Here is a 55,950-nt window from a genome sequence, read left to right as displayed (position 1 = left end):
GCGCAGGGTGGTCAGGCCGGCGGCCATGGCCAGCGGGTTACCCGACAGGGTGCCTGCCTGGTACACCGGGCCCAGCGGCGCGATGTGTTGCATGATTTCGCGCTTGCCGCCGAAGCAGCCCACCGGCATGCCGCCGCCGATGATCTTGCCGAAGGTGCTCAGGTCCGGCGTGACGCCGTAGTAAGCCTGGGCGCCGCCGAGGGCAACGCGGAAGCCGGTCATCACTTCATCAAAAATCAGCACTACGCCGTGCTTGTCGCACTGTTCCCGCAGGCCTTCCAGGAAGCCCGGCGCCGGCGGCACGCAGTTCATGTTGCCGGCCACCGGCTCGACGATGATGCACGCCACTTCCTGGCCGACTTCGCTGAGCATCTGCTCGACGGCAGCGATGTCGTTGAACGGCAGGGTCAGGGTGTGTTTGGCGAACGCGGCCGGCACCCCGGCGGAGCTCGGTACGCCCTGGGTCAGTGCACCGGAACCGGCCTTGACCAGCAGGCTGTCGGAGTGGCCGTGGTAGCAGCCTTCGAACTTGATGATGCTGTCGCGGCCGGTAAACCCACGGGCCAGGCGAATCGCGCTCATGGTGGCTTCGGTGCCGGAGCTGACCATCCGCACCATCTCCATGGAGGGCACGATGGAGCACACCAGGTCAGCCATCTCGGTTTCCATGGCGGTCGGTGCGCCATAGGAAAGGCCGTGTTGCAGCTGCTGGCGCACCGCGTCCAGTACTTCCGGATGGCTGTGGCCGAGGATCATCGGGCCCCACGAACCCACGTAGTCGACGTAGCGCTTGTCATCTTCGTCGGTGACGTAGGCGCCTTCGGCATGCTTGAAGAACAGTGGGGTGCCGCCAACGCTCTTGAACGCTCGCACGGGAGAGTTCACACCGCCGGGGATGTGTTTCTGGGCATTGGCAAACAGGGTTTCGGAACGGGACATGATCGTGTTCTCTGAATTCAAGATTTTAGAAGATCGTTGAAAGCGCGGGCGCGGCGCGTGACTTCCTGGGTGCTGTCGGCACCAAACAGGCCGTGGACCACTGCCAGCAAGTCGGCACCGTGGGCCACCAGCGGCTCGGCGTTTTCCAGGGTGATGCCGCCGATCACGCAGATCGGCAGGTGCAACCGCGCGCGGGCCTGGGCCAGCAGTTCAACGGTGGCTGCCGGCGCGCCGGGCTTGGTGTTGGAATTGAAGAAGCGGCCGAAGGCGACATAACTGGCACCTTCGCGGGCAGCCTGCTCGGCCAGTTCGATCTGGCTGTGGCAGGTGGAGCCGATGATCGCCTTGGATCCGAGCAGCGCACGGGCCGGGGTCAGCGGGCCGTCGGTCTGGCCCAGATGCACGCCGACGCCGAGGCGTGCGGCCAGTTCGGCGTCATCGTTGATGATCAGTTGGGTCTTGTAGCGCGAGCACAGCTCCCGCAGTTTTTCGGCTTCCCGCAGGCGGCGCGCTTCGTCGCTGCTTTTATCGCGGTATTGCAGCAGGGTCACGCCACCGTCCAACGCCGCTTCGACGTAGGCCAGGAACTTGCCGGCCAACAGTTGGCTGTCGGTAATGGCATAAAGGCCACGTAGTTTCATCGGGCAGGCCTCTTGGTGTTACGAGCAGAAATCCAACGGCAGACGACGAGGCACGAATTGCCCCTGGCCGAGTTGTTCAGCGTCACGCAGGGTGCGCCAAGTGTAGTTGAGGGCCGATTGCACCGCGCTGACCAACCCTTCGCCTTGTGCCAACCGACCGGCCAGCGCGCTGGCCAGGGTGCAGCCCGAACCGTGGTAACTGCCGGGCAGGCGCTGGCAGGTAAAGGTCTGGTGCGTGCCGTCGCGGCTGTAGAGGCGGTTGTGCACTTCGTGCTCGTCGCCATGGCCGCCGGTGATCAGCAGGTGCTTGATGAACGGCAGCAGTTTCGCTGCGCATTCGTCCGCCGTGCCCTCGGGCAATTCGGCGAGGATGCGTGCTTCAGGCAGGTTGGGGGTGGCGATCATCGACAGCGGCAACAGCCGCTCGCGCATGGCGTAGCCGACCTCGTCCTTGCCCAGGCTGCCGCCGCCGCCGGCACGCAGCACCGGGTCGCAGACCACCGGCAAATGCGGGTGCGCCTTGAGCAGTTCGACCACGGTGTCGACCATCTCCAGGGAACCGAGCATGCCCAGTTTCACCGCGGCCACTTCGGAGTCACCGAGCACGGCGTTGGCCTGGGCCAGCACCCACTCGCGATCCAGCACGCGGAAATCGCTGACGTTGACGGTGTTCTGCACAGTCAGCGCGGTGACGGCCGGGGCCGCATGACAGCCCTGGGCGAGCAGGGCTTCGATATCTGCCTGCAAGCCGGCGCCACCACTGGGATCATGGCCGGAGAGACAGAGGACAACGGGGCGAGAGCTGTAGATATTCATGGTGCGCGAGCTTACCACCAAACGCTTTTTGGGTGGCTGTCGGGCGATGGTTGAATTTTTAGCGGAGGGGAAGGTGGAAATGGCTGTTTGCTATCACCTTGAAATACAGGTCAAATGCCCTGTAATGCCCGCTCTAGAGCCTTTCAAAAAATTATTTCAATGGTGTCTTTTGGCCTGTAATGGCTATGCTAGAGTGGATTCAAACCAATAACTGTATCGCCGGTTTACGTCTGCTCAAAAGGAATGGAGGCTTTTGACATAACCGGACAGGTCACGCTGGGGCTCTATGCGCTATTTGCTGATGTTACTGTTGACCGGGCTGCCGATGCTGGCCGGCGCAGTCGAGTTCAACGAGACCACCACGCGGTTGCCCCTGGGCCAAGTGATGCAAGTCCTTGAGGACCCCAGTGGCGCCCTGACCATTGGCGATATCAGCTCGCCGGTCCTCGCCAGTCGTTTCAAGACCCACGACAAAGCCACATTGAATGCCGGCTATTCGCGCTCGGTGTTCTGGCTCAAGGTCGATTTGCATTACCGCGCACAGCGCCCGGATGCCCCGCGCCGCTGGCTGCTGGAACTGGCTTACCCGCCGCTGAACCAACTGGAGCTGTACGAGCCTGACAGTGTCGGCAACTATCGACTGGTGTCGCGCACCGGCAGCATCCTGCCGTTTTCCAGCCGCGAAATCCGCCAGAGCAACTACCTGTTCAAGCTCGACTTCGTCCCTGGCCAGCAGGAAACCCTGTACCTGCGCCTGCAAAGCCAGGGCTCGATCCAGGCACCGCTGACCCTCTGGTCCACCACCGCGTACCTCGAAGAACAGCCATTGCGCCTGTACGTGCTGGGTGTGATCTACGGCGTGTTGCTCGGCATGCTGATCTACAACCTGTTCATCTACCTGAGCGTGCGCGACACCAGCTACCTCTATTACATCCTCTATATCGCCTCGTTCGGCCTGTATCAGCTGTCGGTGAACGGCGTGGCCGTGCAGTATTTCTGGCCGAATAACCCGTGGTGGGCGAACGCGGCGGTGCCCTTCCTGATCGGTTCGGCGGCGCTGTTCGGCAGCCTCTTTGCCCGCAGTTTCCTGCACACCGCGCTTTACAGTCGCTGGATCAACCGGCTGTTGCTGGCCCTGGCGGTCAGCGGCGGGGTGGTGATGGTGCTGGCACTGTTCACCAGTTATGCGCTGGCGCTGCGCCTGGCCACCGCCCTGGCGCTGGTCTTTACCGTGACCATCTTCGTCGCGGCCATCAAGGCCTGGTATTGCGGCCAGCGCATGGCGCGATACTTCATCATCGCCTGGACCGCGTTCCTGCTGGGCGGTGTAGTCAATACGATGATGGTGCTGGGCTACCTGCCCAATGTGTTCCTCACGATGTACGCCAGCCAGATCGGCTCGGCACTGGAAGTGGCCTTGCTGTCCCTGGCGCTGGCCGACCGGATCAATTCGATGCGCGAGCAACAGGCGCAAATCCTGTTCGACGCCAGCCAGAAACTCGAAGTGCTCAACACGCAACTGGCCCACAGCAACCAGCTCAAGGATGAATTCCTCGCCACCTTGACCCACGAGCTGCGCACGCCGATGAACGGTGTGATCGGCTCCCTGGAATTGATGCAGACCGAGCCGCTGCCAGGCGACCTCGCGCAGTACCATCAAACCGCCTCCGGTGCGGCCCGCGAGATGATGCGCATGGTCAACGGCATCCTCACCCTCACCGAATTGCAGGCCGGGCGCCTCAGCCCGCAACCCCAAGTGTTCAGCCTGCGTGGGCTGCTCGACACCTTGCGCCAGCAGTTCGCGGCCAGCGCCCAGAACAAAGGGTTGGCGTTCTCCATTGATCTGGCAGAAGACCTGCCGGACCGCATCAACGGTGATCCCGGCAAGCTGGCGCAGTGCCTGGATTGCCTGTTGGACAATGCCTTCAAGTTCACCCACGAGGGCTCGGTGCGTGTGCGGGTGGTCGGTGTGCCCCAGGCGGACGGAACGCTGCGCCTGACCTTCATTGTCACTGACACCGGCATCGGCTTCGCCTACCTCGATGAGGCGACCCTGTATCAGCGCTTCTTCCAGCTCGATGGCTCGACCACTCGCCAATACGGCGGCATGGGCATCGGCCTGGCGATCTGCCGGCAATTGATCGAGTTGCTCGGTGGGCGCCTCACCCACAATTCCGAGCCGCGGCGCGGCAGTCGCTTCCAGCTGGAGCTTGCGGTCAGCCCCGTCCAGCCCGAACCCGCTGCCGTGCGGCGAGTACCGCAAGCGCAACGCACGCCGCAGGAGTGCACGGTGCTGCTGGTGGACGACAACAGCGTGGCGCAACTGGTGGTGCGCGGCATGTTGCTCAAGCTCGGTTATCGGGTGAAAACCGTCGACAATGGGCCGGCCGCCCTGGCGTTGCTGCAGAGTCATACCTTCGACGCAGTGTTGCTGGATGTGCCGGAGGGCGGCTTTTCGCTGTGCTGCCAGATCCGTGCGTTGCCCGGCTGTGGTGAGCTGCCGGTGATCGCCTTGAGCACCTCGTTACAAGCCCCGGAACGCGAGCGCTGCCACGGCGTGGGTATCACCGACCGAGTGGCCAAGCCGGTACGTTTCGAGGCCCTGCAACAGGTGCTGCAACTGCGGTTGTTGCATATGGTTGAGGGTGAAAGCGCCGCCAATTAGGCGTTTATGCCACTTTTTTAACCCGGGTGACGGTGCTTAACTGAAATTCAGGCCTCAATCAACGTGGCCTTTTTTCAGGAGGCCCGTCATGCACCTGCACCAGTTCGCCGAAACCCACGACGTCACCAACCAGCCACCGTCCCTGGACGGCACCAACCTGTACCGTATCGACTTGCCGCTGCAAGACTGGTCGCGGCGCTTCGGCGCCGGCTGGGCCGAGCAGCGCATCGACACCTATGGTGCGCTGGCGGGCGGGCCGCTGATGGAAGCCGGGTTCCTGGCCAACCAGAACAAACCGGTGTTCAACAGCCATGACCGGTTTGGCCATCGCATCGACCTGGTGGAGTTTCATCCGGCCTACCACGAACTGATGCGCACCGCCGTCGAACACGGCCTGCCGTCGTTGCCGTGGGCCCATCCGCAATCCGGCGCCCATGTGGCCCGCGCGGCGATGACCTACCTGCACAGCCAGGCCGAAGCCGGTACCGGCTGCCCGCTGACCATGACGTTCGCCTGCGTCCCGGCCCTGCGCCTGCAGCCAGACCTGGCTGAAACCTGGCTGCCGAAAATCCTCGCCACCGAATACGACCCGCGCAACGTCGGCATCGCCCACAAGGCCGGCGCCACCATCGGCATGGCCATGACCGAGAAACAGGGTGGCACCGACGTGCGCGCCAACACCACCCGCGCTTACCCGGTGGGCGCCGGCGGCCCGGGCCAGGCGTATGAGCTGGTGGGGCACAAGTGGTTCTGCTCCGCGCCGATGTGCGATGGCTTCCTCACCCTGGCCCAGACCGACAAGGGCCTGACCTGTTTCCTGCTGCCCCGGCACCGCCCGGATGACACCCGCAACGAGTTCTACATCCAGCGCCTGAAAAACAAGCTCGGCAACTGCTCCAACGCTTCCAGCGAAGTGGAGTTTCGTGGCGCGCTGGCCTGGATGATCGGTGAAGAAGGGCGCGGCGTACCGACCATCATCGAGATGGTGGCGATGACCCGCTTCGATTGCATGGTCGGCTCCAGCGCCCTGATGCGCCAGGCGCTGACCCAGGCCAGCCATCATTGCGCTCACCGCCTGGTAGGTGGCCGGGTGCTCAGCGAGCAACCGTTGATGCAGAACGTACTGGCCGACCTGGCCCTGGAAAGCGAGGCGTCCCTGGCCTTGAGCATGCGCATGGGGCGCGCGCTGGACCACCTGGATAACGAACAGGAAGCCAAATTCGCCCGGCTGGTGACGGCGGTGGGCAAGTACTGGATCTGCAAGCGCGCGCCCGCGATGATCAACGAAGCCGCCGAGTGCATGGGCGGTGCGGGGTATGTCGAGGACAGTATCCTGCCGCGCTTGTACCGTGAGGCGCCGGTCAACTCGACGTGGGAAGGTTCCGGCAATGTGCAGTGCCTGGATGTGCTGCGGGCCCTGTCCAAAGAACCGGGCGTATTGGAGGCGCTGTTTGTCGAGCTGGGGGATGGTCATGGCCACAAGCACCTGGCGCGGCATATCGAGCAGTTGAAGTCGGCGTTCATGGACACCCAGGACATCCAATACCGTGCCCGGCAATTGACCGAGGACATTGCGGTGGCGTTGCAGGCCAAGCTGCTGCTGGAGGCGGGCAATGCCAGTGTGAGTGATGGCTTTATCGCCAGCCGACTGGGCGAGTCGTCGGGCCGGGTCTATGGCACCTTGCCGCGCGGTGTGAATGTGGAAGCGATTGTCGCGCGCTCGACACCTCCTTTCTCCTGAACAAACACGGTCAAAATGTGGGAGCGGGCTTGCTCGCGAAGGCGGTGGATCAGCCAATACATGTGCTGACTGACCTAGCGCTTTCGCGAGCAAGTCGAATCGTCGCACCGCCGCTCCCACATTATTGATCGCATTCCAATTCCGGTGTTCCAGTGCGCCAGGGATACAGGCAAGATGAAGGCCTGCAAGTCAGAACACAGGATGCTTACCGTGACCGAAGCTTTTGTTGTCGTTCAAACCGCCGAAGAAGCCGTGGATCGGCTGGCGGCTCTCCATGAGCGTGCCACTGGCGCGCTCAATCAAGCCCTCAAGCGCTACCTCAAAGACCGCGTCGAACCCGACGCCGAACAACGTGCGATGTTTCGCTACCCGGAACTTCGCCTGACCTACCTGGTGCAGGGCGAAGTCCCACAGACCACCCGGGCGTATGCCAAGGTTCAGTTGCCGGGGACCTACAGCGTCACCGTCACCCATCCGTCGGCCTTCCGCAAATACCTGCTGGAGCAACTGGTGCCGTTGATGCACGACTTCACCGTGACGGTGGAAGTGGGCGTCAGCCAGCAGAACATTCCCTACCCGTACGTGGTGGAGCAGGGTGACGAACTGGCCGGCTCAGGTGTAACTGCCGCCACGCTGGCGCGGGTGTTCCCGAGTACCGACCTGTCTGCCGCCACCGATGGCATCGCCGACGGGCTGTACGACTGGGAAAACACCGACCCGCTGCCATTGGCGTTGTTCGATGCCGCCCGCGTCGACTTCTCCCTGCGCCGCCTGGTGCACTACACCGGCAGCGACTGGCGCCATGTGCAGCCGTGGATTTTGCTGACCAACTACCACCGCTACGTTGACCAATTCATCGTGCATGGCCTGGAACAGTTGCGCAGCGACCCGCGCTTTATCCGCATGGTGCTGCCGGGCAATGTGATCATCGACAAGAGCATGGACCACGGCGAAGCGTCTGCCATTGCTGCCGGCGTGGTCTGGCACCGTTATCAGATGCCGGCCTACCACTTGCAGGCCAGCGACGGCCATGGTGTGACCCTGGTGAACATCGGCGTCGGCCCGTCCAATGCCAAGAACATCACCGACCACCTCGCCGTATTGCGTCCGCATTGCTGGCTGATGATTGGTCACTGCGGCGGGCTGCGCCAATCCCAGACCATCGGTGACTACGTGCTGGCTCACGCCTACATGCGTCGCGACGGGATTCTCGACCGGGTAGTGCCGCCGAACATCCCGATCCCGGCCCTGGCCGAAGTGCAGATGGCCTTGCAGCAAGCCGCGGCCAACGTCACCGGCGAGAAGGGCGAGGAGCTGAAAAAACGCCTGCGCACCGGCACCGTGCTGACCTACGACGACCGCAACTGGGAGCTGCGCTGGGCCCAGGAACGTCCGCTGATCAACCTGTCCCGCGCCGTGGCCGTGGACATGGAAAGCGGCACCATCGCCGCCCAGGGCTACCGCCTGCGGGTGCCGTACGGCACGTTGCTGTGTGTGTCGGATAAACCGCTGCACAGCGAGATCAAGCTGCCGGGATCGGCTAACGCGTTCTATGAGCGTGCGGTCAGCCAGCACTTGAAGATCGGCATCGAGGCGGTGGATCTGTTGCGCACCGAACTCAACTCGCTGCACTCGCGCAAACTGCGCAGCTTCGACGAGCCGCCGTTCCGCTAAACGGTTGGGATGGTTATTTAACGGTCAGGCCACTAGCATTGTCGGTCCTGACCGTTAGATGTTCCTTTGCCATGTCCCGTCCTGCCCGTCCTGTTTCCCGCCGCCCCGGTGTGAAAAGTCCGCAAACCTCGTCAGCCCCGCGTCGTGTCGCCAAGGCGCCACCGGCTGAGCCCAAGTTGATCCTGTTCAATAAGCCCTTCGATGTGCTGACCCAGTTCAGCGATGAAGGCGGGCGGGCGACCCTCAAGGATTTCATCGACATCCCCGGCATTTACCCGGCCGGGCGCCTGGACCGTGACAGTGAAGGCCTGTTGCTGCTGACCAACGACGGCCAATTGCAGGCGCGTATCGCGGACCCCAAGCACAAGCTGGCGAAAACCTATTGGGTGCAGGTGGAAGGCGAACCGACCGAGGAACAGCTGCAACGCCTGCGCGACGGTGTGGAGCTCAACGACGGCATGACCCTGCCCGCCGAAGCCCGGCAACTGGACGAGCCACAACTGTGGCCACGCAACCCGCCGGTGCGGTTTCGCAAGAGCGTGCCGACCCATTGGCTGGAGCTGGTGATTCGTGAAGGGCGTAACCGCCAGGTGCGGCGCATGACGGCGGCAGTGGGGTTGCCGACGCTGCGTCTGGTGCGGGTGCGGATTGGTGACTGGTCGATCGACGGCCTGGACCAAGGCCAATGGAAAGAAGTGCCGGCGCGCTTATAAGGCGCCGGACTCGATCAGGCCGATCACCACGCTTTTGATGATGAACGCGGCAACGCCCAGGCCCAGCACGAAGAACAGGATCATCGAGCCAAAGCGCCCGGCCTTGGATTTCTTCGCCAGGTCCCAGACGATAAAGCCCATGAAAATGATCAGGATGCTGACCAGGCCGGTCATCATCCATTCTTCAAACACGGCGGGATCAATCGAGTTCATCGGGTCGTTTCCGGCTGGGGCAGGGCGCCGATTATACGCCAGGGCAATCGGCGCGACATTGACCTGCGTCGGTCTGCCGCAGACTTACCACCCTGCGGGAGACCTGCGTCGGTCTGCCGCAGACTTACCACCCTGCGGGAACACAGTCAAAATGTGGGAGCGGGCTTGCTCGCGAATGCGGTGGATCAGTCAGCACATTCGGTGCCTGGCACACCGCATTCGCGAGCAAGCCCGCTCCCACATTTGTTCCGCGCTGGTCTTAAGTGCGCAGGTGGGTCAGCGGCAGCTCGGTGCTGTTGAGCACCTGGTTCAGCACAAAGCTTGAACGCACGCTGGTGACGCCTTCGATGCGGGTCAGGTGGCCCAGCAGCAGCTTCTGGTAGTGATCCATGTCTGGCACCACCACTTTCAGCTGATAGTCGGCGTCCATCCCGGTCACCAGGCTGCATTCCAGCACTTGCGGCAAGGTGCGGATGGCCGCTTCGAAGTTCTCGAAACGTTCGGGGGTGTGTCGGTCCATGCCGATCAGCACGTAGGCCGTGAGACTCAGGCCGAGCATCTTGCGGTCGAGCAAGGCGACCTGGCGGGCGATGTAGCCGTCGTCTTCGAGTTGCTTGACCCGGCGTGAGCACGGCGAAGGCGACAGGCCGATGCGCTCGGCCAACTCCTGGTTGGAGATCCTCGCGTCGCGCTGCAATTCCGCCAAAATACTCAGGTCGTATCGGTCAAGTTTGCTCATGGGGCTGGCCTTTGTCGTAACTATTGCGGTGAATTATCTATCCAGGGTTAAAAATTGCGCAAGCACTGTTTATTGACGCAATCTTCGCAATCATCTGCCCGAGGCCGAGGCGTAGAGTTATCAACAGAATCACTGCCCGGACATACAGTCCACTGCAGCCCGCCAATAAGGCCGGCTGCGGCCGCCAACCCCACAGGGTTGCCCCGGCCCCCGGGCTGCACACTGTCCACAAGACGGTGTGAGGTGAGCCAACGTCAAAAGCGTTGAGCCAGGACGAAGTTCTCAAGGGGCGACCGACGGGTCGCCCCTTTTTATTGCCTGCGAAAATACTTCTCGTGACTGATAACCTCTCGCAGAACCGGGCCCCGGTTTTCCAGTCTTACGTGTAGGCCCTAATCCGCAGTGAGGAATAGCATGAAGCGCATCTGGCGTTTGGCAGGTGTTGGTTTGCTGATGATGAGCGTTGGTGCGCAAGTGATGGCCGACGACCCGCCACGCCAGGAAGGCGGTGGTCAGCATGAAAGAGGCCCGGAAGGGCATCCAGGCAATAATCAGCCTCGGCCGCAGAACAACCAACCGCGACCACAAAATAGTCAACCGCGCCCTGTAGCCCCTCGGCCCGAGAACAATCAGCCGCGTCCGCAGAATCAGCATTTCGAAAACAATCAGCCACGGCCGCAGAACCAGAACATTGAGCGCCCGAACGGAGGTGGCCAGTGGCAAGGTCGCCCGCAAGGCAATCAACAACAACCTCCGCACCCGGCGCCGCAGCCGGCCAATAACCTGCCGATCCAGGGTCGCCCGGACACCGTGCGCCAGACCCAGGAACCGCGTCAGGGCAATTACCAGGACATCCCGCGTCGCAACGACGGCAACCAGCATTGGCAGGCCGGCAATGGCGGCCAGGGTGGCCCGGGCCGGCCCGGCTTCAACGGGGGTAACGGCGGTGGCAATAACCACCCCAACGATCACCGCTGGCCAGGCCGCCCCGACGGGCACGGCAATGGCTGGGGCCCAGGCCCGCAATACCGTCCGGGTTACATCGTCGACCGCTTCCCCGACCGCAATTACCGCGTGCCGTATCGCGGCCAGGACTACTTCTTCTCGGGTGGCTACTGGTATCGCCCACAAGGCCCGCGCTATGTCGTCGTGACGCCGCCTTACGGGATTCGCGTGCAATACCTGCCCGACTACGCGCGGGAAGTGTGGGTGGGCAGTGCGCTGTTCTTCCTCGCCGCCGGTGCCTATTACACCTACGAAGAAAGCAGCCAGCAGTACGTTGTGGTGCAGCCGCCACCCGCCGCGCCAGCGCCGCAACCCGTGCCCCAGGGCAATGGTTATGACGTGGTGGCTTACCCGGCCAACGGCCAGTCACCGGCGCAGGTCCAGCAGGACGGTTACGACTGCTATCGCTGGGCGGTGCAGCAAAGTGGCTTTGACCCAAGGACCGTGACCTACGCCCCCGACCCGGCCGTGGTGCAAACCTACCGCCAGGCCCAGGGCAACTGCCTGAGCAGTCGAGGCTATCAGGTGCAGTACTAGGCCTTCTCGCCCTTGACCACTTCCTGCGGGTCGGCGTGCACCAGCACTTCGGCTCGCGGGTAGGCGTTGTGGATGGCATCGGCGGCCTGGTCGCTGATGCCGTGGGCCACGGACAAACTCAATTCCCCCGGTAACTCCAGGTGCAGCTGCACGAACCAGTGGCTGCCGGAAATCCGTGTGCGCAGGTCATGGGCACCCAATACACCGGGCACGCTGCACGCCAGTTCCAGCATGTGCTGGCTGACATCCGGCGGCAGTTCCTCGTCCATCAGCACCGAAAAACTTTCCCGGGCGATCTGGATGGCGCTCCACAAAATGTAGGCCGCGATGCCCAGGCCGAACCAGGCGTCCACCTGATGAAAACCAAACGCCGCCAGCACCAGCGCCACCAGGATGCTGCCGTTGAGCATCATGTCTGAGCGATAGTGCAGCGAGTCGGCGCGGATGGCGTTGGAGCCGGTTTCGCGGATCACCCGGTATTGCAGGATCAGCAGCGCCGCCGTCAACGCCAGGGACAGAACGATCACGCCAATACTCAGCCATGGCGCGCCCACAGGTTCCGGATGCTGCAAACGCTGGAACGCCTGGAAGGCGATCAACACCGCACTGCCGGCGATGAACAGCGCCTGGGCCATGCCCGACAGGGATTCCGCCTTGCCATGGCCATACCGGTGATCGTCATCCGCCGGGCGCAACGCGTAGTGCACGGCCAGCAAGTTGAGCAGCGAGGTAACGCCGTCGAGCAGCGAGTCGGTCAGCCCGGCGAGCATGCTCACCGAGCCGCTGAGCCACCAGGCGATGGCCTTGGTCACAATCAGCACACAGGCCACGCCGACGGAAGCGCGGGTGGCCAGGCGCAACAGCCGGGCGTGTTCGGGACTGGTGGTCATGGGGCGGGTCAGTCCTTAAGCGGCGGGTTGCAGGCCCAGGGTGGCGAGTTGTTGCACGCTGCCCTTGAACTGGATCATGCGCGGGTCGTCCAGCGGCAGATTGCGCCCGGTTTCTTTCTGGATGATGGTTTGCAGCTTGGCGTTGTCGACCTTGCCGTCGGCGCCGATGGCTTGCTGGAGTTTTTCCGGGGCCACCTGGGCGGTCTTGCCAGGCTCGAAGTAAATCGCGCCGGTGGCGAAGTCGACACCAAAGGCGATCAGGCCCGGGATCACGTAGAACAGCAGGCCGACCGCATCGAGCACGGCAATTGCCGGGTCGATCTTGCCGTCGATCTGGCCCCGGCGGTCGGGGTAGAAAATCGAGCCGCAGGCCGTCAACTGGCTCAGCAGGGTGACGGCCAGAACACCGCCGATGACACGGGAAGCAACACGCATGGGACTCTCCTTGAACATAATGAAAGTGACTATAAGCCAGTCTACAAGGCGACGATGATCAAGTGTGGGAGCTGGCTTGCCTGCGATGGCGGTGGTTCAGTTTCAGGTGTGTTGGCTGACACACCGCTATCGCAGGCAAGCCCGCTCCCAGCTTTGACCGCATTCCAGTCAGGACGGGGCCGTGTCGTTGAGACCACCACCGACACCCGGCAGTTCGCCGTTATACTCGCCGCTCTGCTTTGGAGCCAGTATGAATTCGTTGCCAATCGATGATGTTTTACCCGCCCTGCGTGACGCCCTGGCGACGCGCCATGAAGCCGTGCTCGAAGCACCGCCCGGCGCCGGTAAAACCACACGGGTGCCATTGGCGCTGTTGAATGAACCCTGGCTGGCCGGGCAAACCATCCTGATGCTCGAGCCCCGCCGCCTGGCCGCCCGTGCAGCGGCAGAAAGGCTGGCCAGCGAGTTGGGGGAAAAGGTCGGCGAAACCGTTGGCTACCGCATTCGCCTGGACAGTAAGGTCGGCCCCAACACCCGCATCGAAGTGGTCACCGAAGGCATCCTCACTCGGCGCCTGCAGGATGACCCGGCACTCGACGGCGTGGGTTTGTTGATCTTCGACGAGTTCCACGAACGCAGCCTGGATGCCGATCTGGCGCTGGCCCTTAGTCTCAATGGTCGAGACCTGTTTCGCGACGAGCAGCCACTGAAGATCCTGCTGATGTCCGCCACCCTGGAAGGCGAACGCCTGGCCGGCTTGCTGGACGACGCACCGATCCTGCGCAGCGAAGGGCGCATGTACCCGGTGCAGATGCGCTGGGGCCGGCCATTCCAGCCCGGTGAATTTATCGAACCGCGGTTGGTGCAGACCATCCTTGAAGCCCTGCATGATGAAACCGGCAGCGTGCTGGTGTTCCTGCCGGGGCAGGCCGAGATTCGTCGGGTTAATCAGCAATTGGCTGACGCGCTGGGCGATAACCCCGATGTGCTGCTATGCCCGCTGCACGGCGAACTGGACCTGGCCGCCCAGCGCGCCGCCATCGACCCGGCGCCCGCCGGCAAGCGCAAAGTGGTGCTGGCCACCAACATTGCCGAGACCAGCCTGACCATCAACGGCGTGCGCGTGGTGATCGACGCCGGGTTGGCGCGGGTCCCGCGTTTCGACCCGGGCAGCGGCATGACCCGTCTCGACACCCAGCGCATCTCCCGCGCCAGCGCCACCCAGCGTGCCGGCCGGGCAGGGCGACTGGAGTCGGGGGTGTGTTATCGGTTGTGGTCCGAGGACCAGCATGAAGGGCTGGCGGCGTATTCCAGCGCGGAAATTCTCTCGGCGGATCTTTCCGGTTTGGCCCTGCAATTGGGTCGCTGGGGCGTGGCGCCTACTCAGTTGGTATGGCTCGACGTTCCGCCCACCGCGGCTTATGCACAGGCCCAGGATTTGCTCGAGCGCCTCGGAGCGTTGAGCGATACCAAGCTGACCGCCCACGGCCAGAAAATGGCCGGGTTGCCGGCGCACCCGCGAATCGCTCATTTGCTGCTGCGTGGTCAGGATCTGGGCCTGGCGAGCATGGCCTGTGACGTGGCGGCACTGTTGGGTGAGCGCGATATCCTGCGTGGTGCCGGTGCGGATTTGCACAGCCGCCTGGCCCTGTTATCCGGTGAAGAAAAGGCCCGTGGCACCCAGGGCGGTGTGCAGCGTGCCCGCCAACTGGCGCGGCAATACCGTGGCTATTTAAGAGGCAAGGCAGAGCAGCCGGTGGCTGATCCCGATCATCCGCGCTGGCTCGGCGCGTTGCTGGCGCTGGCCTACCCGGACCGCGTCGCCCAGCAACGGCGGGCGGGCGGTGCCGAATACCGCCTCGCCAACGGCCGTGCCGCGTTGTTCGCCGAAGCCGACAGCCTGATGAAGCAACCCTGGCTGGTGATCGCCGATCTGGGCAGCCGCCAGGGCCAGCGTGAAGAACGGATTTACCTCGCGGCGGATTTTGATCCGGCGCTGTTCGACTCGGTGTTGGCCGAGCAGGTGCGTAATGTCGACCAGCTTGACTGGGATGAGCGCGAGGGCGTGCTGCGCGCCGAACGCCAGCGCAAGGTCGGCGAACTGGTGCTCAGCCGCGAACCGCTGACCGGCCTCGACGAGTCCGCCCGCAGCCAGGCGCTGGTCAACCTGGTGCGGCGCAAAGGCCTGGAACTGCTGCCCTGGACCCCGGAGCTGCGCCAATGGCAGGCGCGGGTGATGCTGCTGCGTGGTCTGGATAGCGGCAAGGCCAGTGAATGGCCGGATGTCAGCGACAGCGCTTTGCTTGCCAGCCTGGAGCACTGGTTGATGCCGTACCTGGGCAAGGTGTCGCGCCTGAGCCATTTCGCCAGTCTGGATATTTCCAGCTTCCTGCATAACCTGCTGCCGTGGCCGTTGCCGGCGCGGTTGGACGAGCTGGCGCCGCACCATCTGAAGGTGCCGTCGGGCTCGTCGGTGCGGCTGGACTACAGCGAGCAGCCGCCGATTCTGGCGGTGCGCTTGCAGGAATTGTTCGGGCTGGCGGACACCCCACGGATTGCCGGCGGGCGGCAGGTGGTCAAGCTGCACCTGTTGTCGCCGGCCAGACGGCCCGTGCAGGTGACGCAGGACCTGGCGAACTTCTGGCGCAGTACTTACGCCGAGGTGAAGAAGGATTTGAAGGGGCGGTATCCCAAGCATTACTGGCCGGATGATCCGTTGATTGCTGAACCGACTGCCCGGATCAAGCCGAGAAAGTAAGTACATCGCAGATCTAATGTGGGAGCTGGCTTGCCTGCGATGGCATCACCTCGGTCTGTCGGATAGACCGAGGTGCCTGCATCGCGGGCAAGCCTGGCTCCCACACAAGCCAGCTCCCACACTGTTTTGCCGCGTGGCTTACTGCGCGGCGGGCAACAGGAACCGCGCAATCACCGGCAAATGATTGGAGATGCGCACCGTATCGCTCTGGCGCACCTTGCTCTCAACCTTCTTGATGCGCGAGCTGTGGAACAGGTAATCCAGCGTACGATCCGGCCCCTCTACGGTTGGGTCATTCGGGAAATACGTCAGCCACTGGTCCCGGTCAATCCCGCTGGATTGGCTGTTGCTCGGGATCATCGGGTACTTTTCCCACAGCAGGTGCAGCTCACTGTCCGGCGAGTATTGCCCGCGCTTGCCGGGGTCCAGGCGCAGGAACTGTCCCAGCGGCAGCAGGTTGAAATCCCCACCCATCAGCCATGGCGTGCCGCGGCTCTCGAATTTATCCACCAGTTTGACGGTCGCCTGCACCTGTTCCAGCACGGCGTTGTGCCCGGGGGGCGCGCCGTCCAGGCGAGTATTGAGCACGGCCAACTGGCCGCCATCGCTCAACGGCAGGTAGGTCAGCAATAACGCGGGCTTGGGCTGGAACTGACGGCTGATCAGGTTGGCGCGTGCTACCGGCAATTGCAGGCGCTCGGCGTGTTCGATCTGGTAGCGGCTCATGGTCACCAGCTTGCGACCGACGCTGCCGAAGATATGCAGGTCGGGCACGAAGTCGGCTTTCCAGTCGAAGGCCTGGGCGCTGCACGGGTAGAGGTCGGCCAGGCGCTCCTGGAGCAAGGCCAGTTGGTCCTGGTAGCTGGAAGGCTTGGCGCCTTCGTCGATTTCCTGCAACAGCAGGATGTCGGGCTGCTCGTCGCGGATCACCCGCGCCACTTCGTCGAGGCTTGAAGCCATGTCTTCAACGGTCGGGCGGTCGTCCGGGCCGCTGCCGTCCGAGGTGTCGTACCAGAACACGTAGTTCTTGCCCGCCAGGTACTGCACGTTCCAGGTCATGACCTTTAGCGCCTGCCCAGGCAGCAGGGTCGGCGCACGGGGCGCGACGCAGCGGATGGGCAGGGTTTCCTTGTCGGCAGGGCGCCAGGTCAGGCTGTAGATCAAGCCGGTCAGCAGGGCCGCGAGGATCAGCAGGCCCAGCAAGGTAATGCGCAGTAGTCGGGTCATCGGCTCGGCTTATGGCGTTGCAGGACAGGCCCGGAGCATATCACCGCGCGTCGGCGTCGCCACCAATCAACATGAACAGGCGGAACAACACCACGCTGGTGAACAGTTGCAGGAAGCTTTGTGCGCTGTCGATCAGCAGGCCCAGCAGCGGGTTCGGGTCCGGATAGACGGCCACGCTGGCGCCCTTGAGCAACCACAGCGGGGTCATCACGCACAGCAGGCACACCAGGATCCGCCAGAAATGCCCACGGGTCAGGCGCAGGCTTTCCTTCATGGCCGACAGCGCCGACATGCCCCGCAGCACCAGCAGGTATTCGGCGAAAGCCAGCACCACCATCAGCCACAGGCCGGGCAGGAAATACAGCGACAGGCCCAGCAGGATCAGCAGCGTGCTGATTGCCGTCAGCAGGGCAAAGCGCGGCCACAGGGTCAGGGCCATGGCCAGCACATCCAGGGTGCGCGGCGATTCACCCCGGGTGCGGGCGTCGAGGAACAGGATCAGTGCGCCGGTGTACAGCGGGTACACCAGCAGCCCGATCACCACGCTGTAACCGGGAAACGCGTCTGGGCCGAGCGTGTGGTCGAGCACCTGTTGCAGCAGGGCTTCGAGGATCACCAGTGGCAGGCACAACTGCACGATGGCGCCCAGGTTGCGCTTGAAAAAGAAGAAGGAGTCGCGCAATACGTCTAACGGATTCATCAGGGTCTTCACAGGCCGAAAAGCAAGGGCGTTACTTTAACCGATCAAGAGCAGATGCAAGCAAACGTAAACCTTGCGTAAAGACCATTGAAACAATCAGCAACAGCCCCATAACTGGGTTGTACCTTGCACATCGTGCGCAAGGCGAAGATTTCTACCGGCAATCTAACGAGGTCGCCATGAACAGCGAAGAACAAACCCTGATCGACGGACTGTTTTCACGGTTGCAGCAAGCCGAAACGGACTCAGCCCCCCGCGACGCCCAGGCTGAAGCGCGGATCAAGGAACACGTCACTCGCCAACCGGTCGCTGCGTACTACATGACCCAGTCGATTCTGGTGCAAGAGCACGCGATCAAGAGCCTCGATGCGCAGAACAAGCAGCAGGCCCAGCAGATCCAGGAGTTGCAGGACCAACTGCAACAGGCCAGGTCCCAGGCGGCGCAGCCTGCACCGAGCAGTGGCGGTTTCCTGTCGAGCATTTTCGGCGGCGGTTCCCGTGACCCGCAGCCGACCCAGAGCGCACCGGCGTCGTCGGGCGGTGGCTGGCGTGAACCAGCGCGTCCGTCGTTTGGCGGGCAACCTGCGCCGCAGCAGAATTACGGTGCTCCCCAGCAGAACTATCAGCAGCCCCAACAGGCACCCGCAGCGCCGATTGGCAGCGGTTTCCTCGGCGGCGCCCTGAAAACCGCAGCTGGCGTGGCCGGTGGTGTGATGCTGGCAGAAGGCATCAGCAGCCTGTTCAGCCACAACTCGCAACAACCGCAAGTGGTTGAAGAGATCATCCGCGAAGAGCCGGCCCCGGCCAGCGACAACGGCAACTGGGGCAACGACGACCAGAAATATGCCGGCAACGACAGCTGGGGCAGCGACAACGCCTCCGACAGCTTCGCCGACAACGACTATTCCGACGACTCCTCCTCCTTTGGCGACGACGATTCCTTCGTCTGACCCACACTCAACCGGGGCGCTTCGTCGCCCCGGGCTGATTTTTCTCGGAAACTCCCTTGTGGCTGGCATACTGGCAACCTTTCCGGGCCCTTGAGTCCGGGGTCCATGCGCGTGTCATGAGGATTTGCGGTGAAAAAGATAGCCGTGTTCGCCGATGTACAAAACCTCTACTACACCGTGCGCCAGGCGTACGGCTGTCACTTCAACTACGCCGCCCTGTGGGCTGATATCAGCCAGCGCGGGCAGATTGTCGAGGCGTATGCCTATGCCATCGACCGTGGCGACAGCAAACAGCAGCAGTTCCAGCAGATCCTGCGCAACCTGGGTTTTACCGTGAAGCTCAAGCCTTACATCCAGCGCAGCGACGGCTCGGCCAAGGGCGACTGGGACGTGGGCATCACCATCGACATCATGGACGCCGCCGCCCATGTCGACGAAGTGGTGCTGGCCTCCGGCGACGGTGATTTCGACATGCTGCTGGACCGCATCATCAGCAAGCACGGCGTCGAAGCCGTGGCCTACGGCGTGCCGGGGCTGACGGCCAACTCATTGATACGCGCCGCCAGCCGCTACGTGCCGATTGAAGGCGCGTTGCTGCTTAAATAGATTTTTGACGGAGTTGGAACAGGTTTGGAACGTATAGCGGTCATCGACTTTGAAACCACCGGCATCCAGCCGAGCAGCAGCTGCCGGGCCACGGAAATCGCCGTGGTCATCCTGGAGCAGGGCCAGATCGTGGACCGCTACCAGAGCCTGATGAACGCTGGTGTGCGTGTGCCGGGGTTTATCGAGCAACTGACCGGCATCAGCAACGCCATGCTGCGCACCGCACCGTCGGCGGAGCGGGTGATGAACGAGGTGAACGAGTTTGTCGGCACCACGCCGCTGCTGGCCCACAACGCCGCGTTTGACCAGAAGTTCTGGGATTTCGAGCTGGGGTTGATCCGGCGTACGCGTTTGCAGAAGTTTGCCTGTTCGCTATTGCTGGCGCGACGCTTGATGCCGGCGGCGCCGAATCACAAGCTGGGTACCCTGACCTCATTTGCCCAACTGCCCCACACCGGCAAGGCCCACCGGGCGATGGCGGACGCGGAGATGGCGGCGAACCTTACCGCTCACCTGGCCCAGGAACTGCGGCGCACCCACGGGTTGCGGGAGTTGTCACACGAATTGCTGTGCAGCTTGCAGAAGGTTCCGGCGGCGAAGATCAATGATCATCTGAAGAAGCATCGCGGGTTCTAAGTCGCTTGAGCAGAACTCCATCTTCAACATGACGAAGATCCAAATGTGGGAGCGGGCTTGCTCGCGAATACGGAGTATCAGCAAACACATGCGCTGACTGACACACCGCATTCGCGAGCAAGCCCGCTCCCACATTAGTTTTGCGGTGTTATCGAGGCTGTAAGCAGTCCAGCGACCGATCCACCACCACCTTCGAATCAGTGAAGCTACTGACGTCATCGCAGGCAAGCCAGCTCCCACAGTTGAGCGAGGGTGTTTCAGGCAACTCGGTCAACTATGGCGATCGTTCCCACGCTCCGCGTGGGAATGCCGCCCTGGACGCTCTGCGTCCGCTCTTCAAGTCGTGACGCAGAGCGTCACCGGATGCGTTCCCACGCAGAGCGTGGGAACGAGCTGCCGAGCGGCGTGTTCAGTTGCCACTCTTCCCATTCCCCTCCAACTGCCCCAACGGCACCCGCCGCTCTATCGCGCTCGACAAGATGATCGAGGTCTTGCTGAACCCGAATTTCGCCACCCGATTGATCAGGTTCTCCAGCTCCGGCATCGAGCCCACCGCCGCCTGCATGATCACGCATGGATCGCCCGTCACCCGATGGCATTCAGTCAACTCGGGAATTTCCGACAGCGCGTCGTAAACCTTCTGGCTCCCATGATTGGTCAACCGCAACTCAATCACGCACTGGATCGGCAACCCCACCTTCGACAGGTCGACCTTGGCCTGATACCCGGTGATCACACCACTGGCTTCCAGTTTCGCCACTCGCTCAGCCACGGCGGGCGCGGACAGGTTCACGGTGCGCGCCAGTTGCGCGTAGGACGCGCGGCCGTCTTCCAGCAGGGCGCTGAGAAGCATACGGTCGTATTTGTCCATGATAAGGCTCCGGGAATGCATAGCTTTCGAAAGCACGGTTTATAGCCTTGATAACCATGTTTTGAAAAGTGTACTGGCGCTTTAAACAGGTTTTGTAACTTATGTTTACGGCCGGGGATTTCTAAAATAACGCTCCCTTGTCCTGCCACAGAGCTGCCCAATGCCTGGCCCACGTCGCTTTCCCTTACCGTTGATCGCCGCCTTTTTTGCGTTGTACGTGATCTGGGGGTCTACCTACCTGGTGATTCGCATTGGTGTGGAGTACTGGCCGCCGCTGTTGCTGGCGGGGATTCGCTTTATGACAGCGGGTGCGCTGATGTATGCCTTCCTGCGCTGGCGCGGGGCGCCGGCGCCGACGTGGGTGCAGTGGAAGGCTGCCGCGAAGATCGGCATTTTGCTGCTGACCTTCGGCAACGGTGCGGTCAGTGTGGCCGAACATACGGGCGTGGCTTCCGGGGTGGCCGCGTTGGCGGTGGCGACGGTGCCGTTGTTCACCTTGCTCTGTGGTTATTTCTGGGGCGCGCGTAATACCCGTCTGGAATGGGCCGGGGTGGTGCTGGGGATTATCGGTATCGCCATGCTCAATATGGGCTCCAACCTGCAATCGAGCCCCACCGGTGCGGCCTTGCTGATCTTTGCGGCGGCGGCCTGGGCCTTTGGTTCGGTGTGGAGCAAGCATTTGCCGCTGCCTCAAGGCGCGATGGCCAGTGCGGCGGAGATGCTGATCGCAGGTTTCGTGCTGCTGTTGCTCAGTGCCGTCAGCGGCGAACACCTGCAAGCCATGCCGCCGCTGGAAGGCTGGCTGGCCCTGGCGTACTTGACCGTGTTCGGCTCGATCATCGCCTTCAATGCCTATATGTACCTGCTCAAGCACGTACGCCCGGCGGCGGCCACCAGCTATGCCTACGTCAACCCGGCGGTGGCGGTGTTGCTCGGGATTGTGTTTGTCGGTGAGACCATCGGCATGGAAGAAGCCCTGGCAATGTTGGTGATTATCAGCGCGGTGCTGCTGATCAGCCTGCCACAGTGGCGAAAGCCAAAACCGGAAATAAGGTAAACTGCCGCGCATTGCGACCTTGCGCTGACTTTTTCCTACGGTATTTCCATGACTTTCGCCACACTTGGCCTGATCGAACCCTTGCTGCGCGCCCTTGAGACGCTTGGCTACCAGACCCCGACGCCGGTGCAGGCGCAAGCCATTCCGGCGGTGCTGGCAGGCCGTGACCTGATGGCTGCGGCCCAGACCGGCACCGGCAAGACCGCCGGTTTCGCCGTGCCGCTGCTGCAACTGCTTACCATGGAAGGGCCGAAAGTCAGCGCCAACTCGGTGCGCGCGCTGATCCTGTGCCCGACCCGCGAACTGGCCGAGCAGGTTCATGCGAGCGTTGCCGAGTACGCCCAAAACGTGCCGCTGACCACTTACGCCGTGTACGGCGGCGTGAGCATCAACCCGCAGATGATGAAGCTGCGCAAAGGCGTTGATGTGCTGGTCGCCACCCCTGGCCGCCTGATCGACCTGTTCCGCCAGAACGCGCTGAAGCTCAACCAGCTGCAAACCCTTGTGCTGGATGAAGCCGACCGCATGCTCGACCTGGGCTTCTCCGAAGAACTGGCGAACATCTACCGCATGCTGCCGAAAAAGCGCCAGACCTTGCTGTTCTCCGCAACCTTCTCCGACGAGATCCGCCAGTTGGCCGGGCAGATGCTCAACGACCCGCTGACTGTCGAAGTCAGCCCGCGCAACGTCGCTGCCAACACCGTCAAGCAATGGGTGGTGCCGGTGGACAAGAAGCGCAAGGCGGAACTGTTTGTGCACCTGATGCGCAAGGGCCGCTGGAAGCAGGTACTGGTGTTCGCCAAGACCCGTAACGGTGTGGACGCGCTGGTGGAAAAGCTCCAGGGCCTGGGCATCAATGCCGACGGGATTCACGGCGACAAGCCACAAGCCACGCGCCAGCGTGCGCTGGATCGCTTCAAGAGCAGCGACGTGCAGATCCTGGTGGCCACCGACGTGGCGGCCCGTGGCCTGGATATCGAAGACTTGCCGCTGGTGGTCAACTTTGACCTGCCGATCGTGGCCGAGGACTACATCCACCGCATCGGCCGTACCGGTCGTGCGGGCAACACCGGTGAGGCGATTTCCCTGGTGTGCGCCGATGAAGTGAACATGCTGTCGGCCATCGAGATGCTGACCCGTCAGACGTTGACCCGGAAGATGGAGCAGGACTTCGAACCGGAGCACCGTGTGCCGGATACCGATGCCACTGGTCAGGTGGTGAAGAAGCCGAAAAAGCCGAAGAAACCCAAGGCTTCGGGCGGCGGTGGTGGCAAGCGTAACCTGGGCAAGTGGGTGGACAGCGGGGAGGCGACGCCGGTCGAGCCTTCGATCAAGCCAGTGCGTAAGGTGCCCGTGTTTAACACCGGGCCGCGGAAAAAGAAGTAGGGCTTGTTGGTTATCAAGTAAACGCATAGTGACTACCGTGAGCGGAGCAATTCCGCTCGCGTCAAGTTGTGCCTCGTCATCCTTGATGAGTTATTGCTTGTGATTTGGATATTTTTTGTAATTGTCGCCGTGTTTAAGTGCTGGAACTTAAAATGCTTCATTTCCACTGAGGTTGAGTCAGAAACTGATTTCTGAATGACGAACTTAGATGGAGATGTAGATATGGCTGTGTTTTTAGTACCTTTTGTTTTGCCGGTCCTGGCGGCGGCGGGCATTATCGGCGGCGTTGTTGTAGACGGCGAAATCAAGAAAGGCAAGGCCGCTGACGAGAAAGCTTTCAAGCAGGTAGAGTTGCGTGTGGCCGAATTAAGGTCCCGGGTTGAAGATCATGCGGCGCGCGGCGAGTATGGGCAGGCAATCCATTCGTTCAGAGAGTTGATGTCGTTGTATGAGGCTAATTATTCGATCAGTCCTGAGATAAGGGCGCCATTGGATAAGTATCTACAGGATATGCTTTATACCAGTCAGGAAGAGGGCCAGAAACTCAGCTACGCCTTCAAGCAGGAATGGAACGATTTGAAACACGGCGATCCTTCCAGACTCTTCAGTGCGTATTCAGGTTATATAGAAAATCTGAAAATTTTACTGCCTGAAGAGGATGCTTTCCTGCAGAAGCAAGTAACAGCTTTTAAACGTGCCTATCCCGATCTAACAGCCAGTTGAGTCAGAGGTAACTTTGCTGCCGGGCGGTGATGGGGTGAGTGGGTCATGCCGGGGTGGCCGGCCTCAACCACTCAAGAACACCGCGCCCTGCCGCCTGCCCGCTGGCAAAACACCCCGTCAGCAAATACCCGCCCGTCGGCGCTTCCCAGTCCAGCATCTCGCCTGCGCAAAAAACGCCCGGCAATTGCTTGATCATCAAGCGTTCATCCAGCGCCTCAAACGGCACGCCGCCTGCGGTACTGATGGCTTCATCCATTGGCCGGGTTTTCACCAGCGTCAGCGGCAGCGCCTTGATATCCACCGCCAGCTGCGCCGGATCATTGAAGTGCTCCGCCGGTGACAGCTCGCGCAAAAGCGCCGCCTTCACCCCATCCAATCCCAACTGACTGTGCAAATGCTTGCTCATCGAGCGTGAGCCGCGCGGCTTGCTCAGCGCTGCGATCACCTTGTCCAGTGGCTTACTCGGCAACAGGTCAATGTGCACCGTGGCCGATCCATCCCGGTTGATCGCCTCACGAATCGGTGCCGACAACGCATAGATCAGGCTGCCTTCGATGCCCGTGGCGGTGACCACACATTCCCCCAGCTGTGGCTTGTCGTCTGCCAGGCCAATGGCGACGTTTTTCAGCGGTGCCCCGGCGAATTTGCTGACCATCAACTCGCTCCAGGCCGACACCTCGAAGCCACAGTTGCTCGGTTGCAACGCCGCGTAAGGCACGCCTTTGTCTTCCAGCAACTTCAGCCACGCCCCATCCGAGCCCAAGCGCGACCAACTGCCGCCGCCCAAGGCCAGCAACACTGCATCACCGCGTACGCTTTTGTCGCCCTCGGGGCTGTGGATAAGCAGGCTGCCGTCGGCATTCCAGCCCAGCCAGCGATGGCGGGTGTGGATAACTACGCCCTGGTCGCGCAGGCGCTTGAGCCAGGCCCGCAGCAGCGGGGCGGCTTTCATGTCAGTAGGAAACACCCGGCCGGAGCTGCCGATAAAGGTTTCAATCCCCAACCCGTGTATCCATTCGCACAACGCTTCGGCACCGAACTGACGCAGCAACGGCGCCATGCACGGCGCCCGTTCGGCATAGCGCGCCAGAAACGCCGGGTACGGTTCGGAATGGGTGATGTTCATGCCGCCCACGCCCGCCAGCAGGAACTTGCGGCCTACCGAGGGCATGCCGTCGTACAGGTCGACCCGGATCCCGGCCTGGCTCAACACTTCGGCGGCCATCAGCCCGGCCGGGCCGCCGCCGATGATGATGACGTGTTGAGACGGGGTTTGAGTCTGGGGCATGGGGATAACTGCGGTTCGGCAAAGTAGGCCGAGCATTCTACCCGAGGATGCTCATGCTGCCTGATCAAAAAACATACAGCCTTCTGCAGGCCAGGCGGCTTATGGCCTGCAGGGGCTTTCACTCAGGTTATCCACAGGCAGTTCCACAGCGATTGTGGGTAACGCGCATAACTCAATGACAGCCTGATGACGTCCAGACGCGCTGCGCGCTGTGGTGCAGGATCCCGTGGCGACGGGCCAGGGCAGGGCGGTCTTTGCTGTAGCCGCCGCCGATCACCCCGACCACCGGAATATCGCGGCCCAGGCAGTGGCGCATCACGCTTTCATCGCGGGCGGCGACGCCTTCGTCTGTCAGCTTGAGGTAGCCGAGGGCGTCGTCCTTGTGCACATCCACGCCGGCGTCATACAGCACCAGGTCGGGCTGATACAGCGGCAGCAGGTAGTTGAGGGCGTCGTCGACCACCTTGAGGTAGTCCGCGTCGCCCATGCCCATCGGCAGCGGGATGTCCCAGTCGCTTTGCGCCTTGCGCGCGGGGAAGTTCTTTTCGCAGTGCAGGGACACGGTGATTGCATCCGGGGTGTCGTGGAGGATGCGTGCGGTGCCGTCGCCCTGGTGCACGTCGCAGTCGAAGATCAGCACCCGGTTGACCCGCCCGCTGGCCAGCAGGTAATGGCTGATCACGGCCAGGTCATTGAAGATGCAGAAACCCGCCGGGTAATCGTAGTGGGCGTGGTGGGTGCCACCGGCCAGGTGGCAGGCCAGGCCGTGTTCCAGGGCCTGCTCGGCGGCCAGCAACGAACCGCCCACCGCGCGCACGGTGCGCCGGGCCAGGGCTTCGCTCCAAGGCAGGCCAAGGCGCCGTTGGTCTTCGCGCGACAACTCGCCGCTCATGTAGCGTTCGATATACCCAGGTTCATGGGCCAGGGCCAGAATCTCGGCGGGGCAGAGTTCCGGGCGCAGCAGTTGGCTGTCCCGTGTCAGGCCGCTCTCCACCAGGTGGTCACGCAGCAGGCGGAATTTATCCATGGGGAAGCGGTGGTCTGCCGGGAACTCGGGGCTGTAGTCGTCGTGGTAGATCAATGGCAAGGGCATGGCGATTTCTGACGGGAACCAGCGACGGATCTTAACAGCGCGTTACACTCACGCACATGGCAAGGGAGGGGGACCAATGGAGCCGATACTGCAATTGGAAAGCGCACGCCTGGTGCTGCGCCAATGGAGCGATGCCGACTTGCCGGAGTTTGCGCGCATGTGCGCCGACCCGCAGGTGATGCGGTATTTCCCGGCCACCTTGAGCCGCCTGGAAAGTGCCGCGCTGATCGGGCGTATTCGCGGCCATTTTGCCGAGTACGGTTTTGGCCTGTGGGCGTTGCAGCGCAAGGACAGCGGCGAATTCATCGGCCTCACCGGCTTGCTGAATGTGAGCTTCGAGGCCCCGTTCACTCCGGCGGTGGAGATCGGCTGGCGCCTGGCCAGGGAACACTGGGGCCTGGGTTACGCCAGCGAAGCCGCCTGGACTGCCCTGCGCTGTGGTTTCGACCGGCTGAAGCTGGACGAAATCGTTTCGTTTACCACTGAAGCCAATCTGCCATCACAAAAAGTCATGCAGGCCATCGGTATGCATTACGATCCCCTGGCAGATTTTGAACACCCCAAGGTCGCAGCCGATGACCCCTTGCGGCATCATGTGTTGTATCGCATCACCCGCGCCCAATGGTTGGACACGCTGCACGGATAAGCAGCCCGGAATGCCCAATAGATTGTTGTAGGAGATGCTCTATGAGCCAAGTGTTGGAAGATCTGGTGGACCTGCTGACCCTGGAACCGATCGAGGAAAACCTCTTTCGCGGCCGCAGCCAGGACCTGGGCTTTCGCCAGCTGTTCGGCGGCCAGGTGCTCGGCCAGTCGCTGTCGGCGGCCAGCCAGACCGTTGAAGAGGCGCGGCATGTGCATTCGTTGCACGGTTACTTCCTGCGCCCCGGCGATGCGGCGTTGCCGGTGGTGTATTCGGTTGACCGGGTGCGCGATGGCGGCAGTTTCAGCACGCGCCGGGTGACGGCGATCCAGAAGGGCAACCCGATCTTCACCTGCAGCGCTTCGTTCCAGTACGACGAAGAAGGCTTCGAGCACCAGACCACCATGCCCGTGGTGGTCGGCCCGGAGAATCTGCCGTCGGAGCTGGAGCTGACCCAGCAGCGCGCGCACCTGATTCCCGAGCACATGCGCGAAAAGCTGCTGTGCCCCAAGCCGATCGAAGTAAGGCCGGTGACCGAGAAAGACCCGTACAACCCGCAGCCGTCCGACCCGGTCAAATACGTGTGGTTTCGTGCGGACGGCGCCCTGGCCGACTCGCCGGCGCTGCACAAATACCTGCTGGCCTACGCTTCGGACTTCGGCCTGCTGACCACCTCGCTGCTGCCCCACGGCAAGACCGTGTGGCAGAAAGACATGCAAGTCGCCAGCCTCGACCACGCGCTGTGGTTCCACGCCGACCTGCGTGCCGATGACTGGTTGCTCTACGCCATGGACAGCCCATGGGCCGGCAATTCCCGTGGGTTCTCCCGGGGCAGCGTGTACAACCGCGCCGGACAACTGGTGGCATCGGTCACCCAGGAAGGCTTGATTCGTCATCGCAAGGATTGGGCATGAGCCTCAGTGATGTGAAGCACTGGGTGTTCGACATGGATGGCACCCTGACGGTGGCCGTGCATGATTTTGCGGCGATCCGCGTGGCCCTGGATATTCCGGCGACTGACGACATTCTTACGCACCTGGCGGCGTTGCCCGCCGATGAAGCAGCGGCCAAGCATGCGTGGTTGCTCGCGCATGAGCGTGAGCTGGCGCTGGGTTCGGTAGCCGCTACCGGTGCCGTGGAGTTGGTGCGGGAATTGGCCGGGCGGGGTTATCGCCTGGGCATCCTGACGCGCAATGCGCGGGAGCTGGCCCATGTGACATTGCAGGCGATCGGCCTGGCGGACTGCTTTGCGGCCGAGGATGTGTTGGGGCGTGATGATGCGCCGCCCAAGCCTGACCCGGGTGGTTTGTTGAAGCTGGCGCGAGCGTGGGAAGTGGCGCCGCAAGAGATGGTGATGGTCGGTGATTACCGGTTTGATCTGGATTGCGGGCGGGCGGCGGGGACGAAGACTGTGCTGGTCAATCTGCCGGAAAACCCGTGGCCGGATCTGGCGGATTGGCATGCTGAAGATTGCGCGGTATTGCGCCGGATGATTTAGTCCGGTCGATGAAAATCCAATGTGGGAGCGGGCTTGCTCGCGAATGCGGTGTGTCAGTCAATACATAGGCTGACTGATCCACCGCATTCGCGAGCAAGCCAGCTCCCACATTTTTGATCCGGTTTCTTCAGTGGTTATTGGAACAGTACTTTCTGCCCTTCAGGCGACGTAAACATCTTGTCCCCGTTATGCCCAACCCCCGGCACTTCCACCAGCTTGTGGCCCAACTGCGGGTGCCGCTGCTTGAGGTAGTCAAAATAATTGTGCCCGCGAATCAAGCGATACGCGCCCTGGGTTTCAGCGCCGCAGCTCTTGTCCAGCGCCGGGTGATTCGGGTCGGTGTCCTGCTGGCCCAGCAAGTAAGTGACATTACGCGAGACGTAAGCCTGCTCCAGCTGCTCGGCACTTTGCCCCTTGGCGTAGGCCGGCAGGTTTTGCATGCCGTACTTCCAGTCGTTGAAGCCCGGGCAACTGGCAACATCGAATTTCACCGGACGCTGTGGGCTGAAGTACGCGTAGGACGACGGGTTGGCCACCACATAACGCAGGCTGATGCCCTCGGTTTGCAGCAGCGGGTGATCATGCCCGGTCAGCGCAAAACGCTGCACCACTTGGCCGCCACCGGAATGGCCGGCCACCACGATTTCCTTCAGGTTCGGGAACAGCTTGCGGTTGCCCAGGTGCTTGATGATCTGGTCCAGCGCGCCGTAGGAGCTGATCTGGCCCGGGCCTGTGGACGGCTCGCCGGCCATCCAGTCGTTACTGTTCCAGCGCAGGGTCTGGCTGTCGATCTGGTTGCGCTTGAGGTCGGTCTGGTTGAGGAACTGTGGCGCAATCACCAGGGTATTGGCGTTTTGTCCTGCGGCTTCGGCCGCTTTTTCGCCGCTGTCCAGATAGGTCATCGCGTTGCGCAGGCGACCATGCACGATGATCAGCGCGCGGGTAACTTGAGGCAGCGGCTGGCGCCAGTCCTGGCTCAAGCCGACGCTCAGGTCGCCGGCATCCAGGTGAAAACGATCGGGACTGACCACCTTGACGCCATGTTCGGCAGCCCAGGTGGAGGAGGAACAGGTGATCAACAAACCTAACAGCAGACCCAGTCGTTTATTCATTTAAAGGCTCTTGGCGGTAAAGGTGTCGCATTGAGTGATCTGGCCCTGGGCGAAGCCGGTCTTGAACCAGCGAACCCGCTGTGCCGAGGTGCCGTGGGTAAACGAGTCAGGCACCACGCGGCCCTGGCCCTGTTGCTGCAAGCGGTCATCGCCAATCGCGTTGGCCGCATTCAGTGCTTCTTCAATGTCGCCGGGCTCCAGCCAGTTCAGGCGCTTTTGCGCGCGGTTGGCCCACACCCCGGCGAAGCAGTCGGCTTGCAGCTCCTGGCGCACCAGCAGGCCGCCGTCGCCTTGCATCTGCCGGCCTTGCTGGCGGGCTGCCTGAATCTTCGCCGAGATGCCCAGCAGCGTCTGCACGTGATGTCCGACTTCATGAGCGATCACGTAGGCCTGGGCGAAGTCGCCGGCGGCCTTGAAGCGCTGGGACATTTCCCGGAAGAAATCCAGGTCCAGGTAGACCTGTTGGTCTGCCGGGCAATAGAACGGCCCGCTGGCGGACGTGGCGCCACCGCAGGCGGAGTTCACCCGGCCACGGAACAGGATCAGTTTGGGGTTCTTGTAGGTCAGGCCGTTTTCCTGGAACACCTGGGCCCAGGTGTCTTCGGTGTCGCCGAGTACGGCGCGCACGAAGTCGGCTTGTTCATCATTGGCCGGCGGCGCCTGGCGGGTTTGCGGGCTGACGGAGGGCGCTTGCTCGGTGAGCTGGCCGCTGAGTTGCCCGAGGATCTGCATCGGGTCCTGGCCGGTCAGCCAGCCGATGCCGACGATCAGCACGATGGCCGTCAGGCTCAGGCCCTTGCCACCCCCAAAACGCATGCCACCGCCACCGCCGCCGCTGTCATCGCGGGCGTCTACCACGTTGTCGCTGCGTCGGCCTTTTTTCCATAGCATGTGGCAATCCTCTTTGTGAACCTGCAGCTCAGTGTTGTTGGTGTGTAGGGTTGGCGCCAGTCCGGCTGTCTGACGATGCTAAACGCTGTGTCGTCCGACCTGTATGAAGCTTGTGTCAGTCGCGGCAATACCCTTCGCCGGTGTCGACGATCAGGCAGTCCTTCTTGTCGGCCAGCCATTTCAGGCCAGTGGCTTCGCCGTCGCCAGCGCTCAGGATCTGCGGCCCGTCCGGGCGTTCAAAGGTGATGCCGTCTTCGGATGCCTGGCCCTTGAAGGTGCCGGAATCGTCGTCATCCAGGCCGTATTTCATGGTCAGTACATAGTGGCCGCGGCCGATGCTGTCGTCCTTGGCGATGGTCAGGTTCAGGCCTTCGACGCCAATCCACTTGCCGACCCATTTGTCGGTGGGCAGCACTTGCGGTACCAACGTTGCCTGGACAGACGGCGGGGCGGGCGCCTTGGCGGTCTCGGCTTGCTTGTCGCAGGCGCTGAGCAGCGTCAGGGTCGAAAGAATCAACAGGGTTTTTTTCATGGTGAGAAGGCCTTGGTTAAAAAACGCGCAGTGGGCGGGGCGGCGTGAAGCGTTGGACTGGAAAACCGCAATTTAGTGCGCTGTTCGAACAGTGTTTGGTTATGCTCTTGAGCGAGGCGCTTTACCCGTTCTAGATTATGCCGCGGTATGCGGCGGTCATTTCAGCCTGCCACTCAAGAGAATGCAATGACCCTCAGTACCCCACTTTCCGGCGTCAACCACCCGCTCAAAGGCATTTTGCTGATTGTGGTGGCGACCTTTCTGTTTTCCAGCCACGACGCGCTGTCCAAATACCTGGCCGGGTTCTACCCGATCGTGATGGTGGTGTGGGCCCGCTACCTGGTGCACACGCTGTTGATGGCCGGGATCTTCCTGCCGCAATCGGGCCTGCGGGTGCTGCGCAGCAAACGTCCTTTACTGCAAGTGGCGCGGGCGTTGTGCCTGCTGGGCACCAGCCTGTTCTTTACGGCGGCGCTGCACTTTATCCCGTTGGCCGAGGCCACGGCGGTCAACTTTCTTGCGCCGATCCTGGTCACCGCGTTGTCGGTGCCGCTGTTGGGTGAGCACGTGACCCGCGGCCAATGGCTGGCGGTGATTTGCGGGTTTATCGGGGTGCTGATCATTGTGCACCCGGGGGGTGAGCTGTTCACCCCGGCGGTGTTGTTGCCGCTGACGTCGGCGTTGTTCTTCTGCTTCTACCAACTGCTCACCCGCATCCTCAGCAAGTACGACACGCCCACCACCAGCAACTTCTTCGCCGGGCTGTGCAACACCTTGGTGATGAGTGCGCTGGTGCCGTTCTTCTGGCAGGTGCCGAGCCTGTGGCACGGGGTGCTGATGCTGGCGCTGGGCACTTGCGGGATGACCGCACACTTGATGCTGACCCAGGCCTTCCGCTTCGCAGCGCCAGCCCTGCTGGCGCCGTTCGGCTATTGCCAGATCGTGTTTGCGGGGTTGTTGGGCTGGCTGGTGTTCAACCACACCCCGGACCTGACCACCGTGGTCGGGATCGGGGTGATTTGCCTGAGCGGGTTGGCCGCTGCCTGGCAGCAGCGGCGCAGGTAGGAAACTCAGACCTCGACGGTCGGAATCTTGCGCGGCGCCATGAAGTACATCCAGATCAGCGCGATGAAGTACATCGCCGGAATCAGGGTGAACAGCACGGTGTAGTTGTTGTTGGTCACGGTCAGGATATGGCCGACGATCTGGGTCATGAACATCCCGCCGATGGCCGCGCACATGCCGCCAAAACCAAACACCGTACTCATCATGTGCTTGGGCGTGTAGTCCATCACCAGGCTCCAGATGTTGGCGGTCCAGGCCTGGTGCGCGCCGATGGCCAGGGAAATCGCAAACACCGCGACCCACAGGTGGCTGGAGCCGGCGGCCATGATCACTCCGACGATGCAGCAGGCAAACAGCAACATCGACAGCAGCCGCGCCTTGATCGGGTTCATCCCGCGTCCGATCAGGAACGAAGACAGGATCCCGCCGCCGATGCTGCCGAAGTCCGCCGTCAGGTAAATGATGATCAGCGGGATGCCCATCTGGGTCACGTTGATGCCCAGGTTGTATTGCTGATTCAGGAACGGCGGCAGCCAGTACAGGTAGAACCAGAACACCGGCGCGGTCATTGAGTAAGCGAGGGCGAAGGCCCAGGTGCCGCGCATCCGCAGGATCCGGCTGAACGGTACGCGGGGTTGTTCCGGTTCGACTTCCTGTTGCACGTAGTCCAGTTCCGATTGCTTCACGCTTGGATGGTCTTCCGGGTTGTAGTACTTCAAGCCCCAGAGCACCAGCCAGATCCCGCCCAGTGCCGACATGCACAGGAACGCCGCCTGCCAACCCCACACGTGGAGGATCAGCGGCAGCAGCATCGGCGTCATCATCGCGCCGACGTTGGTGCCGGCGTTGAAGATCCCGGTGGCCACGGCACGCTCGCCAGCGGGGAACCACAGGCGGGTGGTCTTGACGCAGGCCGGGTAGTTGGCGGCTTCGGTCAGCCCGAGAATGAACCGGCAGACCATAAAGCCCACCGCCGAGGTGGCCAGGCCGTGGGCGCCAGTGGCCAGGCTCCACAGCAACACCGCGCAGAAGAACACGCGCTTGACGCCGACCCGGTCGATCAACCGGCCTTGCAGCACAAAGCCGATGGCGTAACCCACCTGGAACCAGAAGTTGATGTTGGCGTAGTCCATCGCCGTCCAGCTCATTTCCTTGGCCAGGATCGGTTGCATCACGCCGAGGGCGGCGCGGTCGATGTAGTTCAGGGTGGTGGCAAAAAACACCAGGGCCAGCATGCCCCAGCGGGTTTTACCGACAGCCATGGCGCCACGGATTTTGTCACCGATGCCGCTATGGGGATTGCTGTGGCCCACGGCCACGGCGGGATTTTGCGAAGGCATGAGGAAGTACCCGTTTTTTTGAAATTTTTATGGTGTGTTCAGGGTCTTGGTTAACCGAGGCCGCTCAATGGAAGCGGGGCTCAATGTGCTGTCGATGGTGCGCAGCGGCTAAAAAATCGTCAATTCGCCGATTGCCATTCTGTTCGATAATCGCCCATAAAACTAACCGGTTCGTACATTTCAATTGCTGTGATGAACCTGGCGGCCAATAATTTGCCGTAAACAAGACATGCCTCAATGCCGGGAGTCGCCCCATGCAACGCTCCATCGCCACCGTTTCCTTGAGCGGAACCTTGCCGGAAAAACTCGAAGCCATCGCGGCTGCCGGGTTTGATGGCGTGGAAATCTTCGAAAACGATCTGCTGTATTACGACGGCAGTCCGCGTGAAGTTAGGCAAATGTGCGCCGACCTCGGCATTGCCATCACCTTGTTCCAGCCGTTCCGGGACTTTGAGGGCTGCCGCCGCGACCGCCTGACACGCAACCTGGAGCGGGCCGAGCGCAAGTTCGACTTGATGCAGGAGCTGGGCACCGACCTGGTGTTGGTGTGCAGTAACGCGTCAGCCGATTCCGTGGGCGATGAAAGCATTCTGCTGGAGGACCTGAGCCTGCTGGCCGAACACGCTGGCCGCCGGGGCTTGCGCATCGGCTATGAAGCGCTGGCCTGGGGCCGGCACGTCAACACCTGGCAGCAGGTGTGGAACCTGGTGCGCAAGATCGATCATCCGAGCCTGGGCGTGTTGCTCGACAGCTTCCACACCCTGTCTCTCAAGGGCGACCCGAGTGCGATTGCCGAAATTCCCGGCGACAAGATTTTCTTTGTACAGATGGCCGATGCACCGATCCTCGCGATGGATGTACTGGAATGGAGCCGGCATTTCCGCTGCTTCCCAGGCCAGGGCGAGTTCGACCTGGCGGGCTTTCTCGCCCCGATCATCAAGAGCGGCTACACCGGGCCGTTGTCCCTGGAAATCTTCAACGACGGCTTCCGCGCCGCACCGACCCGGGCGAATGCCGCCGACGGCCTGCGCTCGCTGCTGTACCTCGAAGAGAAAACCCGCCAGCGATTGGAGCAAGAAGCGACGCAGGTCCCCGAGATCCTGTTTGAAACCCCGGCCGCCAGCGAATACGACGGCATTGAATTCCTCGAATTTGCCGTGGATGAAAACCTCGGCGCCAAGCTCACTTCATGGCTGGAGCGCCTGGGCTTCGTCAAGGCCGGGCAGCATCGATCCAAGAGCGTCAGCCTGTTGCGCCAGGGCGATATCAACCTGATCCTCAATTGCGAACCCTATTCCTTCGCCCATAACTTCTTCGAGGCCCACGGCCCGTCGTTGTGCGCCACGGCGATCCGCGTCAAGGACAGCGCCAAGGCCCTGGAGCGGGCGGTGGCCTACAAGGGCCAGCCGTATCGTGGGCTGGTCGGCCCCAACGAGCTGGAGCTGGCAGCGGTGCGCGCACCGGATGGCAGCCTGATCTACCTGGTGGACCAGCACGAAGGCGGCCTCTACGACACCGACTTCAACCTGCAACCGGCGAACGCCGCCAGCGGCGGCCTGCTGCGCATCGACCACATGGCCATGGCCTTGCCCGCCGACAGCCTCGACAGTTGGGTGTTGTTCTACAAAAGCTTGCTGGATTTCGAAGCCGACGACGAAGTGGTGCTGCCGGACCCCTATGGCCTGGTGAAAAGCCGGGCACTGCGCAGCCGTTGCAGCTCGATTCGCCTGCCGCTGAATATTTCCGAGAACCGCAACACCGCGATTTCCCACGCGCTGTCGAGCTATCGCGGCTCGGGCGTGCACCACATTGCCTTCGACTGCGCGGACATTTTCGCCGAGGTCAGCCGGGCCAAGGACGCCGGTGTGCCGCTGCTGGATATCCCGCTGAACTACTACGATGACCTGGCGGCGCGGTTTGATTTCGACGACGAGTTCCTCAGCCAGCTCGCGTATTACAACGTGCTGTACGACCGCGATGCCCAGGGCGGTGAACTGTTTCACGTTTATACCGAACCGTTCGAGGGCCGGTTTTTCTTCGAGATCATCCAGCGCAAGAACGGTTACGCCGGCTACGGTGCGGCCAACGTGGCGGTGCGCCTGGCGGCCATGGCCAAGTCCCGCAGCGGTGCGGTGCGCCAGGCCAGGTTGTAAGGTGCCGGCGCTTCCTTCGGCGTGCGGCGCGGCCCATAATCAGCGCCTGCACCTAAGGCCGTGAGCGCACCATGACCCTGACCTCCGAGCTTCCCGCCGCGGCCACCGCACCGCGCAAGAGCCGCAAGAACAACCCGGAAAAGACCCGCGAGAACATTCTCCAGGAAGCCATCGTCGAGTTTGTCACCCAGGGCCTTTCCGGCGCCCGGGTGGACGCGATCGCGGAGCGTATCCAGACCTCCAAGCGCATGATCTATTACTACTTCGGCAGCAAGGAACAGCTCTACGTCGAGGTGCTGGAGAAACTCTACGGCGACATTCGCAACACCGAGACACGGATGAACCTGACGGCCCTGGAGCCCCGGGAAGCGATCCGCCGGCTGGTGGAATTCACCTTTGATCACCACGATCAGAACGTGGATTTTGTGCGCATCGTGAGCATCGAGAACATCCACAACGCCGAGTATGTAAAGCAGTCGACGTCGATCAAGGCGATGAACAGCAACATCCTCGAAGCCCTTGGCACCACGTTGCGCCGGGGCGCCGAGTTGGGGTTGTTCCGGGAAGGGCTGGAGCCGCTGGACGTGCACTTGCTGATCAACTCGTTCAGCTTCTACCGGGTGTCGAACCGCCACACCTTCAGCGAGATCTTTCAGATCGAGTTGTCGGATGAGGCGGTCAAGCAGCGGCATCGGGCGATGATCTGCGAGTCGGTGTTGCGCTACCTGCAGGCTTGAGTTCAACACCGAGCAAAATGTGGGAGCGGGCTTGCTCGCGAAGGCGGAGTGTCAGTCGCCGGATGTTTGGCTGATCCACCGCATTCGCGAGCAAGCCCGCTCCCACATTTCTAATCCGGTTTCTACAGTTGGGTGGTCATGCTCTGGAAGTGCGCGAGCATGCGCTCTGCATCCGCCACTTCGCCAGTGAACAACTCAAACGCCTTCACCGCCTGAAACACCGCCATGTTGCCGCCATCCAGGGTGCGGCAACCCAGGGCGCGGGCGTTGCGCAGCAGTTCGGTTTCCAGTGGGAAGTACACGATCTCCGCTACCCACAAGTCGGCGCGCAAGGTGCCCAACGGCACGGGCATGCCCGGCAGCTTGGCCATGCCCATCGGCGTGGTATTCACCAGGCCATCGGCCTCGGCCATGGCGCTTTCCAGGTCATTGCCGGCCTGCGCCCGGCCGGTACCAAAATGCTGGTTGAGGTTGTCCGCCAGGCTGCGGGCACGTTCGGCGTCCATGTCGAAAATACTCAAGCGTTCCACGCCTTCACCCAGCAGCGCATGGGCGACTGCCGCCCCGGCGCCGCCCGCGCCCATCTGCACCACGAACTTGCGAGCCACATCACTCAAGCCCCGGCGAAAGCCTTCGGCAAAGCCCAGGCAGTCGGTGTTGTGGCCGATGCGTTTACCGTCGCAAAGCACCACGGTGTTCACCGCGCCGATGCCCCGTGCTTCGGGTGACAGGTCATCCAGCAACGGCAGGATCGCCTGCTTGCACGGGTAGGTGATGTTCAAGCCGGTGAAGTTCATCTGTTCGGCCGCCATCAACAGGTCGGGCAGGGCGCGGGTATCCACCTGTAGCCGGTCGAGGTCGATCAGGCGATAGAGGTAACGCAGGCCCTGGGCATCGCCTTCATGCTCATGCAGGGCCGGGGTGCGGGAAGCCTGGATGCCGGCGCCTATCAGGCCGGCCAGAATTCGACGTTTGGACACCGCGCTCATCCCTTCAAGGTCTTGCTGAAATGTTCGAGGGCGAGGTGATAACCGTGGCTGCCAAACCCGGCCAGCACCGCCTTGGCAATCGGCGACACGAACGAGTGATGACGGAACGCTTCCCGGGCATGCACGTTGGACAAATGCACTTCGATCACCGGTACTTCACTGGCCACCAGCGCGTCGCGGATCGCCACCGAAGTGTGGGTCCAGGCTGCCGGGTTGATCACGATGCCGGCGCAACGGGCGCGGGCGCCGTGGATCCAGTCCAGCAATTCGCCTTCGTGGTTGGTCTGGCGGAATTCGACTTTCAGGCCCAGTTGCTCGGCGCTGCGGCCACACAGGGCAGCAAGGTCGGCCAGGGTTTCATGGCCATAAGTGGCGGGCTCGCGAGTGCCGAGCAGGTTGAGGTTGGGGCCGTTGAGCACCAGCACGATGGGCGGCATAGAGGGTTCTCCACTGTTGTTTTTATGTAGGTCGATAAAATGTACTGAATGGTTAATTTGGTCAATCGCGTGGGTGGGAACCGTTCGATTACCGAACGCAGAATGAAAACCACCGTTGTGTGGATCAGAGTTGATATCAATTGAAAATCATTCTCGACAACGCTTAAGATGCCCGCCTGTTTCCTTAACATTCCAGGGAGTCGGTTTGTCGGACGTGGATCTCAAAGGCCTGTTTCTCAAGCACGCCGATACTCTGCGCGGGTATCTCGCACGCAAGGTACGGGACCCGCAGTTGGCCGCAGACCTGGTGCAGGAGAGTTTCCTGCGCCTGGCGCAAAAGCCGGCCGGCGAGCGCATCGACAACTCCCAGGGCTATCTCTATCGCACGGCCGGCAATCTGCTGATCGACCATATCCGCCAGGAGGCGCGGCGCAAGACCGACTCCGTGCCCCATGAGGCGCTGGCCGAGATTGAAGATGAAATGGCCGGGTTGGAGGCTCAGGCGATGGCGCAGCAACAGCGGCAGGCATTGAAGCAGGCACTGGCGGAATTGCCGGAGCGTACCCGGCAGATTTTCCGTCTCAACCGGATCGAGGGCATGACCCATGCCCAGGTCGCGCGCCACCTGGGCATTTCCGACAGCTCAGTGCAAAAGCACCTGGCCAAGGCGCTGGCGTATGTCATGCAGCGTTTGCAGGAAGGTGAGGCGGGGCCGTCCGACGAATGAATTACCGACAAACCAGGGGTCAGACGTCACAGCGTTATATAACGAAAAATTCGAGATTCACACGTGAATAGCCCGGGTCCGCAACAGCACAGCATTACCGAGGCGGCTGCCGATTGGGCGGTGCGCCTGCACGCCGGCGCCCTGACCGATCAGGAGCAGGCCGAGCTGCGCCAATGGATCGCCAGAGACAGCCGCCATGAAGCGGCGCTGCGTTTTGCCGAGCAGACGTGGGCGGCGCTGGGCGAGGTGCATCGCGATGAGACGGTGCATCGCCAGCGGCCGCCCGCTACCGCTGCGCCGGTGCGCGGCCCTCGTCGGCGCAGGCCGTGGCGCATGGCGGCGAGTGTTGCGCTGTTGCTGGTAGTGGCGGGCGTCGGCTGGGTGCGCGGGCCTGAGGCGCTGCTGCAGATGCAGGCCGATTACCTCACCCAAAAAGGCGAAGTGCGCACCGTGCACCTGGCGGACGGCAGCAGCGTGCAACTGGATTCTGCGAGTGCGATCAAGCTGGATTTTGACGGTGTGCAGCGGCGCATCAGCCTGATCAAAGGCTCGGCGATCTTTGATGTGGCGCCCATGGCCGGTGAGGAAAAAAGGCCGTTCGTGGTGCACAGCGCCAGCGGGCAAACCCGTGCCCTGGGCACGCGGTTTGTGGTCGAGCGTGAGGACGACCGGCAGGCCTGGGTCGGAGTGTTGCAGCACAGTGTGGCCGTCACGCTGCAGGCGCTGCCGCAGAAAGCAACGGTGCTCAAGGAAGGCCAGGCTGCGCGCTACAGCCCGGAGAACGGCGTGGTCGCCCTCGACGACTTCGACCTGGAGCGCGCCACCAGTTGGCGTCGCGGTGTGCTGATCTTCGACCGCTTGCCGCTGGCCAAGGTCATCGAGCAGCTCAACCGCTACCGGCCGGGCAAGGTGGTGCTGACCAATGCCGACCTCGGCACCCGTGAAGTCAGCGGCGTGTTCCGCCTCGATATGCTCGACACGGCCCTCGGCACCCTGACCGAAGAATTACAGGTGCAGCGCTTTGATCTGGCGGGGCTGAGCCTGATCTATTGATGGGGTCGCCGGGCCCCGTTTACGCCCTTTGAAAAAACTTTCAAAAAAACCTTACTGAGTTCCGACGCCTGACACGTCCTGTTAAGTGAGAAGTATTCGCATAAACAAGAATGGTCAGCGAAGGGATAACGTCGATGTCTGCAATCACCAAGGGGCGCAACACCGGTAGCCGGTTGGCCCTTGCCATCCACCTGGGGCTGTTAGCCTCCGCCTGCCAGGTGCAGGCCGCCGAGGCGCCAGTCGGTGAATCACAGCCTGTCACGTTGACGTTTGATATTGCGGCGCAACCCTTGGGCCTTGCCGTACTGACGTTCGCCGACCAGGCCGGGTTGCAAGTGTTGTTCGACAGCGCGCGCCTGCAAGGCCTCACCAGCACCGCGCTCAAGGGCCGTTACAGCGCCCAGGAAGGCCTCGGCCGATTGGTGGGCAGTGCACCGGTGGAATACCGCTTTACCGGGGACCGGCAGGTGACGCTGACTCGCGTCGGCGCCGACCATGACGGTGCGCTGACCGTGGGCACCACCACCATCACCGGCAACACCAACGGCAAGCCAAGCGACTGGGTGTACGACACACCGCGCTCGGTGGCCGTGATCAGTCGCGAGCAGATCGACAAACGCCCACCACGCCACGCCGCCGACATGCTCGAAGAAACCGCCGGCGTGTACACCGCCGTCAACCAGCGTGACCCGGGCCTGTCGGTGAACATCCGCGGCGTGCAGGACTACGGCCGGGTCAACATGAACATCGACGGCATGCGCCAGAACTTCAACGTCAACGGCCACCAGCAGCGCAACGGCACGATGTTGATCGACCCGGAATTCATCTCCAGCATCGAAATCGACAAGGGCAGCCAGTCCGGGCAGGGCGGTGCTGCCGTGTTGGGCGGGATTGCATCCTTCAAGACCCTGGAGGCCAGTGAGTTCCTGGCCGATGGCAAGGACTATGGCGGGCGTCTGCGTGCCGGTAGCGGGATTGGTGAACTGGGTAACGGCACCTATTTCAACGGCAGCGGTGTGTTTGCCTTTGGCGACGAGCGCGGCGACGTGCTGCTGGGGTACAGCGAACGGCATTTTGGCGACTACCGCGCCGGTACCCACAACGACCAGAAACTGGGCACTCATTTGCGCGCTCGTGACTCCCAGCCTGCGGCCTTCGACGATTGGCTGAACAGTGAGGTCGGTGACACCGGCAGCGTGACCCGCTCGCAAATCGTCAAGTTCGGCCTGAACCTGCCCAATGACCAACGGGTGCAACTGAGCTACCTGGAAAGTGACAGCGACAGCAATGACGCGTGGGCCTACACCGCCCCGGATAACCAGAGCGTGTACTACCAGCGCGTCAGCAAGAACAACCTCAATGCCAGGAACGTCGGACTGGATTATCGCTACACGCCGGATAACCCGCTGATCGATTTCAAGGCCAAGGTCTACTACGTCACCACACAGATGGACCGGGACAATGCGCCCAACACCGCGTCGCTGACCTCCGGCAACTATGTGGCGGGCTACACGGATCATTTTCAGACCGATACCTGGGGTGTACAGGGCGACAACACATCGCGGTTCGACTTCGATGCGTTGGGTCATGTGAGTTGGAACTACGGCGTGGAGGTGTATCAAGACAAGTTCAAGCCCAGTACCAACAAGGTCGAGGCCACCAACCTTTCCGGCCTGTTGCCTTACGTTGAAGGCGGGACGCCCGGTGGCAAACGCACCATCGCCAGCCTGTTCAACAACCTGCAGTACGAATATGGCGACTGGCTGACGCTGGATGCGGGCTTGCGGTACGACCGCTATCGGCTGGAAGGGGTCACCGGGATGACGCTCTACCGGCGCGATCGGTTCTACAGCAGCACGGTAGGTGCCAAGCGTGTCGAGGAAGTGTTCGACATTGATAGAGAAGAGGGCCAGTTCTCTCCCACGTTCGGTATCGGCATAAAGCCGGGGCTGGACTGGATGCAACTCTACGCCCGCTGGGGCAAGGGCTGGCGCCCGCCGGCGGTAACGGAAACCTTCATGACCGGGCGTCCTCACGGTGGCAGCTCATCAGAGCGGGTGTTTCCCAACCCGTTCCTGAAACCCGAAGAGTCGCGGGACTGGGAAATGGGCGTGAACGTATTCAAAGAGGGACTGCTGTTCGGTGACGACCGCCTGGGCATGAAGGTGGCTTACTTCGATACCCGGATCGAGAACTTCTCTTTCCTCAATCACAGCGTCAGTTTGCCGGAGACCTCCGTCGGCGGTTTTCTCGGCACGATGGCGTACGTCAATAACACCAACCCCACGCGCTTTCGGGGGGTGGAGTACCAGCTCAACTACGACATGGGGCGGGCGTACGCCAACCTTAGTTACACCCACATGATCGGCAGTAATGAGTTCTGCTCGAAGAACTATTACATGGGCGGGGCGAAGAAGAACGGGCCGTCCACCACACGCTATGAACGCTACACCCGGCCAAACGGCACGATCGGCCTGCGCCCGGTGACCACGTATGAGGTGCTGGACGACGATGTCGCCAACAACAAGGAAAGCTGTGGCCGGATCATGGGCAACGCCACCTATATGCCGGCTGATCGCGGCTCGCTGACCCTCGGCGCGCGCTTCCTGGAAAAGCGACTCGATATGGGCGTCCGCGTGCGCTACAGCTCAGGCAATGGCGAGAACCTCGACTCACAAGGTTATGACTTCATCGACCAGGCGCTATGGCCCCAGTACACCCTCTATGACCTGTACGCCAGCTACTGGATGACCGACCAATTGAACATCGCCCTGGCGCTGGAAAACGCCACCGATGAGGCCTACTTCGTTGCGATGGGGGACGCCAATAACCTGAGCCTGGCGCGCGGGCGAACGTTGAGCGGGATGCTCGAATACAAGTTCTGATCAAGGTGCCACGGCACTTTATCAACCAACGGTTTTGCCCAAGGGTGGGCAAAAAGTGCGCTGTATGAGCGTGCTGATCAATCGTGTTGTTTATAACGAGGTTAAGTGATGACTATTTCTGTTAGTTACGAAGCTGCGCTCGGTGCTTACTCCGTCTCGGACTACCTGACCGACTGGGCACTGGGGTTCAACACTGCGGGTCACGGCAGCAGCAACACCGGCGGCTTCAGCAACGGCTCCCTGAGCGGCGACCAGTATTCGACCCACGGCGCCAACAATTCCGACTACGCGTTCATTGCCGACAGCAACACCAGCAACGGCCTGCACTACGTATTCAACCCGGCGCTGCCAGCCAGCCACAACGAAAACCACTATCTGTGGGGCAACCTGGATAACGTTCAACTGGGCACCGGCCTGGGCGGCGGCAATGGCAGCGACTTCACCCTCGATGCGTTCAAAGTGGCTTTCAACGGCCTTGACTTGAGCGCGGCACAAGGTGCAGGCCGCGTCGGCAACGACGTTCAGAACGTGATCTACAGCCTGATGCAAGGCAACACCTCGGCACTGGAAACCGTGCTCAACAACCTGCTGGACGACTTCGGCCTGTCCACCGCCAACACCTTCGACGAGATCTCGGCCGGCCTGGCAGCACACGCTACGGCAACCACCACCGACGTCGCCCTGGTAGGCGTGCAGGACGTTGCACAGGACTGGGCACTCGCTGCCTGATGTTGCTGCGCAATGAAAAAAGCGAATGGAAGATCGCTCTCCCATTCGCTGCGTAAACCCCGTCGTCGCCGTGAGTTTCGAAGGCCAGGGCGACGGCGGTGACAAATTCTGCGCAGCGGCGCGTGGCGTGTCAAACGCGGGCGGCGCTTCCCGATTTCCCCCATGAGACTCCCTCGATGCGCCATGCCGGCAACGAAACCCTGGCCGCTCTCACGGCCTATAAAAGTGGCTTCCTCAACATTGGCCTGTTTTCGGCAGTGATCAACCTGTTGATGCTGGCCCCGGCGCTGTACATGTTGCAGGTCTACGACCGGGTGCTGGCCTCCGGCAACTCGATGACCCTGTTGATGCTGACGCTGATGATCCTTGGCTTGTTCGGCTTGATGGGCGCGCTGGAGTGGGTGCGCAGCCAGGTGGTGATCCGCCTTGGCACACAGATGGACATGCGCCTGAACCAGCGGGTGTACGACGCCGCGTTCGAGGCGCAACTCAAGGGCGGCACCCAGGCGGCCGGGCAGGCGTTGAGCGACCTGACGACCTTGCGCCAGTTCGCCACCGGCCAGGCGCTGTTCGCATTTTTTGATGCGCCGTGGTTTCCGGTGTACTTGCTGGTGATCTTCCTGTTCCACCCCTGGCTCGGCGTCCTGGCGCTGGCCGGTGCGCTGATGCTGATGGCGCTGGCGTGGGCCAACCAGCACATCTGCCAGGCACCGTTGACTCAGGCCAATCAGCTGTCGATCAGCGCCAGCCAGCAGGCCACGGCCAACCTGCGCAATGCCGAAGCCATCGAAGCCATGGGCATGCTGGCAACCCTGCGTGCGCGCTGGTTTGCCCAGCACCAGGCGTTTCTGGCGGCGCAGAACCTGGCCAGTGAAAAGACCGCTGCCATCAGTGCCTGGTCCAAGGGCGTACGCCTGGCGTTGCAGTCATTGGTCCTCGGTCTGGGTGCATTGCTGGCGGTGCAGGGGGCGATTACGCCGGGCATGATGATCGCCGGCTCGATCCTGATGGGGCGGGTACTGAGCCCTATCGACCAACTGATCGGCGTGTGGAAACAGTGGAGTTCGGCGCGCCTGGCCTATGACCGTTTGACCCTGATGCTGGCGGCCAACCCGGCGCGCACCGAGCGCATGAGCTTGCCGGCGCCCAGCGGCCAGTTGACCGTCGAGCAGGTAAGCGCGTGTGCGCCTGGCAGTCGTCGGCCTGCATTGGCCAACCTCGGGTTCAGCCTGCCTGCCGGTGACGTGCTGGGCGTGATCGGGCCTTCCGGTTGCGGCAAGTCGACCCTGGCGCGGTTGCTGGTGGGGGCCTGGGCGCCCTTGGCCGGCAAGGTGCGGCTCGACGGCGCGGACCTGGCGCAATGGGACAAGCAGCAGCTCGGCCCGCACATTGGGTATCTGCCCCAGGACATCCAGCTGTTCGCCGGCAGCATTGCCGACAACATCGCGCGTTTCGGCACCGTGGATTCGGACAAGGTGCTCGCTGCCGCGCAAATGGCCGGCGTGCATCAACTGATCCTGCAGTTGCCCCAAGGCTACGACACCCAACTGGGGGAGGACGGTGCCGGGTTGTCCGGCGGGCAGAAGCAACGTGTCGCGCTGGCGCGAGCGCTGTACGGCGTGCCTGCGCTGATCGTACTGGATGAGCCCAATTCCAATCTCGATGAGGCCGGCGAGCAGGCCTTGCTCCATGCCATCACCTTGCTCAAGGCGCAGCGTCGCACGCTGGTGCTGATCACCCACAAGACCCCTGTGCTGGCGTTGACGGACCAATTACTGATTCTGCGGGACGGCCAGTTGCAGGCGTTCGGGCCCACGGCGCGGGTGTTGGAGGCCACGCAGAAACCGGTGGCCGCGCCGCCCAAACCGGTGTCGGCGATGAGCATGAGCTACCGCCTCGGTGAAGGAAAAAAAGCATGAGCCGACCTGTGCTTGTGACGGACAACAGCGTGCCGCCGGTGAACAACGTGCTGGCGCTGGACGATAAAAAATACGCGCGCCTGGGCTGGTTGCTGGTGCTCGGCGGGTTTGCCGGGTTCCTGGGCTGGGCCGCGCTGGCACCGTTGGACAAGGGCGTGGCGGTGTCCGGCAAGGTCATGGTGTCGGGGCACCGCAAGACGGTGCAGCACCCCGCGGGCGGGATCGTCGAGCGGATCGAGGTGCGCGATGGCGAGGTGGTGAGCGCCGGCCAGGTATTGATCCGCCTGAAGGAAACCCCGTTGCGCGGGCAGATGCAGTCTTTGCGCAGCCAGTTCATTGCGTCCCGGGCCAGCGAAGCGCGCTTGAGTGCCGAGAGCGAAGGCTTGTCGGCCATCGTCTTCGGTCCCGAACTGCTGAACGAGCCTGAGGCCGCCGCCACCTTGAGCCTGCAACGGCAACTGTTCAGCAGTCGCGCCCAGGCCCTGGCCACGGAGCAGCAAGGCCTGCGGGAAACCATCGCCGGGGCCGAGGCACAATTGCGCGGCACCCGGGAATCCCAGGCCAGCAAAGTGCTGCAACGCACCGCGATGAATGAACAACTGCAAGGCCTGCGCGAGCTGGCGCGGGACGGCTACATTCCGCGCAATCGGCTGCTGGAAAATGAACGGCTGTATGCCCAGCTCGACGGTGCGATTGCCGAGGATTTCGGCCGCATCGGCCAGTTGCAACGGCAAGTCCTTGAACTGCGCCTGCGCATCCGCCAGCTCGGCGAAGACTTCCAGAAAGACCTGCGCGGCCAACTGGCCGAAACCCGCACCCGCAGCGACGACTTGCGCAACCGGTTGGCCTCGGCCGAATTCGAACTGGCCAACAGCCTGGTGCGCGCGCCGGCGGCTGGCGTGGTGGTGGGGCTGGAGGTTTATACCGAAGGCGGCGTGATCAAGCCCGGCCAGGCGCTGATGGACATCGTGCCCCAGGGCGAACCACTGCTGGTGGAAGCGCGGGTGCCGGTGCAGATGGTCGACAAGGTGCACCCGGGCTTGCCGGTGGAGTTGCTGTTCTCGGCGTTCAACCAGAGCACCACCCCACGCATTGCCGGTGAAGTGACGCTGGTGTCGGCCGACCGCCAGGTCGACGAGCGCACCGATGAGCCGTATTACACCTTGCGCGCCCAGGTCAGTGCAGCTGGCATGCGCCAGCTCGACGGCTTGCAGATTCGCCCGGGCATGCCGGTGGAAGCGTTCGTCAAAACCGGTGAGCGCTCGATGCTCAACTACCTGTTCAAACCCTTGCTGGATCGGACTCACATGGCGTTGGTGGAAGAATGAAGGCGCTGTTATTCGGTCTGTGTTGTGCCTGCAGTGGATCGGTTCAGGCGCTGGGATTGCTCGACGCCTATGACTTGGCCCTGCGCAACGACCCGACGTTTCAGGCGGCAATCCAGGAGCGCGAGGCCGGCGAGGAAAACCGCATCATCGGCCGCGCCGGGCTGTTGCCGAACCTGTCCTGGAGCTACAGCAACTCGCGCAATGAGTCCGAAGTCACCCAGTCGACGGCGGTGGGCAACGTCACCAGCGACCGCGATTACCGCAGCTATGCCTCGACCCTGACCCTGCAACAACCGCTGCTCGATTACGAAGCCTATGCGCGCTATCGCCAGGGTGCAGCGCAGGCGCTGTTTGCCGATGAACGCTTTCGCAGCAAGAGCCAGGAACTGGCCGTGCGGGTGTTGAGCGCCTACAGCCAGGCGTTGCTGGCCCAGGAGCGGATCGAGCTGAGCCGCGCCCAGAAACGCGCGTATGCCGAGCGCCTGCAACTCAATGAACGGCTGCTCAAGGGCGGCGAGGGCACCCGCACCGATGTGCTGGAAACCCAGGCACGCCTGAGCCTGGCCCAGGCCGAAGAGATCGAATCCCTGGACACCCAGGACGCAGCCTTGCGCGAGCTGGAATCGATTGTGGGCCAGCCGTTGCAGATAGACGAGTTGGCGCCGCTGACTCGCCAGTTCGAGATCCCGCCGCTGGAGCCCAACCGTTTCGAGACCTGGCGGGAAATAGCGATGGCCAACAACCCGGAGCTCAAATCCCAGCACCACGCGCTGGACGTCGCCGAATACGAAGTGGAGCGCAAGCGCGCCGGGCACATGCCCAAGGTCAGCCTGTATGCGAGCAGCCGCCAGACCAGCTCGGATTCGGAAAGCAGCTACAACCAGAAGTACGACACCAACAGCGTCGGCATCCAGGTCAGCCTGCCGCTGTTCGCCGGTGGCTCGGTGTCGGCGTCAACCCGTCAGGCCGCCAATCAACTGTCCCAGGCCCAATATGAACTGGACGCGCAGACCGCCAGGACGCTGATCGAACTGCGCAAGCAATTCAACCTCAACACCAGCGGCGCGGCCAAAGTGCGGGCGTATGAAATGGCGGTCAGCTCGGCCACCGCCCTGGTGACGGCGACGAAGAAAAGCGTGACCGGTGGCGAGCGCGTCAACCTCGATGTGCTGGATGCCGAGCAGCAACTGTTCACGGCCCGCCGTGACCTGGCGGATGCGCGGCATGCGTATCTGCTGGCGCGGATACAACTGAAGTATTTTGCAGGGTTGCTGAACGAGCAGGATCTGCGGGCGTTGGCGGGATATTTCCAGCCATCGGCATGATGGCTATATCGGCTAACACACCGATCCACTGTGGGAGCTGTCGAGCCTTGGCGAGGCTGCGATGGCGGCGGGACTGATGACATTTTTCTGTCTGACCCACCGCCATCGCGGCCTCGCTAAAGCTCGACGGCTCCCACATTTTGATCTTTGCAGTGCTGGGGATTTAACGCCGGGTCAGCAACACACCCGATTCCATGTGGTGCGTCCACGGGAACTGGTCAAACATCGCGCACTGGGTAATCCGGTGCGTGTCATGCAGTTGCGCAATGTTCGCCGCCAACGTCTCCGGGTTGCAGGAGATGTACAGGATGTTCTCGAAGCGCCGGGTCAGCTCGCAGGTGTCCGGGTCCATGCCGGCACGCGGCGGGTCGACGAACACGCTGCCAAACTCGTAGCTCTTGAGGTCGATGCCGTGCAGGCGACGGAACGGCCGCACTTCATTCAAGGCCTCGGTCAGCTCTTCGGCAGACAAACGCACCAGGGTGACGTTATCCACCGCGTTTTCATCGAGGTTGCTCAGCGCCGCGTTCACCGAAGTCTTGCTGATCTCGGTGGCCAGCACTTTGCGCACGCGAGTGGCCAGGGGCAGGGTGAAGTTGCCGTTGCCGCAATACAGCTCCAGCAAATCGTCACTGCGGTCGCCGAGCGCTTCGTACGCCCAGTTGAGCATCTTCTGGTTCACCGTGCCGTTGGGCTGGGTGAACGCGCCTTCAGGCTGGCGATAGCTGAAGGTGCGACCGCCGACGTCGAGTTTCTCGACCACGTAATCGCGGCCGATCACATCGCGCTTGCCCTTGGAGCGGCCGATGATGCTGACGTTCAGGTCCGCCGCCAGCGTGTTCGCCGCCGTATGCCAATGCTCATCCAGCGGGCGGTGATAGCACAGGGTAATCATCGCGTCGCCGGCCAGAGTGGTGAGGAACTCCACCTGGAACAGCTTGTGGCTCAGGGCGGCGCTGGCTTGCCAGGCGGCCTTGAGTTGCGGCATCAACTGGTTGATGCGCAGGCTGGCAATCGGAAACTCTTCAATGAGGATCGGTGTGCGCTTGTCCTCCTGGGAGAACATTGCGTAGTGGCGCTGACCCTCTTCGCGCCACAGGCGGAACTCCGCCCGCAGGCGGAAGTTCTGCAACGGCGAGTCGAAAACCTGAGGCTCTGGCGCGTCGAACGGCGCCAGCAGGTCACGCAGGCGCGTGACCTTTTCTTCCAGTTGAACGGTGTAGCTTGCGGCGTCAAAAGTCATGCGTTGAACCAGCCCAGCTTGATCACAAACAGAATCGACAGGATCACCAGCGCCGGGTTCAGCTCACGGTAGCGGCCCGAAAGCAGCTTGATGGCGGTCCAGGCGATGAAACCGAAGGCAATGCCGTTGGCGATGGAATAAGTGAATGGCATCGCCAGGGCGGTGATCACCACCGGTGCGGCGACGGTGATGTCGTCCCAGTCGATTTCGGCCAGGCCCGAGGTCATCAGTACGGCGACGAACAGCAGCGCCGGTGCGGTGGCGAAGGCCGGGACGCTGGCCGCCAGTGGCGAAAAGAACAGCGCCAGCAGGAACAGGATCGCGACCACGACGGCGGTCAAACCGGTACGGCCACCGGCGCTCACGCCCGCCGCCGATTCGATGTAGCTGGTGGTGGTCGAGGTGCCCAGCAGCGAGCCGGCCATGGCCGCCGTACTGTCAGCGATCAGCGCACGGCCCATTTTCGGCATGTGGCCGTCCTTGCCCATGAGACCCGCGCGCTTGGCGACGCCGATCAGGGTGCCGGAGTTGTCGAACAGGTCGACGAACAGGAACGCGAAAATCACGCTCACCAGGCCGATGTCCAGGGCGCCTTTGATGTCCAGTTGCAGGAAGGTCGGGGCCAGCGAAGGTGGCATCGACATCACGCCGCCGAACGGGGTGAAGCCCAGCACGATGGAGGCGATGGTCACCACCAGGATGCCGATCAATACCGCGCCGCGCACTTTCAGGGCTTCCAGCGCAACGATCAGCGCGAAGCCGAGGGTGGCGAGGATCGGCGCGGGTTGTTTCAGGTCGCCCAGGCCCACCATGGTGGCCGGGTTGCTGACCACGATGCCGGCGTTGTGCAGGGCGATCAGCGCCAGGAACAGGCCGATACCCGCCGCAATCGCCGAGCGCAGGGGCAGCGGGATGCTGTTGATGATCCATTCACGGATGCGGAAGATCGACAGCAGGAAGAACAGCACTGCCGAGATGAACACCGCACCCAGCGCCACTTGCCAGGTGTGGCCCATGTGCAGGACCACGGTGTAGGTGAAGAATGCGTTGAGGCCCATGCCCGGTGCCAGGGCAATCGGGTAGTTGGCGATCAGGCCCATCACGGTGGAACCGATGGCCGCCGCCAGGCAGGTCGCAACAAAGACCGCGCCCTTGTCCATGCCGGTCTCGCCGAGGATGCTCGGGTTGACGAACAGGATGTAGGCCATGGCCAGGAAGGTGGTGACGCCCGCGAGAATCTCGGTGCGCACATTCGTGTTGTGTGCCTTGAGTTGAAACAGCTTTTCCAGCATGCCTGCTCCCTGTGACGCTATTTTGCGTCGTTATTTGTTGACCTCTAAGTCAAAGCACAAACTGCGCCAAGCGCCTGTGGTTCCAGAGAGGATCGGAAAAAGCGGCGCATCATACCAGCAGCCGAGGGCCAGTGGCGCATAGGCTTGATCATGGCCTTGAGGCATACTGCGCCGACGTTTATTACAGGGTCATCGACAGCATGAAAAAAGCCAGCGCCTGGAGTCTAGCTCTGTTCGGTTGCATCGGCCTGTGGCTCGGTGCGGCACCGGCGTGGGGCGCGCCTGCACCGGCGTTGAGCGAGGTGCGGGTATTCAAGGTTCAGTCGGCCAAGTGCACTGAAACCATTCCCGAGCGGGCCGACAGCACCCAGATGTGCACGCACCGCGGGCAGACACTGGTGTACGTGATGGAAGTCGGCCTGGGCAACAGCCCACAGGCATTTTTCGACGGCGCGTCGGTGCCCCGTATCAGCACCACCGCCGTCTGCCAGGTGGGTTCCATCAGCCAGCCATGCAGCGGCGCGGGAACGTTGATGGGCTACATCTATACGTTCCAGCTGGATAATGTCGAAGCCGGCGGCACGTTCCAGTACAGCAACACCTCGATCAACCCACCGCGCAACCAGTTGGTCACCACCCTCGGCATTCGCTGATCGCCACCCATCAATTGCCTTGAACGCTCATAAACTCCGGAAGTCGGACCGCTAAGACGGCGACTTTTCTGAACGCCGCGATTGCACACCAATCCGTGAGGTGTTTATGAGCGCAACTCCCAATGGCGCGGCGGCCAAGCCGTTCGTCAGTCATCCGATACGCCTGACCCTCAATCGGGACCCCATCCAACTGGATGTATTGCCCTGGACCACCCTGCTGGACCTGCTGCGCGAGCAACTGGACCTGACGGGCACCAAGAAGGGCTGCGACCACGGCCAGTGCGGCGCCTGCACCGTGTTGCTCAACGGTAAGCGGGTGAACGCCTGCCTGACCCTGGCGGTGATGTGTGACGGTGCCGAGTTGACCACCATCGAAGGCCTGGCCTCGGGCGAAGACCTGCACCCGATGCAACAGGCCTTTATCAAGCACGATGCCTTCCAGTGTGGCTACTGCACGCCGGGGCAAATCTGCTCGGCGGTGGGCCTGGCCCGTGAAGGCCGTGCCCACGACACCGCGCAGATCCAGGAACTGATGAGCGGCAACCTGTGCCGCTGCGGCGCCTACAACAACATCCGCGATGCCATCGAAGAAGCCTTGCCGGCGTGCCGCGTGCAGGGAGGTGAGCAATGAATCCCTTCCATTACAGCAAGCCGGCCGACGTGCAGGAGGCGGTGCACCTGGTCAGCCCGGCGTCGCGGTTTATCGCCGGTGGCACCAACCTGCTGGACCTGATGAAAGAGAACATCAGCCGCCCGGAGCACCTGATTGATATCACCGGGCTGCCACTTCGCGACGTGGAAGAAACTCCCGGGGGCGGCTTGATGATCGGTGCCCTGGTGAGCAACGCCGACCTGGCCTGGCACCCGCTGATCGAGGAACGGTACCCGCTGCTGTCCCAGGCCATCCTCGCCGGCGCCTCGCCGCAATTGCGCAATATGGCCAGTACCGGCGGCAACCTGCTGCAACGCACCCGTTGCTACTACTTCTATGACGCCGCCGTGCCCTGCAATAAACGCGAGCCCGGCAGTGGCTGCCCGGCGCGGGTCGGTTTGAACCGCATCCACGCGATCCTCGGCGCCAGCGACCAGTGCGTCGCCACCCATCCTTCGGACATGTGCGTGGCCCTGGCCGCCCTGGATGCGCGGGTGCATGTGCAGGGCCGGGGTGGTGCGCGGGTCATCGAGTTCGCCGACTTTCACCGGCTGCCGGGCGATGCGCCCCAGCGGGATAACCAGTTGGCCGACGACGAACTGATCACCGCCATCGAGTTGCCTGCCGACCACCTGGCTGCCCACAGTCACTATCTGAAAATCCGTGACCGGGCTTCCTACGCCTTCGCCCTGGTATCCGTCGCGGCGGCGCTGGAGCTGGATGGCGATGTGATCGTCGACGCCCGCCTGGCCCTGGGCGGCGTCGCCCACAAGCCATGGCGTGATCGCGCGGTGGAAGCCGCGCTGATCGGCCAGTCCGTCAGCCGCGAAACTTTCAGCACTGCCGCCGAAACCCTGCTCCTGGACGCCGAGCCGCTGGAGCACAACGGCTTCAAGATCAAACTGGCACGCCGCGCGATCATTCGCGCCCTGAGCGATGCCGCTGTTGCAGGAGCCACGTCATGAGCGCAATCGGCAAACCGTTGGACCGGGTCGACGGTCTGCTCAAGGTCACCGGGCAAGCGCGCTATGCCGGTGAGTTTCCCGAGGATGGCTTGCTGCACGGCAGCGTGGTGTCGAGCAACATCGCCAAGGGCCGGGTCATCCGCATTGATGCGTCCCAAGCCCTGGCGCTGCCCGGTGTGGTGATGGTGCTTGATCACCTCAACCGCCCGAAACTGGCCAGCTACGACGACAGCTACGCCGATGCCGATGCTGCCGACGGCTCGCCGTTTCGCCCGCTGTACAACGACCGCGTGCTCTACAGCGGCCAGCCGTTGGCATTGGTGATTGCCGACAACCTGGAGCTGGCGCGCCACGCCGGTTCCCTGGTGCAGATCGAATACGCCGCCGAGCCTGCCGAGACCGATCTGCTGGCCTTGCAGGAGCAGGCGCACCCGTCGCCGCAAACACCGCCCAAGCCGCGCGGCAACTTCCAGGCCGAATGGACCGGCGCCGCCACGAGCCTGGATCTGCACTACAGCACGCCCATCGAACACCATAACCCCATGGAACCCCACGCCAGTACCGTGCTGTATCAGCCGGACGGCACCCTGCATATCCACGACAAGACCCAGGGGCCGCAGAACTGCCAGGCCTATGTGCAGAAAGTCTTCGGCCTGGATAAAAGCCAGGTGCGGATCTTCGCCGCGTTCGTCGGCGGCGCCTTTGGTTCAGGTCTGCGCCCGCAGTACCAGTTGCCGCTGGCAGTGATGGCATCGCTGGCCCTGAAGCGTTCGGTGCGCGTCACCCTCACGCGCCAGCAGATGTTCACCTTCGGTTATCGCCCGCGCACCTTGCAGCGCCTGCAACTGGGTGCTGCCGCCAATGGCCGCTTGCTTGCCCTGGGCCACACCGCCATCGGCCAGACCTCGCGCTTCGAGGACTTCAGCGAACACGTGGTGGAATGGAGCGGCATGCTCTATCACTGCGATAACGTGCTGCTGACCTACAAGCTGGTGCCGCTGGACGTGTTCACACCGCTGGACATGCGCGCTCCCGGCGCAGCGCTGGGGGTGATCGGCCTGGAATGCGCGATGGATGAACTGGCCTGCGCCCTGGGCATCGACCCGGTGCAATTGCGGCTGATCAACTATGCCGAGCGCAATCAGAACGAAGACAAGCCCTGGTCCAGCAAAGCGTTGCGCGAATGCTACAGCGAAGGTGCCGAGCGTTTTGGCTGGAGCCAGCGCAACCCGGAGCCGCGAAGCATGCGCGATGGTCGCCAACTGATCGGTTGGGGCATGGCCGGCGGGGTGTGGGAGGCCCTGCAAATGAAAGCCAGCGCCAAGGCGCGGATCGACCATCTGGGCAAGCTCACGGTCAGCAGCGCCACCACCGATATCGGCACCGGCACCTACACGGTCATGGCGCAGATCGCCGCCCAGGCCAGCGGCGTGCCGGTAGGCGATGTGACGTTCCTGCTGGGGGATTCATCGCTGCCGACAGCGCCATTGCAGGGCGGCTCGTTTACCGTGTCGTCGGTGGGCAGTGCGGTGCAACAGGCCTGTGAAGCGTTGAACGCCAAGCTGTTGGACATTGCACGCAAGACGTACCCGGCGTTCAAAGACGCTGAGTCGGCGCGGTTTGAGAATGGCCAGATGCACGCCGGTGACCAGCGCATCTCCCTGGCGCAATTGGTGCAAGACAGCGGCGAGCAGGCGCTGGAAGTGCAGGTGGATTGCGAGCCGGGCAAACAGCGCGAAGGCTATGCCTCTGCCACGCATTCAGCGGTGTTTGTCGAAGTGCGGGTGGATGAGGACCTGGGCACCATCAAGGTCAGCCGGGTGGTCAGTGCGATTGCGGCCGGGCGGGTGGTCAATCCGAAGATGGCCCGTAGCCAGATTCTCGGCGGTGTGGTCTGGGGCATCGGCATGGCGTTGCATGAGGAGACCCAGGTCGATCACGCATTGGGTCGCTCCATGAACCACAGCCTGGCCGAATACCACATTCCGGTAAACGCGGATATCGGCGAGATTGATGTGCTGTTTGTCGAAGAACACGACGAGATCGTCAACGCCCTTGGGTCCAAGGGCGTCGGCGAGATCGGGATAGTCGGGGTGGCGGCGGCGGTGGCCAACGCGGTGTATCACGCCACCGGCAAGCGGGTGCGGGACTTTCCCGTCACCCTCGACAAGGTCTTCTAAACCTTGGCGGGCTCTTCCACCGGCACATGCATGCGGTCGCGGTTGGCCAGGGTCGGGAACAGTTTGATCCAGACCCCGGTCACCACCAGCGTGCCGATGCCGCCCATGACCACGGCGGGCACGGTGCCGAACCAGTGGGCGGTGATCCCGGACTCGAACTCGCCCAACTGATTCGACGCGCCGATAAACAGCCCGTTGACCGCGCTTACCCGGCCGCGCATTTCGTCCGGGGTTTCCAGTTGCACGAACGAGGCGCGGATCACCATGCTGATCATGTCCGCTGCGCCCAATACCACCAGCACCGCCAGGGAGAACCAGAACGAGGTCGACAGGCCGAACGCGATGGTGGCTACGCCAAACACCCCGACTGCCGTAAACATGATCCGCCCCACATGCCGGTCGACGGCAAACCGCGCCAGCCACAACGACATCAACAACGCCCCGACCGCTGGCGCCGAGCGCAGCAGCCCAAGGCCCCACGGCCCGGTCAGCAAAATGTCCTTGGCGAACACCGGCAGCAAGGCCGTGGCGCCGCCCAGCAATACGGCGAACAGGTCCAGGGAAATCGCGCCGAGGATGTCCGGCCGACTGCGGATAAAACGAATCCCGGCCAGCAACGAATCCATGGTCGCCTTGGCCTTGTTCAGCGGCGTCTGGCGCGCGGGCAGGTTGAGGGTCAGCACGCAGGCGATCAGGTACAGCACCACCGTGGGGCCGTAGACCCAGACACTGCCAAAGGCGTACAGCAGACCGCCCAGCGCCGGCGCCACGATGGTGGCCAGTTGCTGCGCCGACTGCGACGACGCCACCGCGCGGGGGAACAGTGCCGTGGGCACGATGCTCGGCAGCAGGGCCTGGGTGGTGGGCATTTCAAACGAGCGGGCTGCGCCCAGCAGGAATGCCAGGATAAAAATCATCTCGCGGGTGACATTGCCGGTCAGCCCGCCGATTGCCAGGGATAGCGCGATCAACGCTTGAACGGTCTGGCAGATGGCTGCGACCTTGCGCCGTTCATAGCGGTCGGCCACATGGCCGGTGTGCAGCATGAACAGCACCCGCGGTACGAACTCCACCAGGCCGACCAAACCCAGGTCCAGCACGTTGCCGGTCAGTTGGTAGAGGTTCCAGCCGATGGCCACGGTGAGCATCTGGAAACCGCTGGCGGTGAAGATCCGCGCCAGCCAGAACGCGATGAAAGGGCGGTGGTGACGTAACAGCAGCGCGGGTTCACTGGGCATCGGGGAGACGGGTCTGGGTGGGGGAACGGTGAGGTTATCACCAACTTGTAACCAATAGTTG

Annotated in this window: 50 protein-coding genes (1 of these 50 only partly in view); 29 read left to right on the top strand and 21 right to left on the bottom strand. The window is 62.5% G+C overall.

Annotated features, from left to right (window positions below; genetic code table 11):
* The 3 genes in view from hemL to HX869_RS20750 are tightly spaced (at most 18 nt apart) and all read right to left on the bottom strand, a layout consistent with a single transcriptional unit that may run on beyond the window.
* On the bottom strand, window positions 1-939 hold the 5' portion of the coding sequence (hemL, locus tag HX869_RS20760) for a glutamate-1-semialdehyde 2,1-aminomutase (protein ID WP_003215470.1). 345 nt of this gene lie to the left of the window's left edge; only the first 939 of its 1,284 coding nucleotides appear in the window; it begins with the start codon at window positions 937-939; its stop codon lies beyond the left edge, outside the window.
* Window positions 940-956: 17 nt separating this feature from the next.
* Window positions 957-1,580: a thiamine phosphate synthase gene (gene thiE, locus HX869_RS20755; RefSeq protein ID WP_177020941.1), complete on the bottom strand. Its 624-nt coding sequence runs from the start codon at window positions 1,578-1,580 to the stop codon at window positions 957-959.
* Window positions 1,581-1,598: 18 nt separating this feature from the next.
* Window positions 1,599-2,396, bottom strand: a complete 798-nt coding sequence (locus HX869_RS20750) for a hydroxymethylpyrimidine/phosphomethylpyrimidine kinase (RefSeq protein ID WP_177008849.1) — start codon at window positions 2,394-2,396, stop codon at window positions 1,599-1,601.
* Window positions 2,397-2,682: 286 nt separating this feature from the next.
* On the opposite strand from HX869_RS20750, the gene HX869_RS20745 reads away from it, so the two are divergent.
* From HX869_RS20745 to HX869_RS20730, 4 genes are all read left to right on the top strand, one after another.
* Window positions 2,683-5,061: a hybrid sensor histidine kinase/response regulator gene (locus tag HX869_RS20745; RefSeq protein WP_178903585.1), complete on the top strand. Its 2,379-nt coding sequence runs from the start codon at window positions 2,683-2,685 to the stop codon at window positions 5,059-5,061.
* 88 nt (window positions 5,062-5,149) lie between these two features.
* Window positions 5,150-6,802 (top strand): acyl-CoA dehydrogenase family protein, encoded by a 1,653-nt coding sequence (locus tag HX869_RS20740; RefSeq protein WP_087693593.1) that lies wholly within the window; start codon window positions 5,150-5,152, stop codon window positions 6,800-6,802.
* A gap of 174 nt (window positions 6,803-6,976) precedes the next feature.
* The gene (gene amn, locus HX869_RS20735) at window positions 6,977-8,476 is read left to right on the top strand and encodes an AMP nucleosidase (protein ID WP_172834544.1); all 1,500 of its coding nucleotides are present in this window, start codon (window positions 6,977-6,979) and stop codon (window positions 8,474-8,476) included.
* Window positions 8,477-8,547: 71 nt separating this feature from the next.
* On the top strand, window positions 8,548-9,189 hold the full coding sequence (locus tag HX869_RS20730) for a pseudouridine synthase (protein ID WP_029616066.1): 642 nt from the start codon (window positions 8,548-8,550) through the stop codon (window positions 9,187-9,189).
* On the opposite strand, the gene HX869_RS20725 is transcribed toward HX869_RS20730, so the two are convergent.
* Together HX869_RS20725 and HX869_RS20720 are read right to left on the bottom strand one after the other, a co-directional pair.
* The gene (locus HX869_RS20725) at window positions 9,184-9,393 is read right to left on the bottom strand and encodes a DUF2788 domain-containing protein (RefSeq protein WP_026077819.1); all 210 of its coding nucleotides are present in this window, start codon (window positions 9,391-9,393) and stop codon (window positions 9,184-9,186) included. The genes HX869_RS20730 and HX869_RS20725 overlap by 6 nt on opposite strands.
* A 268-nt stretch (window positions 9,394-9,661) precedes the next feature.
* Complete coding sequence (locus tag HX869_RS20720; protein WP_003194418.1) at window positions 9,662-10,141, bottom strand: Lrp/AsnC family transcriptional regulator; 480 nt, start codon at window positions 10,139-10,141, stop codon at window positions 9,662-9,664.
* A gap of 414 nt (window positions 10,142-10,555) precedes the next feature.
* On the opposite strand from HX869_RS20720, the gene HX869_RS20715 reads away from it, so the two are divergent.
* A complete protein-coding gene (locus HX869_RS20715; RefSeq protein WP_177020943.1) occupies window positions 10,556-11,683 on the top strand; it encodes a DUF6515 family protein in 1,128 nt (375 codons plus the stop codon).
* Here HX869_RS20715 and HX869_RS20710 read toward each other — a convergent pair.
* Together HX869_RS20710 and HX869_RS20705 are read right to left on the bottom strand one after the other, a co-directional pair.
* Window positions 11,680-12,573, bottom strand: a complete 894-nt coding sequence (locus HX869_RS20710) for a cation diffusion facilitator family transporter (RefSeq protein WP_003215490.1) — start codon at window positions 12,571-12,573, stop codon at window positions 11,680-11,682. The two genes, HX869_RS20715 and HX869_RS20710, sit on opposite strands and share 4 nt — an antisense overlap.
* A 15-nt stretch (window positions 12,574-12,588) precedes the next feature.
* Window positions 12,589-13,008 (bottom strand): hypothetical protein, encoded by a 420-nt coding sequence (locus HX869_RS20705; protein WP_003215492.1) that lies wholly within the window; start codon window positions 13,006-13,008, stop codon window positions 12,589-12,591.
* Between the two features lie 250 nt (window positions 13,009-13,258).
* Between HX869_RS20705 and hrpB the strand changes: the two genes are divergently transcribed.
* Entirely contained in the window at window positions 13,259-15,766 is a 2,508-nt protein-coding gene (gene hrpB, locus HX869_RS20700) for an ATP-dependent helicase HrpB (protein WP_178903584.1), read from the top strand.
* Window positions 15,767-15,904: 138 nt separating this feature from the next.
* On the opposite strand, the gene HX869_RS20695 is transcribed toward hrpB, so the two are convergent.
* Window positions 15,905-16,993: an endonuclease/exonuclease/phosphatase family protein gene (locus tag HX869_RS20695; protein ID WP_178903583.1), complete on the bottom strand. Its 1,089-nt coding sequence runs from the start codon at window positions 16,991-16,993 to the stop codon at window positions 15,905-15,907.
* A gap of 40 nt (window positions 16,994-17,033) precedes the next feature.
* A complete protein-coding gene (locus HX869_RS20690) occupies window positions 17,034-17,693 on the bottom strand; it encodes a YciC family protein (protein WP_003215498.1) in 660 nt (219 codons plus the stop codon).
* Between the two features lie 179 nt (window positions 17,694-17,872).
* Here HX869_RS20690 and HX869_RS20685 point away from each other — a divergent pair, with 179 nt between their 5' ends.
* The 3 genes from HX869_RS20685 to HX869_RS20675 all read left to right on the top strand — a co-directional run bounded on the left by HX869_RS20685 (window position 17,873) and on the right by HX869_RS20675 (window position 19,885).
* A complete protein-coding gene (locus tag HX869_RS20685; protein WP_177008844.1) occupies window positions 17,873-18,643 on the top strand; it encodes a DUF2076 domain-containing protein in 771 nt (256 codons plus the stop codon).
* A 129-nt stretch (window positions 18,644-18,772) separates the two neighbouring features.
* Window positions 18,773-19,249, top strand: a complete 477-nt coding sequence (locus HX869_RS20680) for an NYN domain-containing protein (protein ID WP_003215502.1) — start codon at window positions 18,773-18,775, stop codon at window positions 19,247-19,249.
* Window positions 19,250-19,273: 24 nt separating this feature from the next.
* Window positions 19,274-19,885, top strand: coding sequence for a PolC-type DNA polymerase III (locus HX869_RS20675; protein WP_017476222.1), 612 nt, complete (start codon window positions 19,274-19,276; stop codon window positions 19,883-19,885).
* 409 nt (window positions 19,886-20,294) lie between these two features.
* Here HX869_RS20675 and HX869_RS20670 read toward each other — a convergent pair whose 3' ends face one another.
* Window positions 20,295-20,756: an Lrp/AsnC family transcriptional regulator gene (locus HX869_RS20670; protein WP_003215506.1), complete on the bottom strand. Its 462-nt coding sequence runs from the start codon at window positions 20,754-20,756 to the stop codon at window positions 20,295-20,297.
* Between the two features lie 160 nt (window positions 20,757-20,916).
* Between HX869_RS20670 and yedA the strand changes: the two genes are divergently transcribed.
* From yedA to HX869_RS20655, 3 genes are all read left to right on the top strand, one after another.
* Window positions 20,917-21,813 carry a drug/metabolite exporter YedA gene (gene yedA / locus HX869_RS20665; RefSeq protein ID WP_087693559.1) on the top strand — a complete coding sequence of 299 codons (897 nt, stop codon included), beginning with the start codon at window positions 20,917-20,919 and terminating at the stop codon, window positions 21,811-21,813.
* Between the two features lie 48 nt (window positions 21,814-21,861).
* A complete protein-coding gene (locus tag HX869_RS20660) occupies window positions 21,862-23,199 on the top strand; it encodes a DEAD/DEAH box helicase (RefSeq protein WP_003215511.1) in 1,338 nt (445 codons plus the stop codon).
* A gap of 195 nt (window positions 23,200-23,394) precedes the next feature.
* On the top strand, window positions 23,395-23,922 hold the full coding sequence (locus tag HX869_RS20655; protein WP_238544249.1) for a hypothetical protein: 528 nt from the start codon (window positions 23,395-23,397) through the stop codon (window positions 23,920-23,922).
* A gap of 43 nt (window positions 23,923-23,965) precedes the next feature.
* On the opposite strand, the gene HX869_RS20650 is transcribed toward HX869_RS20655, so the two are convergent.
* Window positions 23,966-25,210: a TIGR03862 family flavoprotein gene (locus HX869_RS20650; RefSeq protein WP_178903582.1), complete on the bottom strand. Its 1,245-nt coding sequence runs from the start codon at window positions 25,208-25,210 to the stop codon at window positions 23,966-23,968.
* 172 nt (window positions 25,211-25,382) lie between these two features.
* Window positions 25,383-26,303 carry a histone deacetylase gene (locus tag HX869_RS20645; RefSeq protein WP_178903581.1) on the bottom strand — a complete coding sequence of 307 codons (921 nt, stop codon included), beginning with the start codon at window positions 26,301-26,303 and terminating at the stop codon, window positions 25,383-25,385.
* Window positions 26,304-26,379: 76 nt separating this feature from the next.
* On the opposite strand from HX869_RS20645, the gene HX869_RS20640 reads away from it, so the two are divergent.
* Genes HX869_RS20640 through HX869_RS20630 form a run of 3 tightly spaced genes read left to right on the top strand, consistent with a single transcriptional unit; the run spans window position 26,380 to window position 28,444 of the window.
* Window positions 26,380-26,949 (top strand): GNAT family N-acetyltransferase, encoded by a 570-nt coding sequence (locus tag HX869_RS20640; RefSeq protein ID WP_003215518.1) that lies wholly within the window; start codon window positions 26,380-26,382, stop codon window positions 26,947-26,949.
* A 41-nt stretch (window positions 26,950-26,990) separates the two neighbouring features.
* On the top strand, window positions 26,991-27,860 hold the full coding sequence (gene tesB, locus HX869_RS20635; RefSeq protein WP_003215520.1) for an acyl-CoA thioesterase II: 870 nt from the start codon (window positions 26,991-26,993) through the stop codon (window positions 27,858-27,860).
* Window positions 27,857-28,444 carry an HAD family hydrolase gene (locus HX869_RS20630; RefSeq protein WP_177008842.1) on the top strand — a complete coding sequence of 196 codons (588 nt, stop codon included), beginning with the start codon at window positions 27,857-27,859 and terminating at the stop codon, window positions 28,442-28,444. Before tesB ends, HX869_RS20630 begins: the two co-directional genes overlap by 4 nt.
* Before the next feature lie 134 nt (window positions 28,445-28,578).
* On the opposite strand, the gene HX869_RS20625 is transcribed toward HX869_RS20630, so the two are convergent.
* The 3 genes from HX869_RS20625 to HX869_RS20615 all read right to left on the bottom strand — a co-directional run bounded on the left by HX869_RS20625 (window position 28,579) and on the right by HX869_RS20615 (window position 30,979).
* Entirely contained in the window at window positions 28,579-29,556 is a 978-nt protein-coding gene (locus tag HX869_RS20625; protein WP_003215523.1) for a hypothetical protein, read from the bottom strand.
* Window positions 29,557-30,447, bottom strand: a complete 891-nt coding sequence (locus HX869_RS20620; RefSeq protein ID WP_003215526.1) for a neutral zinc metallopeptidase — start codon at window positions 30,445-30,447, stop codon at window positions 29,557-29,559.
* Between the two features lie 115 nt (window positions 30,448-30,562).
* Entirely contained in the window at window positions 30,563-30,979 is a 417-nt protein-coding gene (locus tag HX869_RS20615; protein ID WP_008436613.1) for a hypothetical protein, read from the bottom strand.
* Window positions 30,980-31,165: 186 nt separating this feature from the next.
* Here HX869_RS20615 and HX869_RS20610 point away from each other — a divergent pair, with 186 nt between their 5' ends.
* Window positions 31,166-32,044: a DMT family transporter gene (locus tag HX869_RS20610; protein WP_003215531.1), complete on the top strand. Its 879-nt coding sequence runs from the start codon at window positions 31,166-31,168 to the stop codon at window positions 32,042-32,044.
* Between the two features lie 5 nt (window positions 32,045-32,049).
* On the opposite strand, the gene HX869_RS20605 is transcribed toward HX869_RS20610, so the two are convergent.
* Window positions 32,050-33,384: an MFS transporter gene (locus HX869_RS20605; RefSeq protein WP_003215533.1), complete on the bottom strand. Its 1,335-nt coding sequence runs from the start codon at window positions 33,382-33,384 to the stop codon at window positions 32,050-32,052.
* A 254-nt stretch (window positions 33,385-33,638) separates the two neighbouring features.
* Between HX869_RS20605 and quiC the strand changes: the two genes are divergently transcribed.
* Window positions 33,639-35,537: a 3-dehydroshikimate dehydratase QuiC gene (gene quiC, locus HX869_RS20600; RefSeq protein WP_178903580.1), complete on the top strand. Its 1,899-nt coding sequence runs from the start codon at window positions 33,639-33,641 to the stop codon at window positions 35,535-35,537.
* A gap of 71 nt (window positions 35,538-35,608) precedes the next feature.
* Window positions 35,609-36,274 (top strand): TetR/AcrR family transcriptional regulator, encoded by a 666-nt coding sequence (locus HX869_RS20595; RefSeq protein ID WP_003215538.1) that lies wholly within the window; start codon window positions 35,609-35,611, stop codon window positions 36,272-36,274.
* 122 nt (window positions 36,275-36,396) lie between these two features.
* Here the strand turns inward: HX869_RS20595 and HX869_RS20590 are convergent, their stop codons facing one another.
* Both HX869_RS20590 and aroQ read right to left on the bottom strand, forming a co-directional pair.
* Window positions 36,397-37,263 carry a shikimate dehydrogenase gene (locus tag HX869_RS20590; RefSeq protein ID WP_173883065.1) on the bottom strand — a complete coding sequence of 289 codons (867 nt, stop codon included), beginning with the start codon at window positions 37,261-37,263 and terminating at the stop codon, window positions 36,397-36,399.
* Complete coding sequence (gene aroQ / locus HX869_RS20585; protein ID WP_087693554.1) at window positions 37,260-37,700, bottom strand: type II 3-dehydroquinate dehydratase; 441 nt, start codon at window positions 37,698-37,700, stop codon at window positions 37,260-37,262. The genes HX869_RS20590 and aroQ overlap by 4 nt, the downstream gene beginning before the upstream one ends.
* A gap of 205 nt (window positions 37,701-37,905) precedes the next feature.
* Between aroQ and HX869_RS20580 the strand changes: the two genes are divergently transcribed.
* The 7 genes from HX869_RS20580 (at window position 37,906) to HX869_RS20550 (ending at window position 47,666) form a co-directional block, all read left to right on the top strand.
* Entirely contained in the window at window positions 37,906-38,427 is a 522-nt protein-coding gene (locus HX869_RS20580) for an RNA polymerase sigma factor (RefSeq protein ID WP_003215543.1), read from the top strand.
* 63 nt (window positions 38,428-38,490) lie between these two features.
* Window positions 38,491-39,480: a FecR family protein gene (locus tag HX869_RS20575; RefSeq protein ID WP_178903579.1), complete on the top strand. Its 990-nt coding sequence runs from the start codon at window positions 38,491-38,493 to the stop codon at window positions 39,478-39,480.
* Between the two features lie 134 nt (window positions 39,481-39,614).
* Window positions 39,615-42,365 carry a TonB-dependent receptor gene (locus tag HX869_RS20570; RefSeq protein WP_003215548.1) on the top strand — a complete coding sequence of 917 codons (2,751 nt, stop codon included), beginning with the start codon at window positions 39,615-39,617 and terminating at the stop codon, window positions 42,363-42,365.
* A 108-nt stretch (window positions 42,366-42,473) separates the two neighbouring features.
* A complete protein-coding gene (locus HX869_RS20565) occupies window positions 42,474-43,094 on the top strand; it encodes a heme acquisition protein HasA (RefSeq protein WP_003215551.1) in 621 nt (206 codons plus the stop codon).
* A gap of 176 nt (window positions 43,095-43,270) precedes the next feature.
* Window positions 43,271-45,013 carry a type I secretion system permease/ATPase gene (locus tag HX869_RS20560; protein ID WP_178903578.1) on the top strand — a complete coding sequence of 581 codons (1,743 nt, stop codon included), beginning with the start codon at window positions 43,271-43,273 and terminating at the stop codon, window positions 45,011-45,013.
* Complete coding sequence (locus HX869_RS20555) at window positions 45,010-46,341, top strand: HlyD family type I secretion periplasmic adaptor subunit (RefSeq protein WP_003215553.1); 1,332 nt, start codon at window positions 45,010-45,012, stop codon at window positions 46,339-46,341. Before HX869_RS20560 ends, HX869_RS20555 begins: the two co-directional genes overlap by 4 nt.
* A complete protein-coding gene (locus HX869_RS20550) occupies window positions 46,338-47,666 on the top strand; it encodes a TolC family outer membrane protein (protein ID WP_178903577.1) in 1,329 nt (442 codons plus the stop codon). Before HX869_RS20555 ends, HX869_RS20550 begins: the two co-directional genes overlap by 4 nt.
* Before the next feature lie 163 nt (window positions 47,667-47,829).
* Here HX869_RS20550 and trmA read toward each other — a convergent pair whose 3' ends face one another.
* Window positions 47,830-48,909, bottom strand: coding sequence for a tRNA (uridine(54)-C5)-methyltransferase TrmA (gene trmA, locus HX869_RS20545; protein WP_178903576.1), 1,080 nt, complete (start codon window positions 48,907-48,909; stop codon window positions 47,830-47,832).
* The gene (locus HX869_RS20540; RefSeq protein ID WP_003215557.1) at window positions 48,906-50,201 is read right to left on the bottom strand and encodes an NCS2 family permease; all 1,296 of its coding nucleotides are present in this window, start codon (window positions 50,199-50,201) and stop codon (window positions 48,906-48,908) included. The genes trmA and HX869_RS20540 overlap by 4 nt, the downstream gene beginning before the upstream one ends.
* Before the next feature lie 200 nt (window positions 50,202-50,401).
* Between HX869_RS20540 and HX869_RS20535 the strand changes: the two genes are divergently transcribed.
* The 4 genes from HX869_RS20535 to HX869_RS20520 all read left to right on the top strand — a co-directional run bounded on the left by HX869_RS20535 (window position 50,402) and on the right by HX869_RS20520 (window position 54,651).
* Complete coding sequence (locus tag HX869_RS20535; protein ID WP_177020966.1) at window positions 50,402-50,854, top strand: DUF4879 domain-containing protein; 453 nt, start codon at window positions 50,402-50,404, stop codon at window positions 50,852-50,854.
* Between the two features lie 106 nt (window positions 50,855-50,960).
* Window positions 50,961-51,485: a (2Fe-2S)-binding protein gene (locus HX869_RS20530; protein WP_256344191.1), complete on the top strand. Its 525-nt coding sequence runs from the start codon at window positions 50,961-50,963 to the stop codon at window positions 51,483-51,485.
* A complete protein-coding gene (locus HX869_RS20525; RefSeq protein WP_177045455.1) occupies window positions 51,482-52,471 on the top strand; it encodes a xanthine dehydrogenase family protein subunit M in 990 nt (329 codons plus the stop codon). The genes HX869_RS20530 and HX869_RS20525 overlap by 4 nt, the downstream gene beginning before the upstream one ends.
* Complete coding sequence (locus tag HX869_RS20520; RefSeq protein WP_008436635.1) at window positions 52,468-54,651, top strand: xanthine dehydrogenase family protein molybdopterin-binding subunit; 2,184 nt, start codon at window positions 52,468-52,470, stop codon at window positions 54,649-54,651. The genes HX869_RS20525 and HX869_RS20520 overlap by 4 nt, the downstream gene beginning before the upstream one ends.
* Here HX869_RS20520 and HX869_RS20515 read toward each other — a convergent pair.
* Window positions 54,648-55,889, bottom strand: coding sequence for an MFS transporter (locus HX869_RS20515; RefSeq protein WP_063026986.1), 1,242 nt, complete (start codon window positions 55,887-55,889; stop codon window positions 54,648-54,650). The two genes, HX869_RS20520 and HX869_RS20515, sit on opposite strands and share 4 nt — an antisense overlap.
* Window positions 55,890-55,950: the final 61 nt, after the last annotated feature.

It is taken from the genome of Pseudomonas sp. P7779 (assembly GCF_013386315.1).
Classification (GTDB): domain Bacteria; phylum Pseudomonadota; class Gammaproteobacteria; order Pseudomonadales; family Pseudomonadaceae; genus Aquipseudomonas.
The sequence above is the reverse complement of the archived record's forward strand: the minus strand, read 5'-3'. Positions and strand labels throughout refer to the sequence as shown.

What these genes read in the sequence shown, in the direction of transcription:
- thiE (WP_177020941.1), bottom strand. Translation starts at nt 1,580, where the DNA reads ATGAAACTACGTGGCCTTTATGCCATTACCGACAGCCAACTGTTGGCC.
- HX869_RS20750 (WP_177008849.1), bottom strand. Translation starts at nt 2,396, where the DNA reads ATGAATATCTACAGCTCTCGCCCCGTTGTCCTCTGTCTCTCCGGCCAT.
- HX869_RS20745 (WP_178903585.1), top strand. Translation starts at nt 2,683, where the DNA reads ATGCGCTATTTGCTGATGTTACTGTTGACCGGGCTGCCGATGCTGGCC.
- HX869_RS20740 (WP_087693593.1), top strand. Translation starts at nt 5,150, where the DNA reads ATGCACCTGCACCAGTTCGCCGAAACCCACGACGTCACCAACCAGCCA.
- amn (WP_172834544.1), top strand. Translation starts at nt 6,977, where the DNA reads ATGAAGGCCTGCAAGTCAGAACACAGGATGCTTACCGTGACCGAAGCT.
- HX869_RS20730 (WP_029616066.1), top strand. Translation starts at nt 8,548, where the DNA reads ATGTCCCGTCCTGCCCGTCCTGTTTCCCGCCGCCCCGGTGTGAAAAGT.
- HX869_RS20720 (WP_003194418.1), bottom strand. Translation starts at nt 10,141, where the DNA reads ATGAGCAAACTTGACCGATACGACCTGAGTATTTTGGCGGAATTGCAG.
- HX869_RS20715 (WP_177020943.1), top strand. Translation starts at nt 10,556, where the DNA reads ATGAAGCGCATCTGGCGTTTGGCAGGTGTTGGTTTGCTGATGATGAGC.
- HX869_RS20710 (WP_003215490.1), bottom strand. Translation starts at nt 12,573, where the DNA reads ATGACCACCAGTCCCGAACACGCCCGGCTGTTGCGCCTGGCCACCCGC.
- HX869_RS20705 (WP_003215492.1), bottom strand. Translation starts at nt 13,008, where the DNA reads ATGCGTGTTGCTTCCCGTGTCATCGGCGGTGTTCTGGCCGTCACCCTG.
- hrpB (WP_178903584.1), top strand. Translation starts at nt 13,259, where the DNA reads ATGAATTCGTTGCCAATCGATGATGTTTTACCCGCCCTGCGTGACGCC.
- HX869_RS20695 (WP_178903583.1), bottom strand. Translation starts at nt 16,993, where the DNA reads ATGACCCGACTACTGCGCATTACCTTGCTGGGCCTGCTGATCCTCGCG.
- HX869_RS20690 (WP_003215498.1), bottom strand. Translation starts at nt 17,693, where the DNA reads ATGAATCCGTTAGACGTATTGCGCGACTCCTTCTTCTTTTTCAAGCGC.
- HX869_RS20685 (WP_177008844.1), top strand. Translation starts at nt 17,873, where the DNA reads ATGAACAGCGAAGAACAAACCCTGATCGACGGACTGTTTTCACGGTTG.
- HX869_RS20670 (WP_003215506.1), bottom strand. Translation starts at nt 20,756, where the DNA reads ATGGACAAATACGACCGTATGCTTCTCAGCGCCCTGCTGGAAGACGGC.
- yedA (WP_087693559.1), top strand. Translation starts at nt 20,917, where the DNA reads ATGCCTGGCCCACGTCGCTTTCCCTTACCGTTGATCGCCGCCTTTTTT.
- HX869_RS20660 (WP_003215511.1), top strand. Translation starts at nt 21,862, where the DNA reads ATGACTTTCGCCACACTTGGCCTGATCGAACCCTTGCTGCGCGCCCTT.
- HX869_RS20655 (WP_238544249.1), top strand. Translation starts at nt 23,395, where the DNA reads ATGACGAACTTAGATGGAGATGTAGATATGGCTGTGTTTTTAGTACCT.
- HX869_RS20650 (WP_178903582.1), bottom strand. Translation starts at nt 25,210, where the DNA reads ATGCCCCAGACTCAAACCCCGTCTCAACACGTCATCATCATCGGCGGC.
- HX869_RS20645 (WP_178903581.1), bottom strand. Translation starts at nt 26,303, where the DNA reads ATGCCCTTGCCATTGATCTACCACGACGACTACAGCCCCGAGTTCCCG.
- HX869_RS20640 (WP_003215518.1), top strand. Translation starts at nt 26,380, where the DNA reads ATGGAGCCGATACTGCAATTGGAAAGCGCACGCCTGGTGCTGCGCCAA.
- tesB (WP_003215520.1), top strand. Translation starts at nt 26,991, where the DNA reads ATGAGCCAAGTGTTGGAAGATCTGGTGGACCTGCTGACCCTGGAACCG.
- HX869_RS20630 (WP_177008842.1), top strand. Translation starts at nt 27,857, where the DNA reads ATGAGCCTCAGTGATGTGAAGCACTGGGTGTTCGACATGGATGGCACC.
- HX869_RS20625 (WP_003215523.1), bottom strand. Translation starts at nt 29,556, where the DNA reads ATGAATAAACGACTGGGTCTGCTGTTAGGTTTGTTGATCACCTGTTCC.
- HX869_RS20620 (WP_003215526.1), bottom strand. Translation starts at nt 30,447, where the DNA reads ATGCTATGGAAAAAAGGCCGACGCAGCGACAACGTGGTAGACGCCCGC.
- HX869_RS20615 (WP_008436613.1), bottom strand. Translation starts at nt 30,979, where the DNA reads ATGAAAAAAACCCTGTTGATTCTTTCGACCCTGACGCTGCTCAGCGCC.
- HX869_RS20610 (WP_003215531.1), top strand. Translation starts at nt 31,166, where the DNA reads ATGACCCTCAGTACCCCACTTTCCGGCGTCAACCACCCGCTCAAAGGC.
- HX869_RS20605 (WP_003215533.1), bottom strand. Translation starts at nt 33,384, where the DNA reads ATGCCTTCGCAAAATCCCGCCGTGGCCGTGGGCCACAGCAATCCCCAT.
- quiC (WP_178903580.1), top strand. Translation starts at nt 33,639, where the DNA reads ATGCAACGCTCCATCGCCACCGTTTCCTTGAGCGGAACCTTGCCGGAA.
- HX869_RS20595 (WP_003215538.1), top strand. Translation starts at nt 35,609, where the DNA reads ATGACCCTGACCTCCGAGCTTCCCGCCGCGGCCACCGCACCGCGCAAG.
- HX869_RS20590 (WP_173883065.1), bottom strand. Translation starts at nt 37,263, where the DNA reads ATGAGCGCGGTGTCCAAACGTCGAATTCTGGCCGGCCTGATAGGCGCC.
- aroQ (WP_087693554.1), bottom strand. Translation starts at nt 37,700, where the DNA reads ATGCCGCCCATCGTGCTGGTGCTCAACGGCCCCAACCTCAACCTGCTC.
- HX869_RS20570 (WP_003215548.1), top strand. Translation starts at nt 39,615, where the DNA reads ATGTCTGCAATCACCAAGGGGCGCAACACCGGTAGCCGGTTGGCCCTT.
- HX869_RS20565 (WP_003215551.1), top strand. Translation starts at nt 42,474, where the DNA reads ATGACTATTTCTGTTAGTTACGAAGCTGCGCTCGGTGCTTACTCCGTC.
- HX869_RS20560 (WP_178903578.1), top strand. Translation starts at nt 43,271, where the DNA reads ATGCGCCATGCCGGCAACGAAACCCTGGCCGCTCTCACGGCCTATAAA.
- HX869_RS20555 (WP_003215553.1), top strand. Translation starts at nt 45,010, where the DNA reads ATGAGCCGACCTGTGCTTGTGACGGACAACAGCGTGCCGCCGGTGAAC.
- HX869_RS20550 (WP_178903577.1), top strand. Translation starts at nt 46,338, where the DNA reads ATGAAGGCGCTGTTATTCGGTCTGTGTTGTGCCTGCAGTGGATCGGTT.
- trmA (WP_178903576.1), bottom strand. Translation starts at nt 48,909, where the DNA reads ATGACTTTTGACGCCGCAAGCTACACCGTTCAACTGGAAGAAAAGGTC.
- HX869_RS20540 (WP_003215557.1), bottom strand. Translation starts at nt 50,201, where the DNA reads ATGCTGGAAAAGCTGTTTCAACTCAAGGCACACAACACGAATGTGCGC.
- HX869_RS20535 (WP_177020966.1), top strand. Translation starts at nt 50,402, where the DNA reads ATGAAAAAAGCCAGCGCCTGGAGTCTAGCTCTGTTCGGTTGCATCGGC.
- HX869_RS20530 (WP_256344191.1), top strand. Translation starts at nt 50,961, where the DNA reads ATGAGCGCAACTCCCAATGGCGCGGCGGCCAAGCCGTTCGTCAGTCAT.
- HX869_RS20525 (WP_177045455.1), top strand. Translation starts at nt 51,482, where the DNA reads ATGAATCCCTTCCATTACAGCAAGCCGGCCGACGTGCAGGAGGCGGTG.
- HX869_RS20520 (WP_008436635.1), top strand. Translation starts at nt 52,468, where the DNA reads ATGAGCGCAATCGGCAAACCGTTGGACCGGGTCGACGGTCTGCTCAAG.
- HX869_RS20515 (WP_063026986.1), bottom strand. Translation starts at nt 55,889, where the DNA reads ATGCCCAGTGAACCCGCGCTGCTGTTACGTCACCACCGCCCTTTCATC.